We start from the raw sequence: 57671 nt of genomic DNA on the forward strand, positions 1-57671 counted from the left end.
GAACTTTTGGCCAAGATTGAAGACGGTGACGGCGGCATATGGCACCGCATGGGTGATCTGGCCTGGCGGGACACCAAGGGACGATTCTGGTTCTGCGGAAGAAAAAGCCACCGTGTGATCACCGGCAAGGGGCCGCTTTTCACCATCCCCGTTGAGGCGGTGTTCAACAATCATCCCCAGGTATTCAGAAGCGCCCTTACAGGGGTGGGTCCCCGGGACATGCAAACGGCGGTGATGTGCATTGAAGTGGAAACCGGTGTAACCAATACCGCTATGCTTGTGGATGAACTTCATACCCTGGCCGACAAACATCCCCTGGCCGAGGCCATTGAGCATATATTAATCCATCCGGGCTTTCCCGTGGATATCCGCCACAATTCCAAAATTTTCAGGGAACAACTGGCAGTATGGGCCGATAAGAAAATAAAGACCTGATCAATCCGGCAGAATATCATAGAAGTAAAGCATGGTGTCAGACCGGGTGACAATACCGATGATTTCACCGTCATGTAGGACGGGAATCCGTCCGATGTCATGCTTGATCATAAGACGTGCCGCATCAATGGCACTACTCTGGGGTGAGATGGACACGACATCCCGACTCATGAATGCCTTAATAGGGGATCGCATGTGACTATCCTTGCGAATTTTTTTAAAATCCCGTCGGGAAATAATTCCCACCATGTGGTTGTCATCATCCACCACGGGCATGCCCGTACAGCCCTTTTCCCGCAAGATCATGGCCACATCATCCACACTGGTATCTTCATGAACCGTGGTGACTGGATAGGACATGATGTCGGACAGCATCACCGATGAATGTTGGTTGCCTTTCACCATCTCCACAACCATCTCTTTTATAACATCAGGGTTGGTTTTTTTCAGCAGGGCAGAGCCTGCACCCGGATGTCCCCCCCCCCCCATGCTTCTCATGATAACGCCAATATTGATCCCTTCTATGTTGCTTCTGCCGATGACCATGCAACGATCTCGCTCCACATCATTAAAAATGCCAAAGGCTGCATCCACATTGACAATTTCCCGGTACATCTGGACCACCATGGACAGATTCTGTATATGCCCGGTGATATCCATGGACACAATGCTGACGTTATACCCGGATAATTCCGTGCGGGCCGCCTGCTGAATCATTTGGAACAAAATTTCCTTCTGCTGCTTGCCATAGGCCTGGCGCAGGAATGTGGATAAAATCTGAAGATCCGCCTTTCTTTCCAGGAGATATGCCGCGGCAAGTGCATCTTCGGCTGTGGTGGAGGCAAAGGTCAGATTACCGGTATCCTCATAAAGCCCCATGAGAAACAGGGTGGCCTGGATGGGGGTTAAAAGTTTTCTCTGGGCCTTTAGCTCCCTGACCATCAGAGTAATGTTGGCCCCGCAGCTTTCCTGGTGGCGCTCATGGGCCTTGATGTCGCCATCAATGTGGTGATCCCAGATGGTGATGTGAATATCCCGTCGTTTTTTCAGGGCATCCATGCCCTCCAGTCTACGCCAGCAATTTGTGTCCACCACCACAAGGGATGTCACATCATCCATGGTTATCTCCCCAGGGGAACAACAACCAAAAACATCCTTGTGGATGGAAAGAAATCCCTTGAGATTGGGATTTATCACGTTGGGTAAAACAGCCCTGGCACCTGGATAAATAAGGGTTCCCGCCACCAGGGAGGCCAGTGCATCAAAATCGGTTCCTTTGTGGGTGGTGATAATCTTCATGTCTCATTTCCTGTGGTATCTTCTTCCACAACACCATCTTCATATCCGATCAACTGGGGCTTTTCACCGCCATCATAGCCCAAGGCGGGCACACCACTTAAGTGTCTTTCATGTTCCAGCTGGAGCTCAAATTTACGAATCTCGGTCTGGGCATCCATGCTTTTACGGGCCAGTTGATATTTCATGTGCATGAACCAGGCAAACAACAAAAACAGGGCCCCCAGCACGGTCATGAAAAAATATTTGTAATGCTCAAAGGTTTCAATGCCCGCCTTGGCCAAAAAGGTGAGCATGTTGGGCACAATCCAGTAAAGCAGCACTGCACTGATCAATAAGAATCCGATGATGAAGATATTTAGCTTGCCCATGCGAAACAGCAAATGCTCCCCCCGCCCCTTGGGGGTTTTATCTTCTTCCGGGTTTTCTTCATCCACCTGATCCTGCACCAAGGCCTTGGCCGCCTTAAGCACAAAGGCCAGCAGAAGAATCAGGCCCACCGGAATTCCCACCGATGCAGACAACCATGCCCGAAAAGGAAAAGGAATATCCTTTGTATAGAGTTTCACCTGGTATTGATCCAGGGAACCGAAGGTGTTTTCAAAGTAATATTTATTAAAGTTGGTCAGTGTAGAACCTTTAACCTCATATATGATCTGTCCATCATCTCCCATGACCTTCAGCCAAGATTGTCTGCCTGATTTCATGGACGCCATCACCAGAATTTCCAGTTCAATGAGGAAAAAACCAATGATAACAATTAACAAAACAACTTTATAATCCCTGACAAACGATGACCAGCCTTTTTCCGACATTTAAATTTCATGCTCCACATAAATAGGTTATCACACCGGTCTTTCTTTATGACAAATCCGGGGTATCAGGACTAAGTATAATCATACTTCCCCCAAACATCAATATTTTTCCATGGACAGCTTAAGGCCCCGTAAAACATGCATCAGAGCTTGCAGGAACAGCGGGCACATCATTTTTTATGGTTTACCTCCATGCCGGAATGGTTTATTAAAGCGTTTTATAATGCAGACCCGGAATTACCTGGGCACAAACGTACATTCAGGAGTTTTAACCATGAAAAAATTGATCATCACCGTTCTGGGCAAGGACAAACCAGGCATCATCGCCAGGGTATCCGCCAGTTTATACGCCCTTGACTGCAACCTTCAAAATGTAAACCAAATGATCCTGCAGAACGAATTTTCAGGTTTTTTCATTGTGGAACCCCCTCCGGGACTGGACATGAAGACCCTGCATCAGCGGCTTGACCGGGATCTGTCCGCCCAAGGCCTTCAGATTTACATGGACCAGATTTCCCAGCCAGATGAAACGAAGATCCCCGTAGCTGCAGAAACATTTCTTATCACCACCATCGGCCCTGACCAGAAGGGCCTGGTAGCCAGATTCACCCAGATAATTGCTGAACATCAGGTGAACGTAACCAACCTAAAAGCGGTGTTCAAGGGGGGGGATGATCCAACGGCCAATATCATGGTCTATGAAATCGCCGTGACCCCGACCACCGACCAGACTCACCTGTTTGAAGCCCTAAGAACCAAAGCGGCGGAACTGGGACTGGATATTTCCATACAGCACAAAAATATTTTTGAAACCATCAATAAAATTTAATTCTGGAGCATCCTTTCCCGTATCCAATTAAAAAACAGACGTATCTGCCGATTATACCCATTGATTAACGGATAAGGGAAAGGTCATATTCCCCAAGGAAAACCCCATGTTTAATGAACAGGAAATCATATCAACCATAGAAATGGTTAAAAACGAACATCTTGATGTCCGGGCGGTAACACTGGGCATCAGCCTTTTTGACTGCGTCAGCCATGACCTTGAAGTGTTCAAGCAAAAAATTCGTGCCAAAATCCTCCGCAATGCCACAGATCTTGTAAGAGTCTGCGATGCCGTGGGGGACAAGTACGGCATTTCCGTGGTGAACAAGCGCATTTCGGTGAGCCCCATCGGCCTGGTGGGAGCACCTTTTTCCGCTCCCCAGATGGTGGAAATTGCCCATACCTTAAATGACATTGCTAAGGCCGTAAACATTGATTTCATGGGCGGATTCTCGGCCCTGGTGGAAAAGGGCATTGCCCCTGGGGACCGTGCCCTCATGGATGCCCTTCCCCAGGCCCTCGCCGAAACCCAGCGGCTTTGCGCCTCGGTGAATGTGGCCACCACCCGATCGGGTATCAACATGGATGCCGTGTATGAAATGGCCCGGGTCATTAAAAAAGCCGCAGCCCTGACAGCCGATGATGACGGCCTTGCCTGTGCCAAGCTGTGCGTGTTTGCCAATATTCCCCAAGACATGCCATTCATGGCAGGGGCCTATCTCGGGGTGGGGGTGGCCGATGCCGTTATTAATGTGGGCGTCAGCGGCCCCGGGGTGGTTAAAAAAGCCATTGAACGGGCCCTGGAAAAATCCCCTGGCCTGCGCCTGGGGCAAATTGCGGAAATCATCAAAACAACAGCCTGCAAGGTCACAAGGGTGGGTGAACTCATCGGCCGGGAGGTGGCAGACACATTAAACATCCGGTTCGGGGTGGTGGATCTCTCCCTGGCACCCACACCCACGGTGGGGGATAGCATTGGTGAAATTTTCCAGGCACTGGGCCTTACCAGCATCGGGGTACCCGGCTCCACGGCGGCCCTTGCCATGTTGAATGATGCCGTCAAAAAAGGCGGAGCCTTTGCAAGCTCCCATGTGGGGGGATTAAGCGGTGCCTTTATTCCGGTGTGTGAGGATTTAAACATTGCCGAAGCCGCAGCCAACGGCTATCTCTCCATTGAGAAGCTTGAAGCCATGACCTGCGTGTGCTCCGTGGGGCTTGACATGGTGCCCATCCCCGGGCATATCACCGAAGAATCCCTGGCCGGCATCATTGCCGACGAAATGGCCATCGGCATGATAAACAACAAGACCACGGCCACAAGACTTATCCCTGTACCCGGGAAAAAAGCAGGGGACAAGGTTTATTTCGGGGGTCTTCTGGGGGAAGCACGAATCATGGACGTTGCCCATGCCCACCTTCGGGATTCATTTGTGAAACAGGGCGGCAGAATTCCCGCTCCCATCCACAGCATGAAAAATTAAAGTAAATATTCGATCAGCACACCATATTCGTCTATTTTACCCTATTTAGCATTTATATGCTACGCAATCCCAAATAGACGAATATGGGGCACTGGCCAAACATTTACACTACCAAACCCAATATTTATAAATTAAAAGAACGAGGCTTATAGTTCGTAAGGGGTAAGACTTTCGAACCCGGTCTCCGTCACAAGGATGGTCTGTTCAAACTGCGCAGACAGAGAGGCATCACTGGTGACGGCTGTCCAGCGATCCGGCAGAATATGAAGATCGCGTCTTCCAAGGTTGATCATGGGCTCAATGGTGAACACCATGCCAGGTACCAGTTTTACCCCGCGGCCCCGCTTGCCGAAATGGAGTACCTGGGGCTGCTCGTGAAAATCCAGCCCCACACCATGCCCCACAAACTCCCGGACAACGGAACATCCTTGGCCTTCGGCGTAGGTCTGGATGGCCCAGCCGATGTCTCCAAGGTTTCCCCCGGGTTTGACCATTGCCATGGCCCGTTTCAAAGATTCTGCTGCCACAGCCACTATTTTTTTCCCTTCCCTTGTGGGGGTGCCCACAAAAAAGGTTTTATTGGCATCGGCATAAAACCCGTTGAGTATGGGGGTGATATCCACATTAACGATGTCACCGTCCTTTAACACACGCTCCCCGGGAATCCCATGACAGATGACTTCATTGACGGAAACGCAGACACTTTTGGGAAATCCCCGGTAATTAAGGGGGGCAGGCACAGCACCCGCCTTCAGGGTCTCTTCATGGACCAAGGTGTTAATCTCTTCGGTTTTAATCCCCGGTGCGATCATGCGTTCCACCTTGTCCATGATATCCATAAGTACGCGCCCTGCAGCTCTTATGCCCTCAATCTCATGGGGATCTTTAAGGGTAATATCAAATTTCTTTTTATATTCTTCCTTCAAGGTCATGGGGGCTGACACCCCATTCATGCAGCAGTTTTTAAATTTCTTTCCGCTTCCGCAGGGACAGGGGCTATTTCTGCCCACCTTTTGTCTACTAGATCTGATCTTCACTGTAATGACTCCCCTTCACACGTTCCCCAGAGGGAATGGGAATAGGCTTGAACTATGTTTATGTTTACCATTTCTCCCGGTGCCACGCCTGTGGCATTGAAATGGACAATCTTACCGGTATCCGTACGCCCGGTCATTTGGGGTGCGGCAACACTCTCCCCGGGTTCCATATGGCGCTTTTTAAGGCTCCTGCCTTCCACCAGAACCTTCTGCATGGTCCCGACAAGGGCCTGGTTTTGCTGTTCTGTAAAGGTTTCCTGGAGGGCCAGCAATTCATTGAGCCGGGCCATCTTTTCCACTTCATCCACTGCCCCGGAAAAGTGGGCCGCCGGTGCATTGGGCCGGTCCGAATAGGCAAAGGCAAACAAACCATCAAACCCGACGGTGGAAATAAGAGACAGGGTCTGTTCGAAATCCTGTCGGGTTTCCGATGGAAAGCCCACAATCATATCAGAAGAAAGTCCCACATCCGGACAATGGTTTCGCAGCATGGCGATACGTTCCAGATACATCTCCCGGGTATATCCCCGGTGCATTTTTTTTAAGATGTCGTTGGACCCCGACTGCACCGGCAGGTGAAGCTGATTGCACACTTTGTCCAGATCCCGGATGGCAAAAATAAGTTCATCGGATAAATCCTTGGGATGGGAGGTAGCAAATCGGATACGCTCTATACCTGACACATCGCTAATCCTGGCCAGAAGTTCCGGAAAGGAGCAGATGCCCTCTTTTTGTCCATAGGAGTTGACATTCTGACCCAAAAGTGTCACCTCTTTCACCCCGGTTTCGGCCAACAGGGTGATCTCTTCCACAATGCTTTCCGGGGTGCGGCTTCGCTCCCGTCCCCGGACATAGGGAACAACACAATAGGTGCAATAATTATCACAGCCCTGCATGATGGTAACAAAGCGGGAGACCTTTTTTAAGGCCTTGCCAGTTTCAATGCGGGGGGGTGTTTCAAAAATCCCATGGGTTTCCCGGGTTTCACAGATATGGGTACGTCCGGACTGAACGGCTTCAATGATGCGGGGAAGCTGATCCACGGCATGGGTACCCATCACCACATTCAGATGGGGAATGCGCTTAAATACATTTTCTTTTTCCTGCTGGGCCACACACCCGGCCATGATGGACACCAGATGGGTTTTTTTCTTTTTCTTATCGGCAAGTCTTCCCAGAAAACTGTAAGCTTTTTCCTGGGCCTTTTCCCGAATTGAGCAGGTATTGCAAATCACGATATCTGCATCGTTGAGTTCATCTGTTTTTTCGTACCCCATCTTGTGCAGAATCACAAACAATTTCTCAGAATCATAGGTGTTCATCTGGCAGCCAATGGTATAAATATATACATAGCCCTTACACTTCATTAATTTTCACATCCTTTTTCAAATCTTCTAAAATAGCTTCCACATCGCAGAGGCACCCCGGTGCAATGGCAAACTGCACAAGTCCTGACCCAGGGTCCAGGGTGGTTATTACCCCCAGTCCGTCATGGGCCTCAAAAATAAATTTTAAAAACCCGATGTGGCTTTTTTCTACCTGAAATTTTTTTATAATGGTATTCATACCTGCCCGGTCCATGGTGTTTGAGCAAAAAGTCTAAAATCTTAATATATAACATCAATGACAGGTTTGACCAATATATTTTTATATAGCCACCATGTCAGCCTGCCGACACAACGATTAATGGGTCGTAAACGCGGAGCCAAATGGCATTATGCCGCCCCCAACGGTCAGCCGTTCCGGTTAGGGTAGACGTCGGGGGTGGCATATTGACATTTTTGTTAAAAAAACCAGACATCTGGGTTGCCAACATTTGTAATGACTGGACTTTAGGCTGACAATTGGATATAAAAAGCAATTTCAGGGAAAATATATGGATATGGAATGGGTACACAAATCTGCCGATCCCGGCATAGTGGCAAAAATTTCCCGCATCATCGGGTGCCATCCGGCCGTTGCCGCACTTCTGGTCAACCGCGGCATCACCTCACCGGAAGCCGCTTTTTCTTTTCTGTCCCCAAGCTTTGACAACCTGACCCCGCCCTTTGCCATGAAGGACATGACCTGTGCGGTGGAACGCATTTATACGGCTATATGCAACCAGGAAAAAATTTTGATTTTTGGAGATTTTGATGCCGACGGTGTCACGGCCACCGCCATACTCCATGATTTCTTCACCCATGTAAATGCCGATGTATCCTGGTACATTCCCCACCGAACCCAGGAAGGGTACAGCATGAAGCCCGTACACATTGACATGGCCGTGGAACGGCACATCGATCTGATCATCACCGTGGACTGCGGGTCGGACAACCACGATGCCGTAGCCAAGGCTGCCGAGGAAGACATTGACGTCATCATCACCGACCACCATGAAATTTCACAGCCCTTTCCCCGGGCCGTGGCCATTGTCAATCCCAAACGAAAAGACTGTTCTTCCCACCTTGATCACCTGGCCGGTGTGGGGGTAGCCTTTTATCTTGTCATTGCCCTGAGACAGTATCTGAGACAACAAAATTTCTGGACCTCCATCACAGAACCCAACCTCATGGGTTATTGCGATCTGGTGGCCATCGGCACCATGGCGGACATGGTGCCCCTGAAAAACGAAAACCGCATTTTCACCATCGCAGGTATCCGGGTAATTCAAAAGGGAAAAAGGCCAGGCCTGAAAGCCCTTGCCAACGTCAGTCGGGTGGATACATCTTTTTTTGACTCCGATGATATCTCCTTTCGGATCGCGCCGAGAATTAATGCCGCCGGACGTATGGCCCATGCACAAATCTGTGTGGGTATGCTCACCACCCGGGAAAAAGGCAGTGCAGAGCAGACCGCAGCCCTGCTGGATCAGCTGAACCTGAAGCGGCAGCAGACGGAAAAGAGTATAGTGGAGGAGATTGAAAATAAGATTGTGCGACACCCGGAGATCCTGGATCGCCAGGCCATTGTACTCTCCGATAACAAATGGAATCCCGGTGTGCTAGGCATTGCCGCATCTAAAACCGCACGGAAATATTTCAGGCCGGTGGTGCTCATCTCCACGGCAGCCACGCCAGCCACAGGTTCGTGCAGAAGTGTGGCTTCGGTGGATATCCATGCCATCTTAACCCAATGCACAAGTTTGCTGGAAAAATTCGGTGGCCATGTCATGGCGGCTGGTATCTCACTTCTGGAAACAAACATTGCAACCTTTGCAGAAATGTTTGAGCAGAAGGTTGCCCTGGCCGTCCAGAAACACCCCTTAAAAAAACAATTAATTCTGGACTGTGTTCTGGAACCTCATGAAATAACCGAAACGCTCATCAACGAGGTGGATGGCCTTCGCCCCTTTGGCACCGACAATCCCGAACCCCTCTTTCACTGCTCAAATCTCCAGGTGACATCCTCTGTCATCATCGCCGATAGACATCGGAAAATGATCCTGGAAAAAACATCCACCTCTGGAATCAGCGCAACCATTGAAGCGTTTCAATTCAATATTAATAAGGATCAGCCCTTGCCGGTGTACTTTAACAAAATTGCATTCAGAGTCCGAATGAATCGATTCAACCGCAAAAGCTTTCCCCAGATTATTATTGAAGCCATATGATTTTTATCTTGTAACCCATGTTCATTTCCGATTATACTCTTCGCCAGAGATAAATAAAGATTAACATATTGCGGCCTTGGCAAAAGATTTTTCCGGAACCAGGCTCCATAAAACCATAAGAAGGACAGGCTATGGGTAAAACATTTAATGTGGGACACAGAGAAGCTAAACTGCTTTCAAAAATAGAATCATCCAAAGAACGGGAAAAAGGCCGGGCCATCCACGCAGTCCGGGAAAATATTGACATGTTCAGTAACTGGGTTTCCATGACCCTGGTGGAAAATGGCATTGTGGAAACCGTAAGCAAAAACGCCATTCAAGAACAGATTGCCAAATGCCTTGACACCCTCTGCAAGGCCGAAGATTTTGACATTGATTTTCAAATTGCACCCTTTCGCACCCTGGTACAGAACCCCAATGTGGTCAGTCTTTATCTCACCGCATTCATTCTGGAAAAACTGATCAATCACAAGGATGTCATTGATATTTTCGGCAGTGATGACGATATCTATCATTGTATCCAGAAAGAAACAGAAAAACTTTTGGCAGGACCTAAAACCTGATCAAAACCGGCCCACAGGGTTGCACTGTAAACCTTTACTTTCCCCCCGACGACATTGGAACCGGCAGCCACTGGGCTGCCGGTTCCATTTATCCCAGCCCTTTATTCCCACCTCGCAGCTCCTTCTGACAATAGATCCATATTTCTCAGTTTTTTTCAGTTTTTCCAGCTTGACTTATTTATAAATTCATATATATTAAAAAAATAAATCACAAAGAATAAATCGTTCACTATTCAATGATCCAGGCTCATTGTCTTTTTCAGCACAGACTGTATCCTTGATCAAATGGGCCTTGGTTGCCATTTCCGCCCACGCCTTCAAGCAGTTCATGATCCATCGTGATCAACCTTATGTTTTATTAAAGCCCGAATTTTTTAAACAGCTGCCATGTTTGTAACCAAGTCCCCTACGGTGAAACCCGGCCCCTTCATGTTTTATGATAATCGCCATATTTTCAGGAGGTTTCATGAATGAATTTTTAAAAAATCTAAGGAATCCCCAGCGAAACCCAAAAGCAAGACACAGTTCCGGTACCAGAAAAAGTGCCGAAGGTAATTTTTATCCAAGCATTGACAGACGAAAAAATAAAGAGCGCAGGGGATCGCAACTAAGTAATTTTGACGATCTGCCCCAGGAAAAGGATGCTCTGAACCAGTCAATGCCAGCAATCAAAGCCAATCTGGCGGCCATCGCCACCAGCATAGAAAGGATGTGTGAAACCGGAGAAAAACTGGCTGAAACCCAGATGAAATTTCATAGGGCAATAACTTGTTTTTTTAATAATATGAATGACTTGTTAACCGGAAAAAATATCCCCCAGGTTCTGTCCTCCAGCTCCCCGCCGGAAAGCACAGCCCCGCCTGCCTCCCGGGATATGGATGGATCGCGGCTCACCAAAACGGAGGTTGTTGACATCATCCAGGAGATGCGCAACAGTCGGTGTACCTTTGGAGAAATTGCTGAAGAATTGAAAAAACGGGGAATCCCCACGTTTTCCGGGAGAGGAGAATGGCATGCCCAGACCATTCACAGATTATGCAAAAAATAAGCCATAACAAAACTGTCCCTCATAATCCATGGCAGGATGGGGGGATCAGGCCCGGGCATTTTAACGTATCACGAAGAAATCAGATTCCCCGGATCAGGAACGTGTCAGCCCAATGGCAATGAGTTCAAAGGCCGTTTCCAGCGTCTGCTTTACAAAATCCTTTTCATTATTTAAAAGACGCTTACTGTCCACCCACAACACCACGCCGGAATAAGTAGCCCAGATGATATCTGCCAGGGCCACGGGGTGCCGATCCACAAAAATCCCCTGGTCCAGACCTTCCTGAACAATGGCCGTAATGGCCCCCAGGGCATCGGCGGATGTCTTTTCTATTTCTGTCAGAACCGGTCCCGACAGATTCTTCAGGGTTTCACCGGATTGAAGATGAAACAGATTGATCAGCACCATGGCGTCATATTCATACACCTTTATAAAAACATCTTTTAATGCCATGAGTTTTGCCATGGCGTCGATATCTTTATTGTGAACATAGGTATTTATCTGATCCGTGAGATACTCAAGGATATTAATGGAAAGAGAGGTATGAAGTTCTTCCTTATTTTTAAAATATAGATACAGGGTTCCCGGACTGAGCTCGGCCTCTCCTGCAATTTCCTCCATGGTGGCCCGATTGAATCCCTTGGCTGAGAAAACCGTTTTGGCCGCTTCCATGATCTGAATGCGCCGCTGTTCTTTTTCTCTCTGCTTCCGCTCATGTATTCCCATGTTGCACCTCTTAATATTTTGAATCTTCTTTACTGTATACAAGCGGTTTATTTAATACATGGACAAGGCAAAAAGCTCAAGGGAAAAATATATTTTCATATCTGACTTTCAATGCCCCAGATGTCCCGGGCATATTCCCTAATGGTTCGATCACTGGAAAAAATACCGGTGCGGGCAGTGTTCAGAAGTGTCATCTCTCCCCATTTTTTCCTGTCGACATAATCCATTGCCAGCCGTGCCTGGGTATCCACATAGGACTGGAAATCGGCAAGGTTCATATAATAATCTCCGTGATTTACCACCGCGTCAAACACCGGGGAAAAGATGCCGGATTCCCAGCCGCAGAACCGAGGAGAATTGATGGCATCAAGCACCCGTCCGGCATGGGGGGTAGCTGTCAATATTTTCCCGGGATTGTAGTCTTTTCGCATGGCAGAAATTTCTTCCACCGAATGTCCGAAAATATAAATATTTTCCATACCCACAGCGTCGGCAATTTCAATGTTGGCACCATCCATGGTACCCATTGTCACCGCCCCGTTAATGGCAAACTTCATGTTACCGGTGCCGGAAGCCTCCATGCCTGCTGTGGAAATCTGTTCACTGACATCGGCACCCGGGATGATAATCTCGGCAAGGGACACTTTATAATCCGGAATAAAGGCCACTTTGATCCACTGGCTCACCAGGGGATCTTTGTTGATCACATCGGCCACCCCATGAATCAGGCGGATGATAAGCTTTGCAATAAAATACCCGGGGGCTGCCTTGCCGGAAAAAATATAGGTCCGGGGACAGGGAGGCAGCACGCCGTCCTCGTGGATCATAAAATAACCGTGCACAATATGCATGATATTTAAAAGCTGACGTTTGTATTCATGAATTCTTTTGGCATGGATGTCAAAGATCGAATCCGGATCCACATCAACGTAGGCCGTCTTTTTAATAAGGCGGGCCAGGCGCAGCTTGTTTTCCCGCTTCACCATGGAAAATCGTGTCATAAAAGCGGCATCATTTCTTAAGGGTTCAAGGGCCTTCAGAGCATCAAGGTTGGTGATCCAGTCATCCCCGATAACCTCTGAAACCAGACGGGCAAGGCCTGGATTGGCGGACAAAAGCCAGCGTCGGGGGGTGACTCCATTGGTTTTGTTATTGAATTTTTCAGGCCACAGCTGATGAAATTCCGGTACCAGAAAGGTCTTTACCAGATGGGAATGAATCTTTGCAACCCCGTTCACTGAATGACTGCCCACAATGGCCAAATGAGCCATCTTTACATGTCTTTCTTCTCCTTCTTCAATGATGGACATGCGCTGGAGGCGCTGGCGATCATCGGGGAAAGAAACGGCAAGGCTTTCCAGAAATCGCCGGTTGATCTCGTATATGATTTGTAAATGCCTGGGAATCACCTTCTCCACAATGCCCAGAGGCCACTTTTCCAGGGCTTCCGGCAGCAGGGTATGGTTGGTATAGGCCAGGGTTTCGGTGGTTATTTTCCAGGCATTATCCCATTCCAGCCCATGGACATCCACAAGGGAACGCATGAGTTCTGCCACCGTCAAAGCAGGGTGGGTGTCATTGAGCTGAATGGCCACTTTTCTGGCAAATTTGCTGAAATCATCGTGCTGTTTTAAATAAATGCGAATGATATCCTGTACGGCGCAGGCCACCAGAAAATATTCCTGCACCAGACGAAGCTCCCTTCCTGCCTCCTGGGAATCCGATGGATAGAGAATTTTAGAAATGTTTTCAGAGTTTATCTTTCGTTCCACGGCCCGGAAATAATCGCCCTCATTGAAAATGCGGATATCAAAATCCTCCGAAGCCCATGCCGAAAATAATCTCAGACGGTTTGCCGTGTGGCCCCCATACCCCACCACGGGGATATCGTGGGGCCTACCCACCACCAGCTGCCATTCCGACCACATGGGATTGTACCCGCCCTTAGTATCTTCTGTATCCACAATGCGTCCATACACGGGGATCATGCATTTTTCACCGGACCTGGCAATGAGCCAGGGGGAAGACTTGCTTGGCCAGTTATCAGGTTTTTCTCGCTGATACCCACCCATGATGCTCTGTTTGAAAAGCCCATAATCATAGTTGATCCCATACCCGAATCCCGGCATGTCAAGGCTTGCCAAGGAATCCAGAAAACAGGCGGCCAGCCTGCCAAGGCCACCATTTCCAAGGGAAGGGTCAGGTTCGCACTCCATGAGGGTATCCAGATTCAACCCCATATTATCCAGAATTTCCCGGACATCTTCCAGTATTCCCATGTTTAAAAGATTATTAGCAAGTAGAGGCCCTGTGAGAAACTCCATAGAGATATAATGCATGCGCTTGACCTCCCTTACGGCATAGCGCTGCTCTGTGGCAATGCGGATATCCATGAGTAATTTACGCACCGCCGAGGACACACCGTTGAACAGATCCGTGTTACTGGCATCGGTCATGGGTTTTCCCAGCACATACCGAACATAATCACGAATGGTTTTCTCAAATCCAGAAATATCCGGCTTTATCATGGAATCCATATATCTCCTTAAATTCTCAACATGCTGATGAGGACCAATTTAGCTTGATAACGAAGGGTATGTCCAATACCCATAATCCAACGTCCAAAAACCAATACCCGACAAAACTTATCAAATATCTGTTGTGAGTTCGTCAAGCAGATCATTGCGGTACCGGGACACAAACTGTTCCACCCCGTGACGCCAGCCGGTCATGCGATTGATGTTTTCCAGCTTCAGACGTCTATTTTCAAGAATGGAATTAGCAGGGCGGGCTGCCGGTGTGGGGTACTCTTCTGTAGTACAGGGAATCAGACAATGAGGTACCTCCATTTTTTTTAGAAAAAAGCAGGCAAGTTCATACCATGAGCAATAGCCTTCCGAGGTGGCATGATAGATGCCCTGCCCCTGTTCCCGGAGCAGCCGATGGATCTGAAGAGCCAGACGCAAAGACCATGTGGGAGATCCATACTGGTCATTTACCACCTTGAATTCTTTTCCAGGATTGGCAAGGGTCAGACGCAACATGGTTTTAAGAAAATTTCCCCCATGGGCACCATAGAGCCAGGCGGTGCGAAGTATTACATGGTCTTTACAGGCCCTGGCAATTCGTGTTTCCCCTTCAAGCTTGGTTTTTCCATATATGGACACGGGATGGGTTTCATCGGTTTCAGACCAGGACAGGGGGGGCTCCCGGTTTCCGTCAAACACATAGTCCGTTGATATGTGAATCAATTTTGCCTGGTGCTTGGCACAGGTCAGTGCCAGGTTTTCCGCCCCCAGAACATTGACATTAAACGCAATCTCCGGTTCAGTTTCACACCGATCCACCTGGGTAAAGGCGGCACAGTTAATGACCACATCCGGCATCACCCTTGCCATGGCTGCCTGTACCCCGGAAAGAGTTGTAATATCAAGCTGGGTACGATTGAAGGGAAAAATGTCATTGTCAACGTCAAACACCCGGATGCAGTCCCATCCCAGCTGCCCGTCACTGCCACAAATCATTACTTTCATTTTAAAAGCTCCCCGGGTTTAGTCATCCATTTTCAGGATCTGGCCATCACAATCATGCCAACCTCCCATACCGCAGTCAGCTTAATATCTTTTGTCCGGCCATACAAGTTTTTTTCGGTTATTAAAAAAAAGCAAAGAAGATCCCTGCCCCATTCTTATGGTCAAGATCAAAATTACAATGGCGGAAAGCCTTTGCTTGACATTGATTTTTTCGTACATAATTTATCGACTCAATACGCCTTTTTTTAATCTTGTTAATGCCTGGAAAAGGCTTAGATATCCTTGATAGTCCAGGGCATTAAACAGAAATCGGCAAAAATACAGACAACTCTGACCCCAAACGCGCCATTGAACATAAACGGGCTCTAAACCTTTTTCACAGGAGTACAGAAAAATGAAAGTAGCATTTCCCACAAACAATGAAAATGGTCTCAACAGCGATGTATACAATCACTTTGGATCTGCGGCCTTTTTTATTCTGCTGGACACCGACACCCAGACCTTTGAAATCCTTAAAAATCAGGACAAGGATCACGCACACGGCCAGTGCCAGCCATTAAAAGCCCTAGGAGACGTCAAGACCGACGCCATCGTGGTGGGTGGCATCGGAAAAGGTGCCCTTGGCAAACTGTCGGCAGAGGGTGTTAAAACCTACCGGGCCATGGAGGGAACAGTCCAGGCCAATCTGGACCTGCTCAATGAAGGAAAGCTTTCAGAATTTCTTCCCGGTCAGACATGCAAAGGACACGCCATCGGCGGTGGATGTGCCCACTAAATTATGGACATAGCCGTTAAATTAATTAGGGATGCAGCCTTTAAATTAAGGTAGCATAGCCAATAATAATACCGTCCATTGGACGGAATTCTAAGCCTGTGTAGAAAAAACAGGACCTGGGCAGTTAACTCAGACCGCTACGCAGGGATTTTTCATCGCTCGGATCAACCATGGACAAGAGTGAGCAAGAAGAAAGGAACAGGAATCAACTATGGAAATAAGTGCCAAACCCAATGAAAGCGTCCGGGCAATGCTCGTGGACTCCGGCTATTCAGACACGGCCATCGACTATTACCTGAACCAGCCGGACATGGGAAGCCTTGCCGATGCCGACCATGTGAGCGAACTCACCGGTCAGTGCGGTGACACCATGAAAATCTTCCTGAAAATGAACAGCCAGATTATTGAAAACGCCAAAATCCAGGTATTGGGATGTCCCGGTGCCATTTCCGCGGCCATGGTGGCCATGGAGATGATCAAGGGTCAAAGCATAGAATATGCCCGCACCATCACAGATCGGGATATTTTCCGAAAACTGATCCAGATACCGGATCAAAAGCAGCATTGCATCCGCCTGGCGGTGAAAACCATGAACAAGGCCTTCGATGAAATCACGGAGACCCACACCGCCAAAATGTAACCGCCACCCCCCGGAGAAGCCCATGAAACTTTATATCCCAATCAATGACACAACTGCATTTTTTCACAATTAAGAAAAAGTAGATCGCCATTTTCTCTCTGGGATGAAGCCTGTGAGCTGATCCGGTCACTGGTACTCGATGTTCAAGTTTTTTATATTGACATAACGGGGATGTCAGGCTTGCGTTATGGGCATTATCGGTGGCGTTTCGGGTTCGTCCCAGCTTTGGTCGATAACGCTAATAACACAAGCCTGACACCGTTCTCGCAAAATCGGTAGAAAAAACTTAAACATCGAGTGGTAGAAGTGTTCCCCCTTTAATTAATCCCTCGAAACACCCGGAAGTCCGGCATGATTCTCACCGCAGGCCGGGGGACACGGACTTAATTATAAACCCAGCATTCCAAGGCCTTCTTCGATTTCAAGATAGGTCTTTATCTCATAATTGTACCCCGGCACACCGATGTAAACGGCCATGCTTTCCCCCACAGCGGTGAGTCCCTGGGCAAGCCTTGCATTATCCACTTCATACAGGGTGATGGAATGAATGCCCCTTTTGACATCTGCAGAAATATAGGGCCCTTTTTTGATGAGATAGTCCGGCAGCACCGGTGCGGTTAAAAATCTTCTGGCCACTTCCTTGGCACTTTCCGGTGGGTAGGTTACATTGGAAATTATAATCATTTGTTTTTCCTTAAATTTATGGGTGAATGATAAATAGGCAAATGGGTACTGGTATTTGGTCTTGGATTCTGACTGCATGAATACAGGGCGTTGAGTGCCAAGTGATGAATATCAAAAACTCAATATCCGCATTTCTCTTATTTACCACAGCACTTTCAGCTGTCAAGGAGAACCTGCTTCCCCCCGTGTATATCCAATGCTCCATGATTAGATTTTCCGGGACTGATTTTCCATCAACGAGTAAAGTCAGCAATTAAACCTTGATCTTATTTCCCATGATGGTAAAAAAAGTAGAGCTGATACAAGCCGGACACCTTCCAGACGAATAAAATAAAGCTGTCCGATTAACAACACAAAAAAACCCGGATCATCCATGACCACATTTGAATACACAGCCCTTAACCGCAGGGGAAAAAAAGAACAAGGGCTCATCACAGCAGACAGTAAAACCGCCGCCGGCACCCTGCTTCGAAAAAAAAATATCTACCTGGTTACCATAAATGAAATCAATGCTGAAAATACACCCAGGGATACCGGCGGCAAATGCTCGGATGCCGGAGGAATCGTCTTTTCCAGGATCTCCAGGGGGGAAATTTCTATGATGACCCGGCAGCTGGCCACACTGGTATCCGCCGGCTTTAATCTGATTTCGGCCCTGGAAACCCTGATCCTCCAGACCCGCTCCAGGGCGTTGATCAAGATCATCTCAAAAATGAGAAACGCCATAGAAGAGGGCAACAGTTTTTCCCTGGCCCTGGCACTTTACCCCTCGCTATTTACACCCATTTATATCAACATGGTCAAGGCTGGCGAATCATCCGGAACCCTTGATATTGTGCTGGAACGTCTGGCAGATCTCATGGAAACCCAGGAGGAGACCCGGTCAAAAATACAGGCGTCGCTTGCCTATCCCGTTCTCATGGCCCTGGTTGGGGTGCTGGTGCTGTTGTTTCTGCTGACCTATATTGTGCCGGGGCTTGTGGGTATTTTTGCCGACATGGATCAGACGTTGCCGGGTCCCACCCAGTTTCTCATCACCGTGAGCGGTTTTTTAAAATCCTTCTGGTGGGTGCTGGTGTTGATTTTTTTGATTATCATGATGGGATTTTATCTGCTCAAAAAAACTGAGAAAGGGGCTTTTTTCATTGACAGGACCATTTTCATGCTCCCCAAAATCGGATCACTTCTGAAAAAATCAGCAGCTGCACGCTTTTCACGCATTTTGGGGTCTCTTCTGGAACACGGGGTCCCGGTTTTGACGGCCCTGGACATTGCCAAAAGCATCATAGGCAACCGTGTCCTTTCCGCTATCATTACAAAGGCTCAGGTCGAGGTCCAGCAGGGCGGAGAACTTGGCCTGGCCCTGGAGCAGCACAGGGCCTTCCCTGTCCTTGCGACCCAGATGATCAAAGTTGGGGAAAAAAGCGGGACCCTGGAAAAAATGCTGGAGCGCACCGCCGCCTTTTATGAAAAGGAAGTGGACACCTCCCTCACCGCCATGACGGCCATGCTGGAACCTTTGATTATCCTTGTCATGGGGGTGGTTGTGGGATTTATTGTTTTGTCGGTGTGCCTGCCCATCTTTGAGATGAATCAGCTTGTCCGGTGAGAAGTTGATCGCACACCAACAATTAAAACCGGGTCTCACTCTCCCATGATTTAAATTCGACAACTTCAGCCGATACTGCGCAACGCTACCTTCGTGCAGATGCTGTAAAGCATCCTGCACCATTTTCTCAAAAACATTTCTGTCGTTTTCAGGTACCAATTGTTCTGCCAGCTGCTGAACATCTGCTTGGGATGGCACCAGATGATTCCAAACGATTGTCTGCTCCGCCTGGATCAAGCTCTCCCGGTATTTTATACACAGGGAATCCGCCTCTTTCAAAAACATTTTAATTTTACGCAGGATTTTAGCATCTCATACGTTATTATCTATATGAAGGTGAATTCCAACAAAAGCGCCAATAACGCAACCCAGATCCCTCATCAAAGTGGCAAAAAAATCTGAGAATTACCCAACCCCGTATATCATAAAAAAGCACCATGAAATTTCCCAAAAGGTCTTGAACCGGGCATCCATAGGTTCGTTATCAAATTGCATTGCCTGCCATACAATAGCCGAAAACGGCAATTATGATGATGACAATATGAATATTCCCAAATAGGGGGCTCGAGCACCACATCAAGACATTTCACAGGAAAGAGGGGTAGTTGACTGGCCTCACTCTTTCACATGTTTTTTGAACCGTTCCACCTGCCCCCGGTAATAATCATGTCGATCACGGGCCATCTTCAGGGCTTCTGTGGCCATCTCAAGGGCCTGTTCATAGCGGCCATTAATAAAAAGGGCTTCGGCAAGGGTATCCATGACATGGGGACTTTTATCCAGAACCAGAGCCTTTTGTGCCAGAACAAGAGAATCTTCAGGATTACGGAAAAACGGATCACTGCAGGTGGCATAAAGCCAGGCCAGATTGTTCAGGGCATGGGCGTTGTTGGGATCAGTGTCAATGGCCATGCGGTAAAAGGAAATGGCTTTTTCAAAGGCCTCTGCATCATAGTAATAATCCCCGGCAAACACCTGAATTTCAGGGTCATGGCTATTTGAGGAGAGTTCCCGGAAAAGGAGTTTTTCCGTGACATATCTATTTATGCCCACCTTGCCCGTGCCGAAATTCAGATGATACCCAAGGGCGCACACCCCCATTATGAGCACAACATATCCCCACATCATGCGGCGCACCTTTTGATGGTGTCGCTCAATGAGGCCAGCATCGGTTTCGCACCGTGCCAGAAAATGCACACGCTCCTTAATACTGAAATGATGCCAGTTGGGTTTATCCCAGGCCTGGCGGCTGTAACCTGCTATTTTATGAAAGGTGGTGATCATGGCGCGGGCATCGGGCAGATAGCGATACACATGAATGTCTGCCTGGCGCTCAAAGTTTCTCATGTAAAATCCAAATCCATACCGGAAATACAAGAAAAAAATGAGAATGAGAACCCCACTGAGCACCAGGGTCATCATGCCCTCCCGGGACATCTGAAAAAATTCCATGAAATCAAGGAGAGGGCTTGAGACAATCAGCATCACCAGGGGATCCAGAAACGAATAAATACAGGCAATATAACCGGCAAAAAACAGCAGATAGAAATGAATGTGGCGGTGTTGCACATGACCGATCTCGTGGACAATCACAGCATCCAGTTCATCATTGCCAAGCATGGAAAGAAGAGACGGGGTAACCAGAATATAGCGAAACCTGCCCCAAATCCCCATGACACCGGCAGTGATCATGGAGCCGGCAAAAAGATCCCATTTAAGGATATCCCGGTATTTCATACCTGCCCGTCGGCACAGGGTTTCAATACGGTACCGGGCCGGGCCCGGTTCCAGGGAATGACAACCCCATACCTTCTGGATCAGAAAAGGGCCCATGCCGGCAATGGCCACAAGAAAGACAAGGACATAAACGATTTCCCCCATGGGGGTGGCAAGAAAGGCTCCGGGCTGTTTATAGGGGAGCAGATCAATGACATCGGCGGTGAGGGAAATTAAAAACCAGGGCAGCAGGGCCGGTAGGGAAAAGGATATATTGGATCGGACAAAGGCCTTCCGGGAAACGCTGGCAGAAAAATTTCTTTTCTGAACCGGCCAGGCAGATGACCAGACCATCACCAGATAGGCCAGAAACAGACCCAGAAACACCAAGGCTCTCAAGGTGGGAAACTTTTCAAAAACCAGCACCCCATCCAGGAGATGATTCAAGCGCAAAAGGTAAAGATCCAAAGCAAAGAGAACCAGGGCACCCATGGAAAGGCGGGAAAGAAGCTTGTCCATGGCTTGATCCACCCCGAACTGCATTCCATAGGGTTCCAATTCTTCCATCCGTTCCTGTGCTGCCTGAAGGCGCCCAAAGAGGAACCGGCACCCCCACCAAAATGCAATGGCCAGCACCAGGGCCATCATAAGGGCATGGTCCGGCATGGCGGCATCAGCACCGGGATAGTCACAGGTGGAGTAGAGAATCAATGCCACCAGAAAATAAATAAAATTGGAAAACATTTACACCGTCCCCGTGTCGGCAAAATGGGCCAGAACAATCCATGATTTCACATCAAACTTCAATTCCGGGGTATTCAGAAGATTTTTTGCCTCTTCCCGGGACAGAAACAACACGCTGATCTCTTCAGACGCTTCGTTGCCCGAAAGATCCACCTCCCCACTGCACTGTGCAAACACAAGAGTGATGGACTCGTCGGTCATGCCCGAAGAGGAGTAAATGGGGGGACTTGTTCGCACCACCGTTTTTAGATCAAGGCCGGTTTCCTCTTTGAGTTCCCTTGCCGCGGCCTTTTCCACGGTTTCGCCGGGATCCACCAGGCCTGCGGGAAATCCATATTGAAATCCCCCCAAGGGTACCCGGAATTCCCGGATCATCACCAATTTTTTCTTTTCCAGATGCAGGGGGACAATCACCACGGCATCGGCAACAGGGGCTCTTTCATCCTGAACCTCCGGCACTTTTTTCCGGGAGGCAAACACCCATGATTTTTCGCTGCCCCGCTGATCCAGGTAGGACAAAGAAAAGAGATTCAGATGATCCTGGTCGGTTATTTTTTTTATTTCTCTGATTTCCATATTTTTCTCCCAAAGGCAGACGAACCGGGTGGTGGCGACGGCCGATACCAGTAATAAGTCAATGACATGAAAGCCGGGCTTGGTCATAACATGGGCCATTCGTCATGACACCAGAGTTACGCCGGATATTTTAGCGAACCCGGAAGAACAAATTTGTAAGTGTAAAGAACATTGACCTGTTTGACAAGTATTTATGGACATATGCCTGTTTTGTAAACATAATCTCAATTAAAATAATAAAGAATATCCCCTCCCAGGAAAATATTCAGCCGTCATGTATTCAAATCTAAAAAAGGTTATTTTTATACGCTTTTTGGTAATCCATGGTGTTTTTCATAAACAAACATAACATTTATTAAATCTTTATAAATTCCAAAAACAAACTCATAATAACAATTAGGGTTGACGATTCCCTGAATTCCTTATAAATATCCGGCGTAACAATAACCAAAACCTAACAAATCGACTTGTTTAGATTGTGAATAACAAGTCATGAAAAACGCAAACCCCAAACCACAAAATCCGATTTAATAAAAACAATTTAAAAAATTCAATGCCCCACGGCATTGACACGGATTCAGGAGAAACCCATGAAAAAAAGACTGATCCTCTGGCCAGGTATTATTTTATGCCTTATCACGTCCAATGCATTTTCCGAGACACAAACGCCGTTTTACCAATTAGGTGAGGTGGTGGTCACCGACCAGACCACATCTTCGGAATCCGTGGCCACTTTGTACACGGTAACAGCCCTTGACATTGAACAAAAAGGCATCCGAACCCTGGATGAGGCATTGAAACTCATTCCGGGCATTTACATCCGATATGGGGCCTCGGGAGCCCCCCGCATCGACATCCGGGGACTTCGCACCCGCCATGTGATGTTATTACTGAACGGAATTCCAGTCAAAGACACCTATGACGGACAGTTTGACCCCACCACCATACCGGTGGATCACATTGCCCGCATCAAGGTGACCACCGGTGGCGGTTCTGTGATATACGGGGCCGGTGGCAGTGCTGGTATCATCAATATTATCACCAAAAAAGGCACACAGGGGGTTCACGCAAGTATCCTCAATGAACTTGGGCCTGAAGGATATTATTCCGCCAATGCCACCGTCACCGGGGGATCTGATCAAATAGACGGCGTGGTAAGCATTGGCAACACCTCCCGGGATGCCGTGCCGGTGTCCGGTGATTTCAACAAAACATCTCTCCAGGACAATGACGACCGGGAAAACAGTGACTATGAACGCCAGACGGCATTTGCCGGTATAAATTATGCCGTGTCCGACGTATTCAATCTGGGACTGACCTTTAATTATCAGGATGGAGAGAACGGAGTACCCCCTTCCACCATAAACGATAAAAAAGATAGTTTTGCTCCCAGTGTCAAGTATGACCGCACCGAAGAAATCAAATCCACCTCCTTTCAGGCCGCCTTTGATTATACCTTCCAGGCCCCTTTACAGCTGCGGGGCTGGCTTTATACAACAAAGGGCGATACCCTCACCAACCGGTATGACAACGACAACTATAAATCCATCTCCAAAAAAGGCAGCTACACCGAAGATGCCACCAGCACCGTCAATGGCGCAAACCTTCAGCTGTCCTGGCTTCCCCGGGCATCGGATCGCCTTACGGTTGCCGCCATGGTGGAAGAAGATTCCTGGGAATCTGACGGGTATGAAATAGACAAAAACGGAGATCAAGATACCTTTGACATGGATTATGATCTGGGATTTACCTCTCTTGCCCTGGAATACACCAGCCAGATCACGGACAAATTAAAAGCTGTTGCAGGATATGGATTCCATGCCATGGACAAGGATGGCGGCAACGATGAAGATGATTTTACCTGCATGATCGGCGCAAGCGTTGATGCCACCGACAGCACAACTTTCAAAGGTTCCTGGAGCAGAAGCATCAAGTTTCCCACCACCAAGGAACTCTATGCCCAGGATGGCAGTAACCCGGATCTAACATCTGAAACAATCTATTCATGGGAGCTAGGAGTGGAGCAGGCCCTGCCCGCATCCACAACTGTCTGCGTCACCGGGTACATCAAGGACGCCAAAGATTTCATTGAAAAAGATAACACTGACGATCTCTACAAAAACTTTGAAGAATATCGATTCAAGGGAGTTGAGGTTGAAGTGGTCAACACATATGTGAAAAATCTGACCCTCACCGGCACAGCATCATTAATGACCTCGGAAGATCGCTCCGACAACACGGAAAAAGATGAACTCCAGAACCGGCCGGAACAGAAATTTTCCCTGGAAGGAAGCTATGTGTTTCCCTTTGGACTCACGGCTCGACTGTCGGTTCTTTACGTGGCAGACCAGTATTATTACAGCAAAAAGGCTCCCCTTGAAAAGGCCAAATTGGATGATTTCACCGTCATTGACTGCAAGGTGTCCCAGAGATTATTCCAGGATACCCTGGAAGTTTTTTTAAGGGCTGAAAACCTGCTGGACGAAGACTACGAGCAAAGTTATGGATTTCCCTGCCAGGGTCGCACAGTTTATGCTGGAGCCGTCCTTAGGTTTTAATATAACACACATGGCTGTTAACACCAGTCACAACGAATAATGAAACCCATGTGATTTCAACGTATTGGATGGAGTTTCATATAAACGCATATGTAGTGGTTAGGGACGCTGCTGTTTTCAATTAACCGTTATCCCGGGGCTGCATCCTTGTGATGCAGCAAGCCGGACTCCGTTCTCGCAAAATCGGCAGAAAAAACTTGAACATCGAGTGTTAACGCACAGCACCGGGCCTTTCTTATAAAATAATAAGGTGATAAATGAACATTTTTGTATGCATTGACGACACAGACAACCTTGAAAGCAGAGGTACAGGGCAGCTGTCGCAGATATTTGCCGAGGCCATTGAAAAAAAAGGGTGGGGAACCTGCACTTCCATCAGTCGACACCAGCTATTTGTGCATGAGGATATTCCCTACACCTCCCACAACAGCTCCATGTGCTTTAAAGCCCAAATTGATAAAAATACCCTGCAGCCCCTCATTGATTTCATGCAAAAAGGGCTGGAGGTTGAAAGTGCCCCGGGGTCCGATGCCGGGCTATGCGTGGCTGTGGACCAGCCTGACCTTGACCGGCAACAGCTCATGGCCTTTGGGCGTAAAGCCAAAGATACTGTATTAAATAAAACCATGGCCTATGAACTGGCCGCGGACCTGGGGATACATCTGTCGGAACACGGGGGGACCGGGGACGGTATCATCGGATCATTGGCGGGTGTGGGGCTCAGACTCGGGGGCAATGACGGCAGGTTCCGGGGCTGGTACCATTTTGACAAAGCAGGCAGCAGTATCTCGGTGAAAGCCCTTTGCCTCCATTCCTTTGTGGATGTCGTTAAACCCCTTAACGGAGAACCTCTGAAGATGGATCAACACATTATTCTGGGAGATGACAAGGTGAAAATCATCCACCAGGCAGGACAGCAGGTGCTACCCGTAGAGGCAACAACAGGAACATCTGGTGCTCCAACCTGGGTAACCCTGACCAAGGATCGCATAAAACAACTCTGGCCCTGAAGTACAAAATGGCGCACATTCCCACTTTCCCGGTCTTGAGCTCAAGCTCAACATGGGCCACCTTTTTCATCTCCGGCTCAACCCCTTATATTGCCGCACCGCACCATACATAAAATAGGCGCATACCCCGCAGGCAATGCCAATGAGAGGATAGGTGACAAGGCCGGGATAAAACTTTATCAGCACCACCTCCCACGGTTTTCCCGTTATAAGATTCAGGCCCGATTTCACCACATGCATGGCAAGGGCCGCCAGCACCCCCTCCAACACCCGGTTGACAAGGGGGTGTCCCAGGGTGGGCAGATACCGAGTCAATTCCAGAAAAAAAGCCGGCATGACAAAACGCAGCACATCCAGCACCCCCTTTCTGGATCCGGCAATAACCGCAAATACCCCGGCCACAATGCCTAAGTAAAGAGCTGCCCCCTTCTTGTTCACATAACACGGCCCGAACACCAGAAAAAAGAGATAGACCACATAGGAATGTCCGGGAAGATTGAGATCCAGCCGCAGCATCTGTTTAACCGCCACGGAGACCAGAGCAAACACTGTCAGAAGAATGGTTTCAGAAATGAGCAGGCGTGATGTCTGTCTCTCTTTTCCAGGAAGGTTAAGGCCATTTGACTGCTTCTCATTGGTGTGCTGCACGGTCGGTCTCTCCTCAGGGGTTATGCTATTATTCTCGACATCCATCATATTACTCTTCCATACCCTTTAATTTCACCGACAATCCCGCCAAGGTGGCAATATCTTCCATCAAGATCAACAGAGGTATGAACACCGCCTTTAGCCCCACAAACAGCTGACCGGGATGGAGCAGATCCTTTTTATCCGGCACCAGACCCTTTTGACCCTGGATGCGGAGAATCTCCCTGGCATCGGCGGTGATACAGGGAAGCAGTCCGAATGCAATGCCCATGGCCAGTTTCTTATCCCGGGAGAGAAACCGGGAAAACAACGCCATCCACTCCCCCACGGTGGTGGTGCGCATCATCACCATGACGGGAACAAAAAACAGCCACACACGGACCCCGGCCAGGGCACCCTCCCCAGCAGCAGCCACATCCCAACGAAAAATCGGCATAAAAAGGGCAAATACAAGCGCTTGAATCGCAAAAAACCGGCTGTCCGCAATAAAGCGCCCCACACCCATGCCAGACAGAAGGTAATAAAGAAACAGCACAAGGGCCAGCAACGGATAAGATTCCACACCAAGGGCATAAATCAAAAACCAGATACCCATGTTAATCCCCATTTTAACAAGGGGAGAGGCACGATGAAGGGGGGAAGCCCCAGCCACATAATCATAGGCAGGTGCCTTGAATGTACGGAACAGGCGTTTAACAACACCCCTTTTTTGCCTGGCTTTTTTTGGGGTCTGAATCAGGTTGCTGCCGTTTTTTGTTTTATCTGTCATCAGGGGATTTTTATCTGATGCCAGGGACCCGGCTGTTGCCTTTTCTTCCGGGAAAGGAAGATAGTCGCTCAGGCGGATGATCTGATCATGGGCATCATAGGCATATATTCCCCGGCTGCTGGTAAAGATCACCCCACAGTGAATCCGCTCCATGGCCCTGCGAAGAAAAATAAGCAATTCCCGGCGTTCCCGGCCCTCCAGAAATCCCAGGATGTCATCCACAAAAATAAAGTCAGGACGTAGCAGCACGGCTTGGGCCGCGGCCAAGTGAATTTTTTCGCCAAAAGAGAGCTTAAATGGAGAGACATGGGTTTTATGGGCCAGCCCCACACCGGTAAGAAGGGCTTCTATTTCATCTTCTGCAGCCTCAAGTTTATCAAAGTCTCGCTTTTTACCCATTAATGCACTGGCCATCTCCCGTTGAACCGTGGGCTCAAAAAAATGCCTGTCCGGATTCTGGGTCAGGGTCATCACCCGACACGCCCCCCCCGCCCCGGTGCGCTCAACCAATCCCCTGTCCGGCTCCCGGTCCCCTGAAAGAATATGAAGCAAGGTGGTTTTACCCGAGCCGTTGGCCCCTTCAATCCACAGCTCCTTTCCGCCCGTGAGGGTAAACGACAGATCCACTGCCAAAAGGGGACTGCCTTCATATCCATATCCCACCCTATGAAGATGCACACGTCGCTGTCCAGGTAAAACCGATGGTGAATCCGGGGAAATGGAAACAACAGGCAAAGGAGGCATGGGTTCGGAAGATTCAATGGGCACCACCCGGTCCACCTGCCGAGAAGAGATTATCCCGGGATGGGAGGTCAGCACCACACCGGCCCCCTTGTTTCTGAGATAGCTCATGTAATCAAGAACCTTGCTGATATTGCCGGGGTCCAGGTACAAAAAAGGTTCATCCATCAAGAGAAGCTCAAAGGGCATCATCCCTGCGGCACCAATGGCCACCAGATGTTTCTGACCCGAAGACAGAGTTCTTACAGGTTTGTCAAGTACAGCCTCAAGCCCCAGCAGGTCCACGGTACACTGGAAGCGTTGGTTGATAGATGTCGCTCGGGCCTGACTCTCCTCCACCCCGAACATCAACTCTTCTCTGACCAGGGTAGAAATCATCTGGGAATGGGGGTTCTGTAGCACAAGGCCGATGTGCTGCCGGACCGCAGCATTTAAGGGGCTACCCTTGAACAAAACCCTGCCCGCATACACTTTTTCTTCATGGCTAATGCCCCGGATACCAAAAAGAAGTGATGATTTTCCCCGGCCCGATCCCCCTTCAATGCTCACCAGTTCCCCTGGATTCACCCCAAAGGAGACCCCCGAGAAAATTTGTTTTTGTCCGATGCCGCAGCTTAATGACTGAACTTCCAGTAACACGCCATATCCTTATTGTCTGTGATCCCAATACATATATTCATCGATTGGGGTAATTGTTTTCCCCTGCCATTCCGTAAAGGTGATATCTACATGAATTACCGACAAATTTCAACTTTTTTAACAAGCGTTTCCGGTGATGGAGACAGATATGGCAATGCAACTTTGGCAGTGTATTGGCATTCCAAAAAAGTCCGCAAAATTTTTCCCGAGATTAGACCCGATGATCAAGTTTTTGTATTGGCATATAATGGGGAGGGGAGAAACATGGCATGGTTGGAAGTGAAAAAAGGCGGATCATTCCTTAAGATGGGGGCAATGGCCGGATGTTTTTTAAATTTTCTGTCCAGGAAAAAGCGGATCTGCCGCCGATTCCACCCTCGGGGATGGTTGAAACTTAAATACAATGAGAGATCCCCATCATAGAAGGGTCGGGTATCAAGCATGGGCACCTCCGGGCTGAAACGGGGAAGGTTAAAGATGGCAAGATTTAAAAAACTTATGTTTCCACTATTGTCCGCCACATAATTTAGGGTTCTGTCGGCGGCGGCTTCATCTTCAAAGGCGGTGCCGAACAGCAAATACACATAAGTTGAAATCCCCGCTTTTTTAAGGGCAGCAAGAACGCGGGTGGCCGTTTCCAGGCGGGTACCCTTGTTCATCTTATCCAGAACATTTTGATCTCCGGACTCAAGACCCAATTTCAGCATGCGGCACCCAGACCGGTAAAGCGCTTGGCAAAAATCGGGATCGGCAAGCTCCCGTGTAAACCGCACAAAGCCATACCAGGTGAAGGGTTGGGGATCAGCCGCAAGAGCTTTTAGAAAAGAGGGACTCACAGCATCATCCAGGAAGTGGACATGGGCCGGATTAACCCGCTCCTGGAATTGCCTAAGATCCGCCAGCAGATCGCTGTTTTTCTGGGGCTGATAGCTAGCACCCTCCACGGTTTCCGGACAAAATTTACATTTTCGCCAGTAGCATCCCGTGGCCGTTCGATAGGGAATAATGGCACCCGGGGCAATATAATCATCCCAGTTGCAGAAATCAAAATCCGGCACCACCCGCTGGATTGAGATCAACTCCCCTTTGATTGATTTTCCTTTCATGAGGGTAACCACCGCAGCCTCTCCCCTGCCCCGGACCATGATATCCATTAGAGGATAAAAGGGATTTTTCCATGAAGGCGCACTCATCCAGGAGGAGATAAGCCCTCCGCCCACCACAATTTTTTTGCCGGGAAAGCGTGCCTTGATCCATCCGGCCAGGGCAAAACCGGTGAGCGCCTGACTAAGGTAACAAATAGAAAGCCCCACGAAGGAATCATCATTGTTTTCAATTGCCGGTGCCAAAACTTCCCTGAAATAACCATAAAAAGGATTGTCACTAAAAGTTCTGGCAGCGGTCCAAAGATCGGCAATCTTCACCGGAGAGAGCCTCTCATCTCCATAATCCGACAACGAGATCTTGAACCGGGGGGCGCACCGGACCTGTATCACCCGGTTTACATCCATCACCCGCTGGCGGTAGCGGTCCCGATTGGCATAGAGAGCCGGAGTTTTGAGATCCGCCAGATTATCATCCAAATGAGAAACAGCCCGGCGGGTCCAGGAGTCATCAGGAGGGGATTGACCATTTCCGGCAAGCCACAACAGCCCGCCGATATTGGCATCAATGGCCGTACAGTCAAAACCGTTCTGTTTCAATGCACCAGCAAGCAGGGCCACACCGGCCGGGGGTTCACAGGGTTTTCCCACGGGGGGAAATATTAAAATCATATCACTCTCAATCTATTGTTATTTTTATACATCCCCGGGCTGCAGGTATCCACCTTTGCCGGGCTAAATCCATTATCACAACATCTTCTGGGTCATTGGTGGTAAAACAACTCATGTGTTCTCGCGCTTTAATTTTCTATTTTGTTCCCAAAGCGCCTCTTAAAACGGGATTGAATTGACATTTCCCACCTCATAAGACTATAAACGACTAAATTACCTATCACAGCTCAAGCAATTGAATAAATATCAAAACAAACATAAAGGATGGCGTCAACAAACAATCAAAGGGTAAACGAAAATTGCCTGCAAACAAAACAACATATAGCGCCCCATACAAGCTCATTATGGAATCCATGGAAATACGTTTTGCATCCCCCTTTTTAATGGCATGACTTTCTGTCATTGCGAACTTTCTTTTTTTATCCTGTCAATAGGCTGATTTTTTTCACCGTAATTCTCATCCAACACTTTTCGAACGGTTTTGGCCATATCTGCTTTAATGATGGGCTTATAAGTAAAGGCTTTGATATCTGTTTTCAATGCTGATTCCGCTGAGACTTTCCGGGCATATCCCGTGCAAAGAATTAGAGGATTTGTGCCTGCGCTTGATGATTTCAACAAAACCGCTGATGGAGCGCAAGGGTGCCCGCAGATCATGGGAAACCGAGTATACAAAATCTTCAAGCTCCTTGTTAGTCTCCTGAAGCTCTGAGGTGCGCTGGTGGACACGCTTTTCCAACTGCCGGTTAAGTATATGAACTTTCTCCTCAGCTTTCTTTCGATGGTGGATTTCCCTTTGAAGCTGCCGGTTCAAAAGGCCGGTTCTGGAGATATAGGTCGTAAATTTCACCAAAAAATTCATCAAATGTTTGATGGTTTCCCGATTGTACCTTGGGATACGGCGGTATGCGTCCATATATACGTCTTTTTCAAATCCGTAGAAATTCGCTTGTTCCATGAACAACGTTTCATCCACCAGGTCATCATCATAAAAGAACTGCCCTGTAAATATATTTCCAAGGTGTCTGCCGCCAATATAAAGGGGCGTGAGAACATCCCATAATCCGTTTTTACACTTATAATCCACATATTGGCCAGGTTTCAAATTCTTTGCCAGGAAGAGATCTCTTTGGGTGCAGTTCCGGGCTGTTTCCGGATGGACTCTGTGAAATTTTGTACAGATATCCTGCCATCCTGTGGATTCTATCACGTTACCTTCCAGATCCAGTATGGCCGTCACCATATGGGTCAGGCTGTAAAATTCATCCATTATCAACTGAATCTTTTCAACATTGATGATGGATTTTAGATCGTCCCGGGATATATCAATGTCATTATCTAAAGTGGTCTCCATATTAAGGGCCGGGTATTCGGAATTACGGGCCAGTGATTTGGGCGCTCTGACGATGGTGTTTTTAAGCAACTGACTTTGGAGTTTCTCCTGCTCCAATATTCTGACTCTTTGCTCTAACTCTTCATATGTTGGTTTTTCAGTCATTGGGTAACCTCCGAAAATGTGGTAAGGCTTGCGTTATTGGCGCTTTGATTCAAGTTTTTCTTGAAACACAGGTAATTGTCTAAAATACAAGCCTGACCCCATCCCAAAGTGGCCCATGCTGTGACCAAGCCCCAGAAACGTCTTCACCTAGATAAGTCAGAACCAAAAAAGTTTTCTGATTCTCTTGCCAAAATAACAGAAAAATCAGAGATAAGAATCTACCCACGAGGCCTAAATTCTCATTTTTCATACCACATGTATTGGTTTTAATTTTAAAGAAACACATTATGTAGTGGTTAATTGGAGAGCTTATGACTGACGAGGAATCTAAATGTATGTACATTTTAAAATGTACAAGAATCTTACAAGATATTGTGGTTCAAAGCAAATTTATTTCAAACAATGTGTTTCTACAAAAAGAAACAAAACCCTTGACAAAATTCCTTTTCACCTGTATTTGAAGTGATATACAATATGTGTCAGTTTCAAAAAGCGGTTTATGACGTTTACCACTTTGAGGGGCTGGCCAGATTTAATCTCAGGACCAGTGAATACTTGGGCTTGGTCACAACATCGGCCACTTTGGGGTGGCTCAGGCCTGAACACATCCACACCCAAAAGGCGTTCCGGACAATGAAAAATAAAACCCCCAGGACAACAAAATCACACTGGTGGCACTGGTGGTGCTCTCTTCTCTATTCCGGCATGCCGAAGTTGTAAACGCACATACATGCATTTGACAAAGACCGCGGCTGCCACCATTGCCCGGTCTTTTTTTATGGAAAAAACAGCAAAGGACTTCATCCCCCCGCACCCTTCCCGGAAAAGTGTATGGTGGATGAATATGCAACACTGTCGAAACATTTACTTTACATGAGCAAACCAAATATTTACAGAAACGGACTGGAAAACAAAATGATACTCAACAGATACCCCACCAGAGAAACCTATGATTCCCTGTGCCGGACCAGCAATGTAATACCGCTTTGTGCGGAACTCCTGGCGGACACGGAAACCCCAGTGTCCATTCTTCAAAAATTTTACCGGAAAGATAAACCACTCTTTCTGCTGGAAAGTGTGGAGGGTGGAGAGCACTGGGCACGGTACAGCTTCATGGGTATTTCCGCCAAGTGTCACATCACTGTCTTTGAAAATGACATTGAAATCGCCACCACGAACCACCATGAAAAACTCCCCCACAACGGTGATCCCCTGGCTGTTTTAAAGGAGATTACCCGACAGTACCGACCTGCAGACATCAAGACCCTGCCCCGGTTCTGGAGCGGACTCACCGGATACATGACCTATGAAATGGTATCTTTTTTTGAAAATATTCCAGCGACCTTGCCCCAGGGATCACCCTATGCCCATTTCATTATCCCCGATGCCATGATCATCTTTGACAACATGAACCACACCTTGACATGTCTGAGCATCTGCTATACCAATGGTACTGACAAAACAGAGTGTTACGATGAGGCCATGGACCGTCTGAACAACATCATCGCCACCATACAGGAACCGGGACCCCGGGCGAAATCAGAACAATCATCCACGGCAAAATCCGCCGTTGCCGGTGACGCAACAACGACACCCTTTGCCCTGAAGTCAAAAACCGACCATGACACATACATTAGAGGGGTTGAGACCATCAAGCACCATATTGTTGAGGGGGACATAATCCAGGCAGTGTATTCCCAGCCCTTTATCTCAACGGCCCCAGTGGACCCGGTCATGCTTTACAGGGCCCAGCGTTACATCAACCCGTCACCCTACATGTTTTTCATGAATCTCGGAGATATGGCCATTGCAGGTTCTTCCCCGGAAACCATGGTACGTCTTGAAAACCGCACAGCCACCCTTCGTCCCATTGCAGGCACCCGGCATCGGGGTAAAACAGAGCAGGCGGACAGAGCACTGGCCGATGAGCTTTTAAACGATGAAAAGGAGAGGGCAGAACATCTCATGTTGGTGGATCTGGGCCGCAACGATCTCGGCCGGGTGGCGGACACCGGCACAGTACAGGTGACGGACCTCATGTTTGTGGAACGTTACTCCCATGTCATGCATCTGGTCTCCAACATCACCTGTGAGCTAGAGGAAGAAAAAGATGCCTGGGATTTGCTTCGGGCCACCTTCCCGGCGGGAACATTATCCGGGGCTCCCAAAATCAGGGCCATGGAGATCATATCAGACCTTGAACCCCTTCCCCGGGGCGTTTACGGCGGGGCTGCCGGGTACATTTCCTTTTCCGGCAACATGGATCTTGCCATCACCATCAGAACGGCAACCATCAAGGACGGAGAAATGACGGTGCAGGCAGGGGCTGGTATCGTGGCAGATTCCGATCCGGAAAAAGAATACCAGGAATGCATCAACAAGGCCAGAAGCGTGGAACGGGCACTGGCCCTGGCCATGACCGGCAACAATGGAGGTACATCATGCTGATCGCCGTGATTGACAATTACGACTCGTTTACCTTTAATCTGGTGCATTATATCCGGCAGTGTGGGGCCATGGTCCATGTGTTACGCAACGACAAGGCCAGCCTTGACGACCTAACGGCCCTGAACCCCGATGCCATTGTCATCTCCCCCGGTCCCGGACGACCCGAAGATGCCGGTATCTCCATGGAGGTCATTCTCGCCTTTTCAGGCAAACTGCCCATCCTGGGGGTCTGCCTGGGACACCAGGCCATTGCCGCCTGCTTTGGGGCACGTATTATCCATGCCAAACGCATCATGCACGGCAAAACCTCCATGGTAACCGGTGACGACCAGGGGATTTTCAAGGGATTGAAAAAACCCTTTGCCGCCATGCGTTATCACTCTCTGGCCGTGGATGAAGCAACCCTTCCCGACTGCCTGAAGGTAACCGCCCGCACCGGTGACGGGGAAATCATGGGCCTTCGCCATGTGGAGCACCCCACATACGGGGTGCAGTTTCATCCGGAATCCATCATGACCGTGGTGGGAAAACGACTGATTCGAAATTTTGTAAAAGAATAAATATTCGGTCAGCACCCCATCTTCACCTGTCTTGGTCTGCTCACATAGCATCAGTATGCTACGCAACCCCAAACAGGAGAATATGAGGCACTGTCCAACCATTTACATGAGCAAGCCGAATATTTACCTAAAAGGAGCTGAAAAATGAATTTCACCGACCACTTGAATACCATTATCCGGGGCGAAAATTTAAGCAACGACAACATGACCTCCATGATGGGGGATATTTTTTCAGGGGACATTACCAGCGCCCAGATTGGGGCCTTCATGGCGGCCCTGTCCACCAAGGGAGAAACCTTTGAAGAACTGGCAGGGGCCGCCCAAGCCATGCGCAGAAAAGCCGCCCGCATCCAGACCACCACCCAGCGCGTGGTTGACACCTGCGGCACCGGGGGTGATGCATCCGGCACCTTCAATGTCTCCACCACCACGGCCTTTGTGGTGGCCGGCTGCGGCGTCACAGTGGCCAAACATGGCAATCGAAGCATTTCCAGTCAGTGCGGCAGTGCCGATGTACTTGAAGCCCTGGGGGTGAACATCAACACCGACCCTGAAGTGGTGGAAGAAGCTGTCAACGACATCGGCATCGGTTTTCTCTTTGCCCCAAAATTTCACAGTGCCATGCGCCATGCGGCCCAGGCCAGAAAAGAGGTGGGTATAAAAAGCATCTTTAACATGCTGGGGCCCTTAACCAACCCGGCAGCCACCCGGCACCAGCTTTTAGGTGTGTTTGCCCCCCAGTTGACGGAGATGTTTGCCCAGGCACTAAAATTACTGGGAGCAACAAGAGCCCTGGTGGTCCACGGCCATGACGGAATGGATGAAATCACCGTGTGCGCCCCCACAAGGGTGTCGGAATTAAATGAGGGCATGATCCGCACCTATGACATTGATCCCCTGGAATTCTTTGAGGACTATGCCGAACCCGAAGAAATAAAGGGCGGGGATGTTAAAACCAATGCCGCCATCATCCTTTCCATCCTCCGGGGGGAGCGGGGCCCCAAGAGAAATATTGTGCTCATAAACACAGCGGCGGCCCTGTTGGCGGCCAATGAAGTGGATAATCTGCAACAGGGCATTGACAAGGCAAAAAATGCCCTTAATTCCGGTAAAGCCATGGAAAAACTTGGCGCACTGATTCAATTTACACAGGAGAACGCTTAACATGGCACCCCGGGGATTTTTAAGAACGGTCATTGCAGAAAAAAAGAAAGATATTGCCAGGGCCATGGCCCAGCGCTCCCTGAAAACACTGAGAAAGGATGCCGAAGAAACACGGCATACCGCAAGCTTTCTTTCCTCCATGGAAAAAAGCAGACCCGGCCAGGCAGGAATCATAGCTGAAATAAAGAAAGCATCCCCTTCCAAGGGAGATATCCGCATTGATCTTAACCCGGGCACCTATGCCGAAAAATACACCCGGGCCGGCGCCTCTGCCATTTCCATACTCACCGAAGAACATTATTTCAAGGGCAGTATCAACGACTTGATAAAGGTACGTCAGGCCACAAATCTTCCCATCCTTAGAAAAGACTTCACCATTTCTGAATATCAGATATATGAAGCCGCCGCCGCCGGGGCAAATGCCATTTTGCTGATTGTTTCCATTCTTTCAAAGCAGCAGTTGAAAGACTACGTACTGCTCACCCGGGAACTTGGCATGGAACCCCTGGTGGAAATTCATTCGGAATGGGAGCTTGAAAACGCCCTGTATGCCAATGCAAAAATCATCGGCATAAACAACCGGAACCTGGAAACCCTGGAGACCGATACTACGGTGGCGGCAAGGGTGGTGCCTTTTTTCACAGCGGACCAGATCCCCATATCCGCAAGTGGGGTTAAAGGCCCCGACGATATTCAAAAGGGTATGGACGCCGGAATTTTTAATTTTCTGGTGGGGGAAAGCATTGTTCGGGCCGAGGACACAGAAAAATTCATCCAGGCATTGATTGCAACGGGAACACCCCGCACTGAAAATAATCAGCAGAAAACCCTGGTAAAGGTATGCGGCCTCACAAGGCCCGATGAGGCTGCGGCATGTGCAGACCTTGGTGCCGATGCCATCGGCCTGGTGTTTTATCCCCAAAGCCCCCGCAATGTCACCACGGTTCAGGCCCGGGATATCTGCCGGGCATTGCCCCGGAGCATTATCACCACCGGTGTATTTGTGGATGCCTCCTTTGCATTTATCATGGAGCAGGTAAATGCATGTGCCCTGAAGGCGGTGCAGCTCCATGGCAATGAGACACCAGAAATGGTGGAAAGGCTTAAAGATGAGGGGCTTTTGGTTTTCAAGGCTCTGTTTGGAGGCAAAGTCCCCCACCTTGACATTGCCCATCAGTACCGGGATGCATCTGCCATCCTGGTGGAGTACGGCAAAGGTGCGCTTCCCGGGGGAAATGCCGAAACCTGGGACTGGGGTATGGCAAAGGAGACAGGCAAAAATCAGAAACTTATCGTTGCCGGGGGGATTACCCCGGAAAATGTGGCAGAGGTTATATCGGCCACCAATGCCTGGGCCGTGGATGTGAGTTCCGGCGTGGAAAGCTCTCCGGGCCGCAAGGATACAGACCGGGTCAAGGCCTTGATCCATGCGGTGCGAAAGGTTCGGCCGGCCTATTGAATGACTGTGAACTCAAGTGAGGTGCCCGATGTTGTTAGGATAAACCCGACATCGGACCCCTGGAAGACATGCAATGCAGGCCGATGCGGGATATAAAATTTTAAAGACAGTCCTTATTTTACGATCAATTTATCTCCGGGATAAATGGTGGGCTGCTTTGAAAAATGGTTCAATTTATGGAGATTCTCCACAGTTGTATTATATTTCCTGCTAATGCTGTAAAAGGTCTCTCCCTTTTGAATCACGTGATACACATGGCTGGAACCAGCTTTCATTTCTGTGGCAGGTCTGTTTTTTTTCAGTGCAGTCTTTTTATCACCTGATTTGGCAGCAGAACTTTGAGAAGTTGTTTTTCCGGTGGATACGCTGGGTGTCACTGATGCTTTTACCGGCGTGGCTGAAGGCTGTGCTTTTTCCCGAACAACAGTGCTTCCTCCCCGGCCCGCTTCCAGTGTTTTTATCCGACTGAGCGCATCTGCCATCTGGATATCCAGCTTATCGAGATTTTCCACAATAATATTGAATTTGGCAGACATAGCGGTTTCCACCCGATCCACCCGGCCCGAAAACACATTTATATCAGCTTCCGATGCCGGTCCGGCCTTGGTGGTTGCGGATACTTTTTCCAGCATCCCTGCAAAGGCACTTTCCATGCGTTCCATTCGCTGTTCCAGAAGATTGATCATGGCCATATTACCGGCAATGGGGTCTCCCTGGATTTTTTCGGGCTGTGGGGTGTTACTACCGGTATTTTTAAAAACAATGACCATAACCACCAGCAGGGCAATCACCACCCCCACCAGGGCAATCACCTTGATGGTACTCACGCCTCGGCTTTGCCGACGTGAATAGCGTGAATTTCCAGACGCAGGGGCATCTTCCAGTCCCTGTGACTCTATTCGAAACCGATCTTCAAAGGAGGTGTTTTCTTTGTTCAATTATTATAATCTCCTATTTTTTAATGGCTCAGGTTCAATTCCATCGCCAATCTATTCTCGTTCAATGTGTATGATGTTTTCCCATCGGCCATAAAATTCACCGATTTGCAGTTTCTCTTTTTCTTATTGACACTTCATCAGCGACTTGTCAACTATGTAAAAAAACAAGGCTTGATTTCCAGGGAAGACTGCATTATTTAACTTGATCCATGATTTTAATCTCTGTAATTTAAAAAAAGCTTAGGAACTGTTATAGAAAACAAACTATGCAAATAGTCTCTGACGGAGACACCCCGGTGGAGCAATAGCTCCTGCATATAGATGGTTAATTTTTTAACGGAGCCTTAGAAATTCCCAACAATCAGGTGAAAGATGCCCTTTGACTTCATGAAAATATTAAAGCCGGGAAAGCTGAAAATTTCCCATTATCTCACACTGATCTTCATGATTTTCTGTATGGGGGTCAATATTATTTTCACCATCACCTGTTATAAAGCCGCATCAAAACAGGCAATGAATGAAATTGTCCACCGTCTGACAGACACCGTTTCCATTGCGGCCAAGGGCCTTGACGGAGACCTCCACGCCTACATTGTCGCATCAAAGGACGATAGATCCTTTGCATATGCCACATTTAAAACCACTTTGCAGAAAATTCAACAGGCCTCTTCGGATATTCATTTTATTTACACCATGGAAAGATCCCCCAAGGGGAAAATTCAATTTATAGTGGATGCAGAAACAGATCCAGAACAGATGGCCCCCCTGGGATCCATATACACCGATGCCAGCCATCTTTTAAAAAACAATTTTGATCACATGACAGGGCCTGTGGTGGAAACGGCATTTTATACGGACCACTGGGGGACCTGGCTTTCTGGATATGCCGCTTTTAATACCTCCAACGGAACAAGAGCCGGGGTACTGGGCATCGATATCTCAGCAGAAACCATTTTAAAGCATCAGAATAAACTTTTATTCATATCCCTTTGTGGGTTCTTTTTTTCCCTTCCACTCATATTTCTGCTGTCCATCTATCTTGGACGAAAAATAGGCAAGCCCATAAACGCCATGAAAATCGGTGCAGAAGAAATCAGTGCCGGAAATCTAGATATCCAGCTGAAAATCCCTCCATTTCAAGAACTGGCTTCCCTGGCCCATGCCTTGAATCACATGGCATCAGCCCTGAAGAAGGAGCAGAAAAATCTCCGGGAAATGGCCCTGAAATACAGAAGTATCTTTGACAATGCCTCGGAGGGCATCTTCCAGACCACCCCTGCAGGCCAATTACTCACCGCCAATGCCGCCATGATTAAAATGATGGGATACAACTCCTTTGATGACTTTCAACAGGGCATTGACAATAAAATCCACCGCATTTATGGAAATAAAAAAGACCGGGAAGATTTTCTGAATAAACTTCAAGCCAACGGCCTGGTGGACAGCCTTCGCCTTCGGGCCAAGCACAGGAACGGATCGTTGTTCTGGGTGGAATTAACAGCCCATATCCAGGACTACAAAGGCGATGGTCATCCCATCATTGAAGGAAGCATTAAAGATATCACCCTTGCTATTGAGAAGGAAGACGCCCAGCGACAAAAAAAGGTGGCAGAAGCGGCCTCCCTTGCCAAGAGTGAATTCCTGGCCAACATGAGCCATGAAATAAGAACCCCTTTGAACGCCGTCATGGGGCTAACCGATCTGGTTGCCAGAACTGATATGACACCCTCCCAGCAGGGATATCTTCGGAAAATCAAGATTGCCTCCCAGACCCTGCTTTCGGTGATCAATGATATTCTGGATTTTTCAAAAATTGAAGCTGGCCGCATGAGCCTGGAAAAAACCAATTTCTCCATCCATGAAACCATGGCCAATCTGTCAGAACTGTTTGCCCACCGGGCTTATGAAAAAGATCTGGAGCTGATCATTGACATTGATGAATCCACTCCGGCGGCCCTGGTGGGGGACCCGGTACGACTGGGTCAGATCCTCATCAACCTGGTGGGCAATGCCATTAAATTCACGGAAAAAGGTGAAATCGTGGTCCACGTGGCCCCCCATGACACCTCCGATTCTGCCCCTTCCACAAGTATATCCCTTGATTTTTCTGTTTCTGATACAGGTATAGGCATTCCTGAAGACCGTATGAACCAGCTGTTTGAATCCTTTTCCCAGGCGGATGCGTCCACCACCCGGAAATTCGGCGGCACCGGTCTGGGTCTTGCCATCTGCCGTAAACTGGCCCGACTCATGGGGGGAGATATTACGGTGAGCAGCCAACCCGGCAGGGGCAGCACATTTTCTTTCACTGTTACGCTGGAATGCCAGCCGGATAAAAATCAGATCGCCATGATTCCCCCCCGGGATCTCAGGGGGCTTCGGGTGCTCATCGTGGATGATAACCGGACCTCCCTTGAAATCCTGTCCGCTGCCATTCATTCCTTTCAGATGGAGGCCCACACCGCATCTTCGGGAAATGCCGCCATTGCCCTGCTGGAAGATCCAAAAAATTTCTTTGATCTGGTTCTCATGGACTGGAAAATGCCCGGCCTTAACGGCATTGAGACCGCCAGACAGATAAAATCAAACCTGAACCTGGAACGGGTACCCATCATCTGCATGGTGTCCGCCCATGGCAGGGAAGATCTGATCCAGTATTCTGAAAAGAGATTTCTGGATGCGTTTTTGCACAAACCGGTGAACCTGTCATTGCTGTTTGACACCATCATGGAGCTGTTTGGTCGCCACGATGCCGTGGTGAACCCCACCGAGGTAAAAAGAATGCAGCTGCCGGAGCGGAAACATGCCCTGCTGAAGGGAAAAAAAATCCTGCTGGTGGAAGACAATGAAATCAATCAGGAAGTTGCTCTGGAGTGGCTCTGCACCGTGGGAATAGAAACAAGGGTTGCCGGCAATGGAAAAGAGGCTCTGGAAATTCTTGAAACCCACCTTCCCCACGGCGTGCTCATGGATATTCAGATGCCGGTGATGGACGGGTTTGAAGCCACCCGGCTGATTCGAAACCAGTCACAGTTTAAAGATCTTCCCATTATTGCCATGACGGCCCACGCCCTGAAAGGCGATCGTGAACGGTGTGTCTCTGCGGGAATGAACGATCATGTGCCCAAACCCATTGATCCTGAAACTCTTTTTGACACATTGGCAAAATGGCTCATCAATGAGAGGCCTGCCCCCCCGGAGCATCCGCATCCGCAACCTGTACTTAAATCGGAAGAAGTTGAGTCCGTCCTGGATCTGCCGGGCATTGATACCCGGACAGGACTGTTCCGGGTGAACCATAACCACCCATTGTACCTGAAACTGCTCAACAGTTTTGTCCGGGACTTTTCCAGTGCCCATGAAAAGATCTTAAGATATCTTGAAAGCCATGACAGGGAAGCTGCCAAGCGCCTGGCCCACTCCATCAAGGGGGTGGCGGCCAACATCGGGGCAAATACCCTCTCGTCCCGGGCGGCGGATCTGGAGAGGGCTTTTTCCGGGGATATCCTTGAAACCCAGCCAGAAATGCTGAAGGCTTTTTCCATGGAAATGACCCGGGTCATGGATGGTATCCACACCATTACTGAAATTGCCCCGCCCCGGCCAGCAAGGCAAAAGCCCTCCCCGGCACTCACCGTCAGCCAAAAAGAGAGCCTTTTAACCACACTTGAAACCGTCAAGGATTTACTGGACGACGACCTGGACGGTGCCGGAACCCTGCTTGAATCTGTGCTTCCGCAACTTGACAGCCTGCCGGATAAATCCCAGGTAGCGGATCTCATGGAGGATCTGGACAATTTCGACATAGACGGTGCCCAGAAGAAATTAACAACCATTTGTAATCGTTTAAAAATAAAAGAGGACAGCCATGTCTCAGAAAGATAATCGATCAAAGGTGCTCATTGTTGATGACAACCGACAAAACATTGAAATGCTCATGGCGCTTTTCAAGGATGACTACAAAATCGCCGCTGCCATAAATGCCCGACGTGCCATGAAAATTGCCCTGTCCGACGCGCCACCGGATCTCATCCTCATGGATATACTCATGCCGGAAATGGATGGATATGAGCTGTGTGCCACTTTAAAGGAAAACCCGGCCACCAAAGACATCCCCATCATCTTTGTAACCGCAGTTTCCGAAATCATGGATGAAAACCGTGGATTTAACCTGGGGGCTGTGGATTATATCACCAAACCCTTTCACCCACCGGTGGTAAAGGCCCGGGTAAAACTGCATCTGAACCTGAAACGAAAACAGGAACTTCTGGAAAAATATGCCTTCATTGATGCCCTGACCGAAATTCCCAACCGCCGCCGCTTTGATGAAATCCTGGAAAAGGAATGGAACCGGGCCATTCGATCCCACCTGCCCCTGTCCTTGGTGATGATCGACATTGATCATTTTAAATATTACAACGACACCTATGGTCACGGCATGGGGGATGAGTGCCTGAAAAAGGTGGCGGCCACCCTGGAAAAAAGCCTGCGCCGGGGAAGTGATTTTGTGGCTCGGTACGGAGGTGAAGAATTCATGGCCATTCTGCCTGCTACCTCCGGCGAGGAAAGCATCGGCATCTGCCGGCACATTGCAGACAATATAAACGATCTTGCCATAGAGCACCGTTCCTCTGAAATCAACGGACGCATCACTGTCAGTATGGGCGGAGTAACAATCCAGCCCGATGCCATCCTGTCCATCCGGGAATTTATTGAAGCCGCAGATCAAAAAATGTATGAAGCCAAGGCCGCTGGTAGAAACCAGATCATGCACGCCAACCTGAACGCCTGAAAAAAATTCAGCGCAAATTATCCTCGGCGCATTCCCATTTTCCGGACTTGATCATAAGATCTGCCACGCGCCACAATTGGCCAGCAAACGGGGTCAGGCGGTAAACCGGTCAAACTGCTTCCAGAAAAATGCCAGTACCTCTTCAGATTCGTTGAGAATTTCATGCCGGGCCCGGGGAACGGACACAAAGGTTCCCCGGGGCAGGCGTTCACACAATTTTTTCTGGGCTTTGCAGGAAACCACCTGGTCCTGTGCGGCGGACAGAAGTAAAACCCTAAGCGTGATCCGTGGAACCACATCGGTTTTTGTCAGGGTATTGATGGATTCAAAGGCGGCATTGAGCCATCCCCAGGTTACACCTCCCAGAGCCAGGTCTCGATTTTTTTCAATGCACCGGTGCTCCTGCCAGAACCCATGCAAATCATGGGTTAAGGGATTATTTTCAAACTGTACCTTATCTGGGTTATAATCCCCATTTCCCGGGACATACAGTTCTTCTTTCCCCCATGAGACCATCTGTCGGGCCAGCACACCGGCAAGAACCCGGGGAATGGGCCTTGTGACAATGTCCACCATGGGAGAAATCAAAACGGCATTTTTCACATGGATTCCCATGCAGGCCATGGCTCTAAGGGCAATGTGCCCCCCCATGGAATGGGCAAGTATCGTGACGGGTAACCCCAGCGGTGTGATCACTTTCATGAAAAAAGCAGCCAGATCATCCAGATAACATTGAAATGAACGGACATATCCTTTGTCTCTGTTTTCCAGTTCCCGCACAGAAAGGCCCTGACCACGCCAGTCCAGGCTGACCACAAGAAATCCCCGGGATACCAGCTGGTCCACCACTTTTTCATACTTTTCCATGAACTCAGACCGCCCGTTCAAAAACAAAAGACAGCCCCTGGGGCTGCCATGGGAGGCCTGTGCCATACCATAACGCAGTAATTGATTATCCTCTGCTTTGAAATAGCGAAATTGCATTTGTCTGTTTCCTCTCTTTTCTATTTTCCACCTGGATCTGCTTACAAAAAACGGCCTTCACCTGGGCGGGCTTGGTCATGTAAATGTTTGGGCAGTACTTCATATTGGCCTGTTTAGGGGTGCGTAGAAAACTGTGAGCAACCCCAAACAGGTAAAGAAGGGGTGCTGAGCGAATATTTACGCTCGATGTAATGAGCAAGCCCTATATTTTTACCAGACACCCGGAACCGGATCGTTGATGGATACACTTTAACCATAAATTTGTACATCTTTTATCCAGTGAAATTTTCTCATTTTTATGGTATATAATCAAAATTCAGAAAATTGGCGCACAACGAATAAAAAAAATGGCATTATGCCGCCCCCAACGCACACCCGATCCGGCCCCGGACCGTGGGCTGTCCATTTGCCCTGCAGATCTAAAGCGTTGGACGGAGTTTCATATAAAAAACTGGAACCAAAAAATGTCTCAAATAAAATCAACTCCCCCGCCCCGGAAAGATATTCCCTCGAAAAAAGAAACCCATGACTTCATCCACAGTTACAAAGGCCTGGGGGCCTTTGGCATGAACCGGAAAACCGATGAGGAAACCATCATGTTTTATCTTCAAAAATTTTCCGAAGACACCTTCATGTCCCACTTTGTCCCACGCTTGAATGACATGGAGCTGTCGGAAATTTATGATCTTATCCACCGCCTTTTAAAAAGGCACATTTCAGAAGATGAATATCACGCTCTTTTTTTAAAGGATCGATAACACCATGCCAAAACTTCTCATCACCGCAGATGTCCATGGCAGTTACGGTACATGGATGGCCTTAAAATCCCTTCTTGAACCAGAAGATGCCCTGGTGGTGGCCGGAGACCTCTTTGACACCCGATATGGACATTGGAACTCCCCGGATTTCCAGCCCCGTTACATCAGAGATGATCTGAAAAAAATCAAAAACCAGGTGTATTATGTCCAGGGAAACTGTGATGAACCCTCCTTTTATCCCGGACAGGTAAATACACTAAATTTTGAATTCATGGGTCTGAAAATTTTTCTTCACCATGGCCATCGTCATCCGGGTCCAATTCCGTCCGGTGCAAACCTCGTCATCCAGGGGCATACCCATCTTGCTGCCCTGGAAAGCATTGAGAATACTTTTTTTCTAAACCCCGGTTCCCTTTGCTGTCCCCGGAACGGGCTTTATACCTATGCCACTGTGACAGACCACAAAATCAGACTCATGAACCTGAAAACAGGCACTGAACTCACCTCACTTTCTTTAGTGGAAATTTGTAATCCAAAGTAACTTACAGTTATTTATTTTTTCATTCCAGGCCAAAAAATTCAACTTCATTGACTTCAGCGGCAGTTTTGGCTTAAAAGATATGTACACGTTCATTTTTTACGAAGGCCTAATTACCCGGATTTATCCCCTTGATACTGCCCGGAAAGGGATAAATATTACCTGTTTTAGCCCATTCAAGAATGAACTTAAATCAAGTAGTGAAATGGTTCCTGGGCACACGTGCCATTGTCACACCGGCAAAAAAACCAGTTACTGAATTAGAACAGAAACACTGAAAACGATTACAAGGAGTCATGAAATGAAAAAAAGAATAACGCTCACCCTGGCCATTATGTTTTGTCTGATGACCATCACAGGAATTGCCCTTGCCGCAGAAAAATCCCTGATGATGGCCACCACCACCAGCACTGACAATACCGGCCTTCTGGATTACCTTATTCCCCATTTTACCACGGAAACCGGTATTGAGATGAAATGGACGGCCACCGGCACTGGAAAAGCCCTGAAACTGGGTTCCAAATGTGATGTAGATGTGCTCTTGGTCCATGCGCCGGGTGCCGAGAAAAAATTCATTAAAGAGGGGTTTGGTAAGGACCGTCGGGAAATCATGTACAACGATTTTGTCATCATCGGCCCTGCCAATGATCCGGCAGGCATCAAGGGAAAAACCGTGGCTGAATCCCTGAATGTTATTCGGGATGCCGGTGCCGCCTTTGCCAGCCGGGGGGATGATTCCGGTACGAACAAAAAAGAAAGGATTCTCTGGAAACAGACAGGTAAAGCCCTTCCTGAGAAAGAAGCCTGGTACATCCAGACCGGCCAGGGAATGCTTGCCACCATCAACGTATGCGAAGAAAGAAATGCCTACACCATGACAGACCGGGGCACCTATATTAAATATCAGTCCCAGAAAGGCGGAAACGCCCCTCTTATAGTTCTGGTGGAAGGGGATTCTATTCTGCTTAACCAATACAGTGTCCTCACCCTGAACCCAGAAAACTGCCCCAATGCAAAATATGATCTTGCCATGGAATTTTCCAACTGGATGGCCGGAGAAAGTGCCCAGACCCTGATTAAAAATTTCCGTCTCCTGGATAAAAAATTATTCATCCCCAACGCAAAATAAGGATATGGATTTTATCATTCAAGGGTTTTTCACTGCCCTGCAACTGCTGACCACCGGTGACAGTGCCACGTGGTCGGCAGTTACTGCCACTGTTAAAGTCTCTTCCATTTCCATGCTGTTCAGCCTGGTGACAGGGATGCCCTGCGGCTTTATACTGGGATATTTTGACTTTAAATGGAAACGGGGCGTACGGACCCTTTTAGATACCCTGCTGGCTCTTCCCACCGTATTTATCGGTCTTATGATTTACGCGTTGATATCAAACCGAGGGCCCCTGGGCAATCTGAATCTTTTGTTCACTCTGTCCGGCATTGCCATGGGCCAGGCCATTCTGGCCTTTCCCATCATCACGGCCCTCACCGCATCGGCGGTGGAAACCATTGACAGCCAGCTGAAACTGACCCTGATGTCCCTGGGGGCCGGTAAAAAGGACATCATGCTCACCTGCATGTGGGAGGTGCGCTATGGCATTGTGGCAGCTCTAGTGACGGCCTATGGCAGGGTAATGACCGAGGTGGGCATCTCCATGATGGTGGGGGGCAATATAAAGTGGCACACAAGAACCATCACCACGGCCATTGCCCTTGAAACCGGCAAAGGGATGTTTGCCAATGGCATTGCCCTGGGTCTTGTGCTGGTGACCATTGCCTTTGCCGTCAATATTTCACTATTTTTTCTAAGAAAACGATGAGGCTGCCCAGCCAGAAATGCCCAATACTTCCATATACACACTCAATAACATCCGCCAGTCATACAATGGTAAAATCGCTCTGGATATCCCACGGCTGTCCATTTCTCCCGGCTCCATCACCGGACTTATGGGACCCAACGGCAGCGGCAAGAGCACCCTGTTAAAACTGCTGGCATTTGTCGTGCCACCGGTCCGGGGGGAAATTTTATTCCTGGGAAGACCCGAGCTTCCTTTTTCATCCGGGGTGCGGTTCAATGTAACCCTTTTAACCCAGACCCCATATCTTTTAAAGCGTTCGGTGTATGACAACATCACCCACGGATTAAAAATAAGGGGTAAGGCCCATGGTGTAAAAGACCCGGACGTCCGGGAACAGGTAAGCTCTGTCATGGCAGAGGTGGGACTTTCCTTTGACGACTTTGCCCACCGAATGGACTACGAACTCTCCGGCGGCGAAGCCCAACGTGTGGCCATGGCTGCCCGGCTTATTCTAAAACCCCGGGTACTGCTGCTGGATGAACCCACGGCCAGTGTGGATGTAAACAGTGCCACCCTGATCCGACGGGCAGCCCTTTATGCCAGAAAAACCTGGGGAACCACCATCGTCATTGCCAGCCATGACCGGGAATGGCTCCAGGGTTCCTGCGACAGCCTGTTCCAGCTGTGCCAGGGGAAACTTTTTCAGGCGGGGTCAAAAAACATTATTCCTGGCCCTTTTGACCAAGATGACCAGGGATTTTTTCATACACTTCAGGCCACCCAGACCCATCAGCCCATACGGGTTTCCCCGCCGCCCCACAACAATGCCTCTGCCGTGCTGGATGCCCACCACATGCACCTCCATGTTGTGGAGAATCCCACAACAAAAGCATCCACTGCCACCGGAATAATACAAGGAGAAATATTGCGGCTCCTGGGAGATAAAAAACATGGGCACATCATTGCCACCATCCGGGTCAATGATCTGGATTTCACCATCCGTCTGACCCGGGATGCCGTTATCCAAAAACAACTGCTTCCAGGGACCTGGGTGATCTTAACCTATGATCTTGACAACATTGAATGGATTTAAAAGAATCCGGGCAGGAAGCGATGTTACCCGGCGGCAGAATCCTGTTTTTTTTCAAGGTCTCTCAGGGCAAGATAGAAAGCACCCACCGCCAGCTGGGCGCAATGCTCCTCATGGGCAGGAAGGGTTTTTAAAAGGTCTGACACATCTTCATGGGTGATATTCCACAGCTCCTCCATTTTTTTCCCATCGGCCAGGACAATCACTGCATTGGCACAGGCATTGGTGTTAATGCAACCATTAATATCATAGGAAATGGAAGTGATCTCACCGTCCGTTGCCATGATAAAAAATTCCACCGTATCCCCGCACTCCCCGGTGCGTTTGCCATAGCCATCGGCATGGGTAACCCGTTCCTGATATTCGTGTTTAAATGCCAGTTCAAGGTATTCTATGGAATGATCCTGCCAGAAATCTTTTGTTTTTGCTTCCATCTTTTTTACTCACTCATTTCAAGTTATTTACTCAATGTTATCAAGCCCCAATGATCCATATCTTTGAAAACAGAATCACACAACATCAGCCAGCCGTTATAATTTGGCAGTCCAACGGGATCAGGCGTACTGGGGCTGATCATAACATCGGCTTGTTTTATTGTGTCTTTTATCATAAAGTACTGCACTGAACAGGTAAAAAAAGCAATAATCCAGGCCCGCCCCCCAGCCAGAGTTGATAAATTGAGTTATTTAAAGTCATGGTCGGCTCAATCTATCCCTCTGGGGGCAAAAAGGGGACTCCACAAGCTGGATACTTTATCACCGGGCCCATTGATTTTCAAGGAGAATTCCTGCCAATGCTGCATGTCATCATGGCCCTTAAAAAAGTTTTAACTCTGCTGCAGCGCCACAATATGCACCGGGCGCTTATTGTCCTTCTGATTGTCCTTCTGGGGGGAAGCGGCATGCTTAGTTACCTTGAAGGCAACCTTGGTTTTTTTGATGCCATGTGGTGGTCCATAGTCACCATGACCACTGTGGGGTATGGCGATATTTCTCCGGCAAGCCCGGGGGGGCGTATGGTAGCCACCCTCGTCATGCTGAGCGGCATCGGCCTTCTGGGGTTTGTAACCGCCACCCTTGCCGGTATTTTCATTGAAAACAGACTATTGGAGAAAAGAGGCATGAAGCAGACCCATATTGTGAATCATTTCATCATCTGCGGCTGGAATTTCAGGGGAAAAACAATTCTTCTGGAAATGAAGGCAGATCCCAAGTGCAGTAAAATTCCCATCGTGGTGATTGCCGATGTAAATGAGATCCTGGAGCAGGGAGATCAACTTGTTTTCATCAAAGGACAGGTGAACAAGGAGACCCTTGATAAGGCCAATGCAAAGTCCGCATCGGCGGCCATTGTGCTGTCCGACGATAGCCTGGACACCTATGCAAGGGATGCCAAAGTCATTCTTGATACCATGACCCTGAAAACCCATTTTCCCGATCTTTATACCTGTGTTGAACTCATAGACCCCTCCAACATGGAGCATTGCCGTCTGGCAAAGGCAGATGAGATCATAGTTGCCGGAGAAATTTCCACTAACCTTCTGGTCCAGGCTGCCCTGGACCACGGCATCACCCGTCTGGTCAGTGAGCTTGTGAGCAACAGGTATGGCCATGACCTTTACAAAGTAAAATGCCCGCATTATCTTGTTGGAAAATCTTTTTTCCAGGTGATGTGCGATCTAAAGGAAAAAAACAATATCATCTGCATCGGCATTGAAGATTCATCGGGCAGTACCCTGACGGCAAATCCCGACAAGGACCATATTTTAAAGGCCAATGATTTTTTAATGGTGATTTCCTGGGACAGACCCTCGATCAACTGATGAAAGAATAATCACAGTACCCAGCAAATACCATGGCAGCCATCCTTGCCATGGCAAAAATTTAAAAAATGTAAGCAAACACCATGTACCCAGAACCTGCTTTTTCATATGAATCGTTAAGCAAAAAGGGAGAACCCAATGGAAGACAAATTCAACCTTATCAAAGAATTCCTTCAGGAAATGTCCGTCTCCATCGTCAAGGAAGATGCTGCAGAAGAACTTGTGGTGGTGGAAGATGAGGAAAACGGTATTAAGAATCTTATCATTGACTGCGAAGCACCCATTGTGGTGCTGGAACAGGTGATCATGAAGGTACCGGCAGAAACAGAAAAACTATACAAAAGACTGCTGCAGCTCAACAGGGAAGTTGTCCATGGGGCATTTGTACTGGATGCAGATGAACAATATATTATTTTCAGGGATACCCTGCAGCTGGAAAACCTTGACCGCAACGAACTGGAAGGCTCCATTCACGCCCTGACCCTGGCCCTTTCCGAGTATGGCGCAGAACTTCTGGAATACGTATAATCGTAAATAATTGAACTCAAAAAGATAAGTGATCTGAGGAGATAGACCATGTCATTTTTTAAAAGACTGTTTAAAGTGGGTGAGTCCAACGCCCATGCCCTTGTGGATAAAATGGAAGACCCCATCAAAATGACGGAACAGGGGATAAGGGATCTGAAAAAGGATCTTACCATGGCCATGCAGGGCCTTGCCGAAGTAAAGGGCATTGCCATTCGTACCCGAAAAGAAGCGGAAAAGAAAAAACATCTGGCCGCTGATTATGAAAGAAAAGCCATGCTGCTTCTCCAGAAGATGCAGAGCAATCAAATGGACCCAGCCGAGGCCGAACGTCTGGCAACGGAAGCCCTGAACCGAAAGGAAGAAAATGCCGCCGATGCCCAGAGACTGGACAAGGAAGCCACGGCCCACGAAACAAGGGGCAATGACCTGCAATCCAAGGTAAACAAACTTAAATCCACCATCACCACCTACGAAAATGATCTCATCACCTTAAAGGCCCGGTCCAGAACCGCATCCTCCACCAAAAAAATCAATGCCCAGCTGGCCAACATTGACTCATCATCCACCATCGGCATGCTGGAAAAAATGAAAGCCCGGGTGGAAGAAGATGAGGCCCTGGCCCAGGCATATGGTGAAGTGGCCAATGCCGGTGGCTCCATAGATTCCGAGATTGATGCGGCCCTGGGGGGTGCAGAAACGGCAAGTGCTTCGGAAAGTCTTCTTGAACTTAAAAAAAGGATGGGGATCTCCTGATCTCTGAAACGCATCATGGGCTTAATGGATTTTTTCAAAAAAAAAGGCACCGAAAAAGGACCTGACCCACTTTCCGGTCTCACCCTGGATACCCTGAAAAAGGGGTATTACTTGGATTATGACATGAAAACCTGGGAGGTGATGGCGGTCAACACCTATGACTGGGGCGACAATGACATCACGTATGAATGGCAGCTCCAAAGCCACGATGACACCCTTTTTCTGGAAATGGAAAACGATGATGAGATGTTCTGGTCCATCAGCCGCAAAGTGCCTTTGCGAAAGCTTGACCAGCGCATCATCACCCAGTTGAAAAACGGCGAGGAGCCACCGGAAACCCTTCCCTTTGAAGGCGAGGTTTTCTACCTGGAAGAAACCGGGGGCGGGCATTTCCATGCTGACGGAGCAGAACAGGGCAGGGAAATGCTCCAGTGGTGCTACGAAGACGATGACGGCACCCGGTTTCTTACCATTGAACAATGGGGTGAAACCGACTTTGAGCTAAGCCTTGGTAAAAAGGTGGAGGAGTATCAGTTTTCGGATATTCTACCCTCAGGGAAAACCGATATCTGATCTTTCAGGGGGACCTGGGCATTACGCCCAGGTCCCCCTTTTTGTTTTTTATCCCCGGATAATAATGCCAATAACGCACGCCTCACCCCGTTCGTTAACCCCGCCACCTATGACAAAAAAACCCTATTGCGACCAAATCTGAAAAATGGGGCTGCGCCATTAGAAATTACGCCTTTCTTCTTGATACGACAATTCCAAAATGAGAATTTAAATACCAGATATTCGGCCTTGACTTGAGATATATAAACTAATAAAATCGTGATGTTATTGAGCGGAGATCTTAACAGTTATCCTAAAAAAAAGGCCCTCGGGCAAGGAGAAAATTATGTATGAAATCATAGCCAATCCAGAAGATTATCAAATTGATGACCTGATCAACGGCACTGGAAATGCCCCCATTGAATTCTCCCAGGATGAGCGGCTGAAATGGGCAGCTGAAATAGACGAGTTCAGTAAAAAACTCATTGGTTTTTCTGAAAAATCAAAGGAATTATCCAGGGTATTATCCAGCACCAGTACCATCTCCACAACCCCAGCTTCCTTAAAAACCCTTAAAATTCAGCTATTCACCATCAATGACGCATTAAACAGCGCCCTTGAAATTGCCGGCAAACTGGAATCTGATATTATTTCAAAATAACCACATGGTAGTAAGTACCTGCCCCGACGAACCGGGTTTGCCACAGAGTAAGGGCAGAAAGAAATTCTGCCCTTACTTATCTTAGGTGGTATCATAACTCTCTGTGAACTGGGGCGGTTTGCTGACGCCCTCCCCCACACCGGACTTGCCAGCTGTTTCCACAAAATCTGCTAATTCATATGCACTTAAAACAATGGGAACCGGACACAGCAGCTCTCTGATTCAGCAAGACGCTTCCAGACCGTACATGTTGTGCTTTTTATTATCCATCAACGCAACCTCCGGCTTCAACTCCGATACCATCTGAACCGCGTCTTCACCATTGCAGGTTTCCCCGATAACGGTATAGCCAGAATACCGTAAAACCCGTTCAATCTCCTCACAGACAAAAAAATGATCTTCGGCAATGACAATATGAACGATCTGATCATTCAAAATCTTGCCCCAAAATCTGTAAAAATACATGGAAGCCAAATACCTCCGGAGGAGTTATACTCCTACAATTGCTTGAAATGCACTTGCGAAGATCTGACTTGCGTTATTGGCATATTTATGCATTATTAATTCGGAAGTTGTGTATAACACAAACCCAACAATTCAAAACCAACGTAGGCCCAATTCCACACCATAAAATGGGAGAATCCGATATAGTGCCAATAAAAAAAAGACCGTATTTCAGCCAGAATTTCGAATCCATTTTTGCATTAACCGTGCTATTAAGTGTAATCCTTATCGACTGTTTTATTCCCTACAAACTGGCATTTCTGAATTTTTATTACATTCTCATCCTGCTTGCATCTTATTATCTTGGCAAAAAAAGCACCCTCTATGGTGCCATACTGTGTATTTTGTGGGTGGTTATTTTTCTCCTCCTGTCTCCGGAATCTTTTTACTTTGAAAAAAACCAGCTTAACATCTTCTTAAACATCATTGCCTGGGCATCCTTTCTGCTTCTGACCGCCATTATTCTTGGCAACGTCCAGGCGGAAAACAAGCGTCTCCTGGAACGGCATAAAATCCTCAATAAAAAATTATCAACCCACCTGGCCGTATCTGAAGATCTGAATTCAGAACTGGATTTTGATACCCTTTTCCCTTTGATTATCCACAAATTAAGCGAAGCTATGAAGGCCGAACGCACCAGTCTTTATATCATTGATGAAAAAAATCAGGAGGTCTGGACCAAGGCGGCGGAACAGGTCGAAGAAATACGCCTTCCCCTTGGAAAGGGAATCTGCGGTAAAGTTGCAGAGACCGGAGAAATCATCAATGTTAAAGATGCCTGGGACCTGCCCTATTTCAACCGGGAATTTGACATCAAATACAACTTTCGAACCAGATCCATGCTGTGCATGCCCATCCACAATCGCTCAGGCAAACGCATCGGCATCATTCAGGTCATCAACAAGGTCAATGATGGATATTTTGACCACGATGATGAAAGCCTGTTAAAAGGACTTATTTCCCAGGTGGCCATTGCCCTTGAAAACTCCATTCTCATGGACGAGCTGGAACTCTCTTTTGAAAGCTCCGTTCGAACACTTTCAGCCACCGTGGACGCAAGGCACCCCTTGACAGCTGGCCATTCACTGCGTGTCACCGAATACGCTCTCCTCATCGCCAAGGCAATGAACCTGGAAAAAAAAGAACAGGAGATCATCAAGTATGCCGCCCTTCTACATGACATCGGCAAAATTGCCATCAGGGACAGCATCCTGCTGAAAAATGGCCCATTTACCCCCGATGAACGGGCTGAAATGAATATTCACCCGGCAAAAACAAAGACCATCCTGGAAAAATTTCATTTTCCGGAAAACCTTAAATCCGTGCCTCTCATTGCCGCCTACCACCACGAAAAAATCAATGGGGCGGGATATCCTGAAGCCTTGAAAGGTGATGAACTGCCCCTTGGGTCAAAGATTCTGGCAGTGGCGGATGTTTTTGATGCCCTGACCTCTCCCAGGGATTACCCGAAATACGATGGTAACGAAACATTGACCCAAAAACCCATGCCCCTGTCCAAGGCCATCAGTATCCTTAAAAAAGAACAGGGAAGCCATTTTGATTCACAGGTGGTGGCGGCATTTCTGAACATACTGCCCCAGGCCCTTGAACTGTATCGGGGCACCCATTTTCCCGAAGAATATATAGACGCATATTCTGACAAAGAGATGATATCAAAATAATATTTTGATTTATTTTCAGCATGTTATACACTTTGCAAAATGCGCTTTGATCTGAATCACAAAGCGGCATATTACTCCGGCAATTAAATACCCGAAATTTTTTGTCACATAAGTGCTTTGTTTTTAAAAATATATTGGCACTACGAAGTTGAGATACTTAGTTGCCGGATTAATATATTGTCTGTTTATGATTTAAAAAGCAGGTTATACGGCTGGAAGAGTGATTAAAAATATAAGTTTGTGAACATATTGATTTTGCAGTGCTTATGAAGAACATCGGGTGAATGCTTCAAAATCAGGAAATATACTTAAAAAACTGCACTGGCCTTACAGGCACCAATCCTCTCGAATAATCATCGACATTATTGTCGAATATAACGCTCAGTGTCGAATCCAACCCCATCTCCTTTCATGGCGTCACCAGCCTAACCATCTAATATAAAAGCAAAAAAATATTTTTTTCTCCTTGGCACGATTCCTGTAACAAAAAACACCAACAGGCCATTTTCAAACGGGAAACCGTTATTATCCATCCAAGTAACAAGGAGATTTTTTATGAAATTCACGTCCACATTGAAAAAAGCCACACTGATTTCAGCCACACTAATCATGATCACCCTGCCCGCCATGGCAGGCCACGGACCTGGAGACGGCACCGGAAACGGCGGAAATGGACCCGGGGACGGCACGGGCAACGGCCCTGGCGACTGCAGCATAACCATGCAGACCACGCTGGATTCATTCACCTTGGCCAGGGGCGGAAATGGAAACGGTTCCGGAAACGGCGGTCATGGCCCCGGAGATGGCACAGGTAACGGCGGAGACGGACCCGGGGACGGCACGGGACATGGACCAGGTGATGGCACCGGTACGGGAGATTGCCCCAACGCCTGATAATTGAAGCATGCATAAAAAAGGCTGTCCTGCGGGGCAGCCTTTTTTGTTTTTACCTTTTTTTCTGCCACGCGCCCCCCATGTCTGCAAAACGGTTGCTAAAAAAATCGTGTTTTGTTAGATGTTGGGGGTTCCATCTTATGAGCAATTGCGAAATATCCACACCAGTGCTGCGAATTAAATGCCAGCAAAGGAATTTTCAAATGGAAAAATCACATTTTTTTTCAATTATAATTTTATGCTGTCTGATTTTTACCCATGCGCTTGCCGCGCAGGAATTCCTTTCCGGCCAGGTTCTGGATATCAATGAAAAAAAGAATGAATTTGTGATGCACCTTGAATCCCCCCCTGAAAATATGGAAGGGCTCTCCCACAGAAAAGAAAGTATTCGGGTTAGATCTACCATGGAAAATGCCCTCTCCCAACATTCCGATGGAGCATTTTTGCCCAGATGCGTAGCGGTGGGCAGCCATGTGCGTGTGTGGGGACACTGGGAAAACCCCGGCCAAGATCTACTTCTGGCCCATGACATCAAGGGATGTGCCGGCGGAGGATGCGCCGACCCCACAGGAATATTGTCCCGATTGAAAAAAGCATTGGGTCTCATGGATAAACAAAGTGCAGACAAAAGCGTGGGAAGGGCAGGATCAGGAGGGGCCTCCGCTGCTCTTTCCGGCAACGGGTCCAATGGAAATGCCGGTGGTAACGCCTCCGGTGGGGGTTCTGGCGGCGGTAGCGGTGGTGGTGGTGGCGGCGGAGGCGGAGGCGGCGGTGGCGGTGGCGGTGGTGGTGGTGGTGGAGGTGGAGGTGGAGGTGGCAGCCATTGAAACAGAATCCAAGCTGGAAAGGCATTCTCTTTGTCTTTGGAACCCTTATTCTGCTCCTTCTGGGCAATTTTTACTGGCAGGCCCAACGCATCAACAAAAGTTTCAAAGAACACTCCTTGACCCACTCCAAGGTTCTGGGGGCCGTGGTGGAATTAAATATCCGCAATTCCATGACAAACCATGGTGCCCTGGAAACCCTGATTGGACATTCCCTTGAAAACACTGCCCGGTTTGTCCGCTATCTGAATCAACTGGAACCCTTCACAGCCCAGGAGCTGGAAGCCTTTGCCATGGCTTCCGGCCTGGCTGGCATCACCATCTTCAGCCCCCATGGAAAATCCGCCGTGGAAGGCCCTACAGGATGGTTGCCTCGCCCCCTGGACAACAGGGACAATGGGCTGATATGCCTGCCCAAATCCCATCTTTATCTTTTTGCGGTTCCCCCTTTGAACCAGGCCCCCTTTTCCCATGAAAATGACGGCATTGTTGTGGGAATGTCATCAGAACAAATGGATAAAATCCAGGAAACCCAGTCCGTGGACCACCTGATCAAACGCCTGAACCAGATGCAGGGTATTGAATATGTACGATTTCAACCCATTGAAGTCCTTGAAACCCAAAATACGCCCCCCCCTCCCGCACCCCATGATACCAGGCTTATCCATATCAACGGCAGGCCCGTTTCCGAAACCCGGATCACCATGGGAGACAAAATCCTGGTGGTGGGTCTTGAGGCTAACTACTTTTCCCATCGTATGGCATCCCTTAAAAAAGAGCTCATGGTCTTTATTTCTCTGCTGCTTATCCTTGGCGGGATTTCATCCGGGTGGCTTTATCGCTTGCAACAGCAGAGACTTGAACAAACCCGGATATTTGAAAGAAAAATGGCAAAGCAACTGGAGCAGGCTTCCCTTGGCCGGGCAGCAGCAACCATCACCCATGAAATGAGAAACCCCTTAAATGCAATCAGCATGGGCCTGCAGCGACTGGAAATGGAGTCCCTGGCCCTGGAGGATGATCATCGCCAACTCATCACCAGCATGAGAAAAGCGGTGGAGCGAAGTAACGGGGTAATCACCCATCTGCAGCAATATGTTCGTTCCTTTGAACCGAACCAGCAGGAAATATTTCTGGCTCCGCTCCTGGACTCCCTTGGGGTACTTTATCGTCCCCAGTGCGACC

General features: G+C 48.3%; 51 protein-coding genes (2 of these 51 cut by a window edge). 32 read left to right on the plus strand and 19 right to left on the minus strand.

Annotated elements, in window-relative coordinates:
- On the plus strand, positions 1–435 hold the 3' portion of the coding sequence (locus ACYQ2M_RS07075; RefSeq protein WP_459915627.1) for a fatty acid CoA ligase family protein. The gene continues 1218 nt to the left of window position 1, outside the view; 435 of the gene's 1653 nt are visible here — the last part of the coding sequence; its start codon lies off the left edge, out of view; its stop codon occupies positions 433–435.
- Here the strand turns inward: ACYQ2M_RS07075 and ACYQ2M_RS07080 are convergent, their stop codons facing one another.
- A complete protein-coding gene (locus ACYQ2M_RS07080) occupies positions 436–1734 on the minus strand; it encodes a CBS domain-containing protein (RefSeq protein WP_459915628.1) in 1299 nt (432 codons plus the stop codon).
- Positions 1731–2546, minus strand: coding sequence for a hypothetical protein (locus ACYQ2M_RS07085; protein ID WP_459915629.1), 816 nt, complete (start codon positions 2544–2546; stop codon positions 1731–1733). Before ACYQ2M_RS07085 ends, ACYQ2M_RS07080 begins: the two co-directional genes overlap by 4 nt.
- A 274-nt stretch (positions 2547–2820) precedes the next feature.
- Here ACYQ2M_RS07085 and ACYQ2M_RS07090 point away from each other — a divergent pair, with 274 nt between their 5' ends.
- Positions 2821–3375: a glycine cleavage system transcriptional repressor gene (locus tag ACYQ2M_RS07090; RefSeq protein WP_459915630.1), complete on the plus strand. Its 555-nt coding sequence runs from the start codon at positions 2821–2823 to the stop codon at positions 3373–3375.
- 106 nt (positions 3376–3481) lie between these two features.
- A complete protein-coding gene (locus ACYQ2M_RS07095) occupies positions 3482–4855 on the plus strand; it encodes a PFL family protein (protein WP_459915631.1) in 1374 nt (457 codons plus the stop codon).
- A 146-nt stretch (positions 4856–5001) separates the two neighbouring features.
- On the opposite strand, the gene map is transcribed toward ACYQ2M_RS07095, so the two are convergent.
- From map to ACYQ2M_RS07110, 3 genes are read right to left on the minus strand one after another with little or no spacing between them, the layout of a single operon-like run.
- Positions 5002–5886, minus strand: a complete 885-nt coding sequence (gene map / locus ACYQ2M_RS07100; RefSeq protein ID WP_459915701.1) for a type I methionyl aminopeptidase — start codon at positions 5884–5886, stop codon at positions 5002–5004.
- Positions 5887–5888: 2 nt separating this feature from the next.
- On the minus strand, positions 5889–7259 hold the full coding sequence (gene miaB / locus ACYQ2M_RS07105) for a tRNA (N6-isopentenyl adenosine(37)-C2)-methylthiotransferase MiaB (RefSeq protein WP_459915632.1): 1371 nt from the start codon (positions 7257–7259) through the stop codon (positions 5889–5891).
- Positions 7249–7458, minus strand: coding sequence for a DUF4911 domain-containing protein (locus ACYQ2M_RS07110; protein ID WP_459915633.1), 210 nt, complete (start codon positions 7456–7458; stop codon positions 7249–7251). Before ACYQ2M_RS07110 ends, miaB begins: the two co-directional genes overlap by 11 nt.
- Positions 7459–7768: 310 nt before the next feature.
- On the opposite strand from ACYQ2M_RS07110, the gene recJ reads away from it, so the two are divergent.
- The 3 genes from recJ (at position 7769) to ACYQ2M_RS07125 (ending at position 11095) form a co-directional block, all read left to right on the plus strand.
- The gene (gene recJ, locus ACYQ2M_RS07115) at positions 7769–9484 is read left to right on the plus strand and encodes a single-stranded-DNA-specific exonuclease RecJ (protein ID WP_459915634.1); all 1716 of its coding nucleotides are present in this window, start codon (positions 7769–7771) and stop codon (positions 9482–9484) included.
- Between the two features lie 131 nt (positions 9485–9615).
- Positions 9616–10047, plus strand: a complete 432-nt coding sequence (locus ACYQ2M_RS07120) for a hypothetical protein (RefSeq protein WP_459915635.1) — start codon at positions 9616–9618, stop codon at positions 10045–10047.
- 466 nt (positions 10048–10513) lie between these two features.
- Positions 10514–11095 carry a hypothetical protein gene (locus ACYQ2M_RS07125; protein ID WP_459915636.1) on the plus strand — a complete coding sequence of 194 codons (582 nt, stop codon included), beginning with the start codon at positions 10514–10516 and terminating at the stop codon, positions 11093–11095.
- A gap of 93 nt (positions 11096–11188) precedes the next feature.
- Here ACYQ2M_RS07125 and ACYQ2M_RS07130 read toward each other — a convergent pair whose 3' ends face one another.
- From ACYQ2M_RS07130 to rfbD, 3 genes are all read right to left on the minus strand, one after another.
- Positions 11189–11821 carry a TetR/AcrR family transcriptional regulator gene (locus ACYQ2M_RS07130; RefSeq protein ID WP_459915637.1) on the minus strand — a complete coding sequence of 211 codons (633 nt, stop codon included), beginning with the start codon at positions 11819–11821 and terminating at the stop codon, positions 11189–11191.
- 95 nt (positions 11822–11916) lie between these two features.
- Positions 11917–14358 carry a glycogen/starch/alpha-glucan phosphorylase gene (locus ACYQ2M_RS07135; protein ID WP_459915638.1) on the minus strand — a complete coding sequence of 814 codons (2442 nt, stop codon included), beginning with the start codon at positions 14356–14358 and terminating at the stop codon, positions 11917–11919.
- Positions 14359–14469: 111 nt separating this feature from the next.
- Positions 14470–15354, minus strand: a complete 885-nt coding sequence (gene rfbD / locus ACYQ2M_RS07140) for a dTDP-4-dehydrorhamnose reductase (RefSeq protein WP_459915639.1) — start codon at positions 15352–15354, stop codon at positions 14470–14472.
- A gap of 394 nt (positions 15355–15748) precedes the next feature.
- Here rfbD and ACYQ2M_RS07145 point away from each other — a divergent pair, with 394 nt between their 5' ends.
- Positions 15749–16129 carry a NifB/NifX family molybdenum-iron cluster-binding protein gene (locus tag ACYQ2M_RS07145; protein WP_459915640.1) on the plus strand — a complete coding sequence of 127 codons (381 nt, stop codon included), beginning with the start codon at positions 15749–15751 and terminating at the stop codon, positions 16127–16129.
- A 211-nt stretch (positions 16130–16340) separates the two neighbouring features.
- Positions 16341–16769, plus strand: coding sequence for an iron-sulfur cluster assembly scaffold protein (locus ACYQ2M_RS07150; protein WP_459915641.1), 429 nt, complete (start codon positions 16341–16343; stop codon positions 16767–16769).
- A 387-nt stretch (positions 16770–17156) separates the two neighbouring features.
- On the opposite strand, the gene ACYQ2M_RS07155 is transcribed toward ACYQ2M_RS07150, so the two are convergent.
- Positions 17157–17453, minus strand: coding sequence for a hypothetical protein (locus ACYQ2M_RS07155; protein ID WP_459915642.1), 297 nt, complete (start codon positions 17451–17453; stop codon positions 17157–17159).
- 373 nt (positions 17454–17826) lie between these two features.
- Between ACYQ2M_RS07155 and ACYQ2M_RS07160 the strand changes: the two genes are divergently transcribed.
- Positions 17827–19062 (plus strand): type II secretion system F family protein, encoded by a 1236-nt coding sequence (locus tag ACYQ2M_RS07160; RefSeq protein WP_459915643.1) that lies wholly within the window; start codon positions 17827–17829, stop codon positions 19060–19062.
- 385 nt (positions 19063–19447) lie between these two features.
- Positions 19448–19621: a hypothetical protein gene (locus ACYQ2M_RS07165; RefSeq protein WP_459915644.1), complete on the plus strand. Its 174-nt coding sequence runs from the start codon at positions 19448–19450 to the stop codon at positions 19619–19621.
- 56 nt (positions 19622–19677) lie between these two features.
- Here ACYQ2M_RS07165 and ACYQ2M_RS07170 read toward each other — a convergent pair whose 3' ends face one another.
- Together ACYQ2M_RS07170 and ACYQ2M_RS07175 are read right to left on the minus strand one after the other, a co-directional pair.
- Entirely contained in the window at positions 19678–21522 is a 1845-nt protein-coding gene (locus ACYQ2M_RS07170; protein WP_459915645.1) for a M48 family metallopeptidase, read from the minus strand.
- Positions 21523–22098 (minus strand): NUDIX hydrolase, encoded by a 576-nt coding sequence (locus ACYQ2M_RS07175; RefSeq protein ID WP_459915646.1) that lies wholly within the window; start codon positions 22096–22098, stop codon positions 21523–21525. It lies immediately after the preceding gene.
- 590 nt (positions 22099–22688) lie between these two features.
- Here ACYQ2M_RS07175 and ACYQ2M_RS07180 point away from each other — a divergent pair.
- On the plus strand, positions 22689–24656 hold the full coding sequence (locus ACYQ2M_RS07180) for a TonB-dependent receptor plug domain-containing protein (protein WP_459915647.1): 1968 nt from the start codon (positions 22689–22691) through the stop codon (positions 24654–24656).
- 257 nt (positions 24657–24913) lie between these two features.
- Positions 24914–25666 (plus strand): hypothetical protein, encoded by a 753-nt coding sequence (locus ACYQ2M_RS07185; protein WP_459915648.1) that lies wholly within the window; start codon positions 24914–24916, stop codon positions 25664–25666.
- A gap of 66 nt (positions 25667–25732) precedes the next feature.
- Here the strand turns inward: ACYQ2M_RS07185 and ACYQ2M_RS07190 are convergent, their stop codons facing one another.
- From ACYQ2M_RS07190 to ACYQ2M_RS07205, 4 genes are all read right to left on the minus strand, one after another.
- The gene (locus ACYQ2M_RS07190; RefSeq protein WP_459915649.1) at positions 25733–26314 is read right to left on the minus strand and encodes a hypothetical protein; all 582 of its coding nucleotides are present in this window, start codon (positions 26312–26314) and stop codon (positions 25733–25735) included.
- Positions 26315–26363: 49 nt separating this feature from the next.
- Entirely contained in the window at positions 26364–28463 is a 2100-nt protein-coding gene (locus tag ACYQ2M_RS07195) for an ATP-binding cassette domain-containing protein (protein ID WP_459915650.1), read from the minus strand.
- 224 nt (positions 28464–28687) lie between these two features.
- Positions 28688–30238, minus strand: a complete 1551-nt coding sequence (locus tag ACYQ2M_RS07200) for a B12-binding domain-containing radical SAM protein (RefSeq protein ID WP_459915651.1) — start codon at positions 30236–30238, stop codon at positions 28688–28690.
- A 508-nt stretch (positions 30239–30746) separates the two neighbouring features.
- Positions 30747–31736, minus strand: coding sequence for a PocR ligand-binding domain-containing protein (locus ACYQ2M_RS07205; protein WP_459915652.1), 990 nt, complete (start codon positions 31734–31736; stop codon positions 30747–30749).
- Positions 31737–32651: 915 nt separating this feature from the next.
- Here ACYQ2M_RS07205 and ACYQ2M_RS07210 point away from each other — a divergent pair.
- The 4 genes from ACYQ2M_RS07210 to trpCF all read left to right on the plus strand — a co-directional run bounded on the left by ACYQ2M_RS07210 (position 32652) and on the right by trpCF (position 37367).
- Positions 32652–34184, plus strand: coding sequence for an anthranilate synthase component I family protein (locus tag ACYQ2M_RS07210; protein ID WP_459915653.1), 1533 nt, complete (start codon positions 32652–32654; stop codon positions 34182–34184).
- On the plus strand, positions 34178–34744 hold the full coding sequence (locus ACYQ2M_RS07215) for an anthranilate synthase component II (RefSeq protein WP_459915654.1): 567 nt from the start codon (positions 34178–34180) through the stop codon (positions 34742–34744). The genes ACYQ2M_RS07210 and ACYQ2M_RS07215 overlap by 7 nt, the downstream gene beginning before the upstream one ends.
- A 144-nt stretch (positions 34745–34888) precedes the next feature.
- Complete coding sequence (gene trpD, locus ACYQ2M_RS07220) at positions 34889–35908, plus strand: anthranilate phosphoribosyltransferase (protein WP_459915655.1); 1020 nt, start codon at positions 34889–34891, stop codon at positions 35906–35908.
- 1 nt (position 35909) lies between these two features.
- A complete protein-coding gene (trpCF, locus tag ACYQ2M_RS07225) occupies positions 35910–37367 on the plus strand; it encodes a bifunctional indole-3-glycerol-phosphate synthase TrpC/phosphoribosylanthranilate isomerase TrpF (RefSeq protein ID WP_459915656.1) in 1458 nt (485 codons plus the stop codon).
- Positions 37368–37480: 113 nt separating this feature from the next.
- Here trpCF and ACYQ2M_RS07230 read toward each other — a convergent pair whose 3' ends face one another.
- Positions 37481–38305, minus strand: coding sequence for a LysM peptidoglycan-binding domain-containing protein (locus tag ACYQ2M_RS07230; RefSeq protein ID WP_459915657.1), 825 nt, complete (start codon positions 38303–38305; stop codon positions 37481–37483).
- 372 nt (positions 38306–38677) lie between these two features.
- Between ACYQ2M_RS07230 and ACYQ2M_RS07235 the strand changes: the two genes are divergently transcribed.
- Together ACYQ2M_RS07235 and ACYQ2M_RS07240 are read left to right on the plus strand one after the other, a co-directional pair.
- Positions 38678–42190: a response regulator gene (locus tag ACYQ2M_RS07235; protein WP_459915658.1), complete on the plus strand. Its 3513-nt coding sequence runs from the start codon at positions 38678–38680 to the stop codon at positions 42188–42190.
- Entirely contained in the window at positions 42174–43097 is a 924-nt protein-coding gene (locus tag ACYQ2M_RS07240; RefSeq protein WP_459915659.1) for a GGDEF domain-containing response regulator, read from the plus strand. Before ACYQ2M_RS07235 ends, ACYQ2M_RS07240 begins: the two co-directional genes overlap by 17 nt.
- Positions 43098–43190: 93 nt before the next feature.
- Here the strand turns inward: ACYQ2M_RS07240 and ACYQ2M_RS07245 are convergent, their stop codons facing one another.
- On the minus strand, positions 43191–44081 hold the full coding sequence (locus tag ACYQ2M_RS07245) for an alpha/beta fold hydrolase (RefSeq protein WP_459915660.1): 891 nt from the start codon (positions 44079–44081) through the stop codon (positions 43191–43193).
- 464 nt (positions 44082–44545) lie between these two features.
- Here ACYQ2M_RS07245 and ACYQ2M_RS07250 point away from each other — a divergent pair, with 464 nt between their 5' ends.
- The 5 genes from ACYQ2M_RS07250 to ACYQ2M_RS07270 all read left to right on the plus strand — a co-directional run bounded on the left by ACYQ2M_RS07250 (position 44546) and on the right by ACYQ2M_RS07270 (position 48269).
- Positions 44546–44839, plus strand: coding sequence for a cytoplasmic protein (locus tag ACYQ2M_RS07250; RefSeq protein WP_459915661.1), 294 nt, complete (start codon positions 44546–44548; stop codon positions 44837–44839).
- A 4-nt stretch (positions 44840–44843) separates the two neighbouring features.
- On the plus strand, positions 44844–45380 hold the full coding sequence (locus tag ACYQ2M_RS07255; RefSeq protein ID WP_459915662.1) for a YfcE family phosphodiesterase: 537 nt from the start codon (positions 44844–44846) through the stop codon (positions 45378–45380).
- A gap of 298 nt (positions 45381–45678) precedes the next feature.
- Positions 45679–46506 carry an ABC transporter substrate-binding protein gene (locus ACYQ2M_RS07260; RefSeq protein WP_459915663.1) on the plus strand — a complete coding sequence of 276 codons (828 nt, stop codon included), beginning with the start codon at positions 45679–45681 and terminating at the stop codon, positions 46504–46506.
- Between the two features lie 4 nt (positions 46507–46510).
- Positions 46511–47197, plus strand: coding sequence for an ABC transporter permease (locus tag ACYQ2M_RS07265; protein WP_459915664.1), 687 nt, complete (start codon positions 46511–46513; stop codon positions 47195–47197).
- 16 nt (positions 47198–47213) lie between these two features.
- Positions 47214–48269, plus strand: a complete 1056-nt coding sequence (locus tag ACYQ2M_RS07270) for an energy-coupling factor ABC transporter ATP-binding protein (protein ID WP_459915665.1) — start codon at positions 47214–47216, stop codon at positions 48267–48269.
- Between the two features lie 23 nt (positions 48270–48292).
- Here the strand turns inward: ACYQ2M_RS07270 and ACYQ2M_RS07275 are convergent, their stop codons facing one another.
- Positions 48293–48700, minus strand: coding sequence for an iron-sulfur cluster assembly scaffold protein (locus tag ACYQ2M_RS07275; protein ID WP_459915666.1), 408 nt, complete (start codon positions 48698–48700; stop codon positions 48293–48295).
- 359 nt (positions 48701–49059) lie between these two features.
- Between ACYQ2M_RS07275 and ACYQ2M_RS07280 the strand changes: the two genes are divergently transcribed.
- The 5 genes from ACYQ2M_RS07280 to ACYQ2M_RS07300 all read left to right on the plus strand — a co-directional run bounded on the left by ACYQ2M_RS07280 (position 49060) and on the right by ACYQ2M_RS07300 (position 52582).
- A complete protein-coding gene (locus ACYQ2M_RS07280) occupies positions 49060–50088 on the plus strand; it encodes a potassium channel family protein (protein WP_459915667.1) in 1029 nt (342 codons plus the stop codon).
- 138 nt (positions 50089–50226) lie between these two features.
- Entirely contained in the window at positions 50227–50616 is a 390-nt protein-coding gene (locus ACYQ2M_RS07285; protein WP_459915668.1) for a YbjN domain-containing protein, read from the plus strand.
- 48 nt (positions 50617–50664) lie between these two features.
- On the plus strand, positions 50665–51369 hold the full coding sequence (locus ACYQ2M_RS07290) for a PspA/IM30 family protein (protein ID WP_459915669.1): 705 nt from the start codon (positions 50665–50667) through the stop codon (positions 51367–51369).
- Between the two features lie 24 nt (positions 51370–51393).
- On the plus strand, positions 51394–51942 hold the full coding sequence (locus ACYQ2M_RS07295) for a DUF4178 domain-containing protein (RefSeq protein WP_459915670.1): 549 nt from the start codon (positions 51394–51396) through the stop codon (positions 51940–51942).
- 325 nt (positions 51943–52267) lie between these two features.
- Positions 52268–52582, plus strand: coding sequence for a hypothetical protein (locus ACYQ2M_RS07300; RefSeq protein WP_459915671.1), 315 nt, complete (start codon positions 52268–52270; stop codon positions 52580–52582).
- Positions 52583–52804: 222 nt separating this feature from the next.
- Here the strand turns inward: ACYQ2M_RS07300 and ACYQ2M_RS07305 are convergent, their stop codons facing one another.
- Positions 52805–53017, minus strand: a complete 213-nt coding sequence (locus tag ACYQ2M_RS07305; protein ID WP_459915672.1) for a response regulator — start codon at positions 53015–53017, stop codon at positions 52805–52807.
- A 215-nt stretch (positions 53018–53232) separates the two neighbouring features.
- On the opposite strand from ACYQ2M_RS07305, the gene ACYQ2M_RS07310 reads away from it, so the two are divergent.
- The 4 genes from ACYQ2M_RS07310 to ACYQ2M_RS07325 form a co-directional block, all read left to right on the plus strand.
- Complete coding sequence (locus ACYQ2M_RS07310) at positions 53233–54768, plus strand: HD domain-containing phosphohydrolase (protein ID WP_459915673.1); 1536 nt, start codon at positions 53233–53235, stop codon at positions 54766–54768.
- A gap of 555 nt (positions 54769–55323) precedes the next feature.
- On the plus strand, positions 55324–55662 hold the full coding sequence (locus ACYQ2M_RS07315; RefSeq protein ID WP_459915674.1) for a hypothetical protein: 339 nt from the start codon (positions 55324–55326) through the stop codon (positions 55660–55662).
- A 203-nt stretch (positions 55663–55865) separates the two neighbouring features.
- Positions 55866–56489, plus strand: a complete 624-nt coding sequence (locus tag ACYQ2M_RS07320) for a hypothetical protein (protein ID WP_459915675.1) — start codon at positions 55866–55868, stop codon at positions 56487–56489.
- Positions 56486–57671: the 5' portion of a sensor histidine kinase gene (locus tag ACYQ2M_RS07325; protein ID WP_459915676.1), read on the plus strand. Its footprint extends 368 nt past the window's final position; the window shows 1186 of its 1554 coding nt (coding positions 1–1186); it begins with the start codon at positions 56486–56488; the stop codon falls past the right edge of the window. Before ACYQ2M_RS07320 ends, ACYQ2M_RS07325 begins: the two co-directional genes overlap by 4 nt.

Source organism: Desulfocicer niacini (assembly GCF_054657595.1).

Excerpts from the sequence above, each read along its gene's own strand:
- ACYQ2M_RS07080 (WP_459915628.1), bottom strand. The coding sequence starts at position 1,734 with ATGAAGATTATCACCACCCACAAAGGAACCGATTTTGATGCACTGGCC.
- ACYQ2M_RS07085 (WP_459915629.1), bottom strand. The coding sequence starts at position 2,546 with ATGTCGGAAAAAGGCTGGTCATCGTTTGTCAGGGATTATAAAGTTGTT.
- ACYQ2M_RS07090 (WP_459915630.1), top strand. The coding sequence starts at position 2,821 with ATGAAAAAATTGATCATCACCGTTCTGGGCAAGGACAAACCAGGCATC.
- ACYQ2M_RS07095 (WP_459915631.1), top strand. The coding sequence starts at position 3,482 with ATGTTTAATGAACAGGAAATCATATCAACCATAGAAATGGTTAAAAAC.
- miaB (WP_459915632.1), bottom strand. The coding sequence starts at position 7,259 with ATGAAGTGTAAGGGCTATGTATATATTTATACCATTGGCTGCCAGATG.
- ACYQ2M_RS07110 (WP_459915633.1), bottom strand. The coding sequence starts at position 7,458 with ATGAATACCATTATAAAAAAATTTCAGGTAGAAAAAAGCCACATCGGG.
- recJ (WP_459915634.1), top strand. The coding sequence starts at position 7,769 with ATGGATATGGAATGGGTACACAAATCTGCCGATCCCGGCATAGTGGCA.
- ACYQ2M_RS07120 (WP_459915635.1), top strand. The coding sequence starts at position 9,616 with ATGGGTAAAACATTTAATGTGGGACACAGAGAAGCTAAACTGCTTTCA.
- ACYQ2M_RS07125 (WP_459915636.1), top strand. The coding sequence starts at position 10,514 with ATGAATGAATTTTTAAAAAATCTAAGGAATCCCCAGCGAAACCCAAAA.
- ACYQ2M_RS07130 (WP_459915637.1), bottom strand. The coding sequence starts at position 11,821 with ATGGGAATACATGAGCGGAAGCAGAGAGAAAAAGAACAGCGGCGCATT.
- ACYQ2M_RS07135 (WP_459915638.1), bottom strand. The coding sequence starts at position 14,358 with ATGGATTCCATGATAAAGCCGGATATTTCTGGATTTGAGAAAACCATT.
- rfbD (WP_459915639.1), bottom strand. The coding sequence starts at position 15,354 with ATGAAAGTAATGATTTGTGGCAGTGACGGGCAGCTGGGATGGGACTGC.
- ACYQ2M_RS07145 (WP_459915640.1), top strand. The coding sequence starts at position 15,749 with ATGAAAGTAGCATTTCCCACAAACAATGAAAATGGTCTCAACAGCGAT.
- ACYQ2M_RS07150 (WP_459915641.1), top strand. The coding sequence starts at position 16,341 with ATGGAAATAAGTGCCAAACCCAATGAAAGCGTCCGGGCAATGCTCGTG.
- ACYQ2M_RS07155 (WP_459915642.1), bottom strand. The coding sequence starts at position 17,453 with ATGATTATAATTTCCAATGTAACCTACCCACCGGAAAGTGCCAAGGAA.
- ACYQ2M_RS07160 (WP_459915643.1), top strand. The coding sequence starts at position 17,827 with ATGACCACATTTGAATACACAGCCCTTAACCGCAGGGGAAAAAAAGAA.
- ACYQ2M_RS07170 (WP_459915645.1), bottom strand. The coding sequence starts at position 21,522 with ATGTTTTCCAATTTTATTTATTTTCTGGTGGCATTGATTCTCTACTCC.
- ACYQ2M_RS07175 (WP_459915646.1), bottom strand. The coding sequence starts at position 22,098 with ATGGAAATCAGAGAAATAAAAAAAATAACCGACCAGGATCATCTGAAT.
- ACYQ2M_RS07180 (WP_459915647.1), top strand. The coding sequence starts at position 22,689 with ATGAAAAAAAGACTGATCCTCTGGCCAGGTATTATTTTATGCCTTATC.
- ACYQ2M_RS07185 (WP_459915648.1), top strand. The coding sequence starts at position 24,914 with ATGAACATTTTTGTATGCATTGACGACACAGACAACCTTGAAAGCAGA.
- ACYQ2M_RS07200 (WP_459915651.1), bottom strand. The coding sequence starts at position 30,238 with ATGATTTTAATATTTCCCCCCGTGGGAAAACCCTGTGAACCCCCGGCC.
- ACYQ2M_RS07205 (WP_459915652.1), bottom strand. The coding sequence starts at position 31,736 with ATGACTGAAAAACCAACATATGAAGAGTTAGAGCAAAGAGTCAGAATA.
- ACYQ2M_RS07210 (WP_459915653.1), top strand. The coding sequence starts at position 32,652 with ATGATACTCAACAGATACCCCACCAGAGAAACCTATGATTCCCTGTGC.
- ACYQ2M_RS07215 (WP_459915654.1), top strand. The coding sequence starts at position 34,178 with ATGCTGATCGCCGTGATTGACAATTACGACTCGTTTACCTTTAATCTG.
- trpD (WP_459915655.1), top strand. The coding sequence starts at position 34,889 with ATGAATTTCACCGACCACTTGAATACCATTATCCGGGGCGAAAATTTA.
- trpCF (WP_459915656.1), top strand. The coding sequence starts at position 35,910 with ATGGCACCCCGGGGATTTTTAAGAACGGTCATTGCAGAAAAAAAGAAA.
- ACYQ2M_RS07235 (WP_459915658.1), top strand. The coding sequence starts at position 38,678 with ATGCCCTTTGACTTCATGAAAATATTAAAGCCGGGAAAGCTGAAAATT.
- ACYQ2M_RS07240 (WP_459915659.1), top strand. The coding sequence starts at position 42,174 with ATGTCTCAGAAAGATAATCGATCAAAGGTGCTCATTGTTGATGACAAC.
- ACYQ2M_RS07245 (WP_459915660.1), bottom strand. The coding sequence starts at position 44,081 with ATGCAATTTCGCTATTTCAAAGCAGAGGATAATCAATTACTGCGTTAT.
- ACYQ2M_RS07250 (WP_459915661.1), top strand. The coding sequence starts at position 44,546 with ATGTCTCAAATAAAATCAACTCCCCCGCCCCGGAAAGATATTCCCTCG.
- ACYQ2M_RS07255 (WP_459915662.1), top strand. The coding sequence starts at position 44,844 with ATGCCAAAACTTCTCATCACCGCAGATGTCCATGGCAGTTACGGTACA.
- ACYQ2M_RS07260 (WP_459915663.1), top strand. The coding sequence starts at position 45,679 with ATGAAAAAAAGAATAACGCTCACCCTGGCCATTATGTTTTGTCTGATG.
- ACYQ2M_RS07265 (WP_459915664.1), top strand. The coding sequence starts at position 46,511 with ATGGATTTTATCATTCAAGGGTTTTTCACTGCCCTGCAACTGCTGACC.
- ACYQ2M_RS07270 (WP_459915665.1), top strand. The coding sequence starts at position 47,214 with ATGCCCAATACTTCCATATACACACTCAATAACATCCGCCAGTCATAC.
- ACYQ2M_RS07275 (WP_459915666.1), bottom strand. The coding sequence starts at position 48,700 with ATGGAAGCAAAAACAAAAGATTTCTGGCAGGATCATTCCATAGAATAC.
- ACYQ2M_RS07280 (WP_459915667.1), top strand. The coding sequence starts at position 49,060 with ATGCTGCATGTCATCATGGCCCTTAAAAAAGTTTTAACTCTGCTGCAG.
- ACYQ2M_RS07285 (WP_459915668.1), top strand. The coding sequence starts at position 50,227 with ATGGAAGACAAATTCAACCTTATCAAAGAATTCCTTCAGGAAATGTCC.
- ACYQ2M_RS07290 (WP_459915669.1), top strand. The coding sequence starts at position 50,665 with ATGTCATTTTTTAAAAGACTGTTTAAAGTGGGTGAGTCCAACGCCCAT.
- ACYQ2M_RS07295 (WP_459915670.1), top strand. The coding sequence starts at position 51,394 with ATGGATTTTTTCAAAAAAAAAGGCACCGAAAAAGGACCTGACCCACTT.
- ACYQ2M_RS07300 (WP_459915671.1), top strand. The coding sequence starts at position 52,268 with ATGTATGAAATCATAGCCAATCCAGAAGATTATCAAATTGATGACCTG.
- ACYQ2M_RS07315 (WP_459915674.1), top strand. The coding sequence starts at position 55,324 with ATGAAATTCACGTCCACATTGAAAAAAGCCACACTGATTTCAGCCACA.
- ACYQ2M_RS07320 (WP_459915675.1), top strand. The coding sequence starts at position 55,866 with ATGGAAAAATCACATTTTTTTTCAATTATAATTTTATGCTGTCTGATT.